53 protein-coding genes and 1 pseudogene (2 of these 54 cut by a window edge) are annotated in these 57,671 nt (G+C 51.4%); 23 read left to right on the forward strand and 31 right to left on the reverse strand.

The window, feature by feature from the left end; translation table 11 throughout:
- A protein-coding gene (locus F3J38_RS03340; protein ID WP_167135063.1) for an MBL fold metallo-hydrolase crosses the window boundary here: on the forward strand, positions 1-452 show its 3' portion. Its footprint begins 337 nt before the window's first position; only the last 452 of its 789 coding nucleotides appear in the window; the start codon falls outside the window, past its left edge; it ends in the stop codon at positions 450-452.
- A 3-nt stretch (positions 453-455) separates the two neighbouring features.
- Here F3J38_RS03340 and F3J38_RS03345 read toward each other — a convergent pair whose 3' ends face one another.
- Positions 456-1,352, reverse strand: coding sequence for an ABC transporter six-transmembrane domain-containing protein (locus F3J38_RS03345; RefSeq protein ID WP_167135065.1), 897 nt, complete (start codon positions 1,350-1,352; stop codon positions 456-458).
- 89 nt (positions 1,353-1,441) lie between these two features.
- On the opposite strand from F3J38_RS03345, the gene F3J38_RS03350 reads away from it, so the two are divergent.
- Complete coding sequence (locus F3J38_RS03350) at positions 1,442-2,014, forward strand: TetR/AcrR family transcriptional regulator (protein ID WP_167135067.1); 573 nt, start codon at positions 1,442-1,444, stop codon at positions 2,012-2,014.
- Between the two features lie 18 nt (positions 2,015-2,032).
- Here F3J38_RS03350 and F3J38_RS03355 read toward each other — a convergent pair whose 3' ends face one another.
- The gene (locus F3J38_RS03355) at positions 2,033-2,239 is read right to left on the reverse strand and encodes a hypothetical protein (protein WP_156149360.1); all 207 of its coding nucleotides are present in this window, start codon (positions 2,237-2,239) and stop codon (positions 2,033-2,035) included.
- Between the two features lie 403 nt (positions 2,240-2,642).
- Between F3J38_RS03355 and F3J38_RS03360 the strand changes: the two genes are divergently transcribed.
- On the forward strand, positions 2,643-3,443 hold the full coding sequence (locus F3J38_RS03360; RefSeq protein ID WP_045832522.1) for a MetQ/NlpA family ABC transporter substrate-binding protein: 801 nt from the start codon (positions 2,643-2,645) through the stop codon (positions 3,441-3,443).
- 115 nt (positions 3,444-3,558) lie between these two features.
- On the opposite strand, the gene F3J38_RS03365 is transcribed toward F3J38_RS03360, so the two are convergent.
- The gene (locus F3J38_RS03365) at positions 3,559-4,668 is read right to left on the reverse strand and encodes an SDR family oxidoreductase (protein ID WP_167135069.1); all 1,110 of its coding nucleotides are present in this window, start codon (positions 4,666-4,668) and stop codon (positions 3,559-3,561) included.
- 351 nt (positions 4,669-5,019) lie between these two features.
- Here F3J38_RS03365 and kup point away from each other — a divergent pair, with 351 nt between their 5' ends.
- Both kup and F3J38_RS03375 read left to right on the forward strand, forming a co-directional pair.
- Complete coding sequence (gene kup, locus F3J38_RS03370) at positions 5,020-6,888, forward strand: low affinity potassium transporter Kup (RefSeq protein ID WP_045815558.1); 1,869 nt, start codon at positions 5,020-5,022, stop codon at positions 6,886-6,888.
- A 279-nt stretch (positions 6,889-7,167) separates the two neighbouring features.
- A complete protein-coding gene (locus tag F3J38_RS03375; RefSeq protein ID WP_045815559.1) occupies positions 7,168-7,473 on the forward strand; it encodes a YdgH/BhsA/McbA family protein in 306 nt (101 codons plus the stop codon).
- A gap of 26 nt (positions 7,474-7,499) precedes the next feature.
- Here the strand turns inward: F3J38_RS03375 and F3J38_RS03380 are convergent, their stop codons facing one another.
- The 7 genes from F3J38_RS03380 to F3J38_RS03410 form a co-directional block, all read right to left on the reverse strand.
- Positions 7,500-8,459, reverse strand: coding sequence for a LysR family transcriptional regulator (locus tag F3J38_RS03380; protein ID WP_167135071.1), 960 nt, complete (start codon positions 8,457-8,459; stop codon positions 7,500-7,502).
- A gap of 30 nt (positions 8,460-8,489) precedes the next feature.
- A complete protein-coding gene (locus F3J38_RS03385; protein WP_167135073.1) occupies positions 8,490-9,404 on the reverse strand; it encodes an alpha/beta fold hydrolase in 915 nt (304 codons plus the stop codon).
- On the reverse strand, positions 9,397-10,026 hold the full coding sequence (gene leuD / locus F3J38_RS03390; RefSeq protein WP_167135075.1) for a 3-isopropylmalate dehydratase small subunit: 630 nt from the start codon (positions 10,024-10,026) through the stop codon (positions 9,397-9,399). Before leuD ends, F3J38_RS03385 begins: the two co-directional genes overlap by 8 nt.
- Position 10,027: 1 nt before the next feature.
- Positions 10,028-11,449: a 3-isopropylmalate dehydratase large subunit gene (leuC, locus tag F3J38_RS03395; RefSeq protein WP_167135077.1), complete on the reverse strand. Its 1,422-nt coding sequence runs from the start codon at positions 11,447-11,449 to the stop codon at positions 10,028-10,030.
- A gap of 137 nt (positions 11,450-11,586) precedes the next feature.
- Positions 11,587-12,891, reverse strand: coding sequence for an NAD(P)/FAD-dependent oxidoreductase (locus F3J38_RS03400; protein ID WP_167135079.1), 1,305 nt, complete (start codon positions 12,889-12,891; stop codon positions 11,587-11,589).
- Positions 12,892-12,905: 14 nt separating this feature from the next.
- Positions 12,906-13,328: a RidA family protein gene (locus F3J38_RS03405; RefSeq protein ID WP_084931406.1), complete on the reverse strand. Its 423-nt coding sequence runs from the start codon at positions 13,326-13,328 to the stop codon at positions 12,906-12,908.
- Between the two features lie 25 nt (positions 13,329-13,353).
- A complete protein-coding gene (locus F3J38_RS03410) occupies positions 13,354-14,493 on the reverse strand; it encodes an ornithine cyclodeaminase family protein (protein ID WP_167135081.1) in 1,140 nt (379 codons plus the stop codon).
- 230 nt (positions 14,494-14,723) lie between these two features.
- Between F3J38_RS03410 and F3J38_RS03415 the strand changes: the two genes are divergently transcribed.
- From F3J38_RS03415 to F3J38_RS28440, 4 genes and pseudogenes are all read left to right on the forward strand, one after another.
- Positions 14,724-15,554: a helix-turn-helix domain-containing protein gene (locus F3J38_RS03415; RefSeq protein WP_167135082.1), complete on the forward strand. Its 831-nt coding sequence runs from the start codon at positions 14,724-14,726 to the stop codon at positions 15,552-15,554.
- A 149-nt stretch (positions 15,555-15,703) separates the two neighbouring features.
- Positions 15,704-17,092, forward strand: coding sequence for an APC family permease (locus F3J38_RS03420; RefSeq protein WP_167135084.1), 1,389 nt, complete (start codon positions 15,704-15,706; stop codon positions 17,090-17,092).
- Positions 17,093-17,373: 281 nt separating this feature from the next.
- The gene (gene mqo / locus F3J38_RS03425) at positions 17,374-19,020 is read left to right on the forward strand and encodes a malate dehydrogenase (quinone) (RefSeq protein WP_167135086.1); all 1,647 of its coding nucleotides are present in this window, start codon (positions 17,374-17,376) and stop codon (positions 19,018-19,020) included.
- A 147-nt stretch (positions 19,021-19,167) separates the two neighbouring features.
- A pseudogene (locus tag F3J38_RS28440) lies at positions 19,168-19,269 on the forward strand (type 1 glutamine amidotransferase domain-containing protein); the annotation flags it as partial.
- Between the two features lie 7 nt (positions 19,270-19,276).
- On the opposite strand, the gene F3J38_RS03435 reads toward F3J38_RS28440, so the two are convergent.
- Positions 19,277-20,170: a LysR family transcriptional regulator gene (locus tag F3J38_RS03435; RefSeq protein WP_167135088.1), complete on the reverse strand. Its 894-nt coding sequence runs from the start codon at positions 20,168-20,170 to the stop codon at positions 19,277-19,279.
- Between the two features lie 223 nt (positions 20,171-20,393).
- Between F3J38_RS03435 and F3J38_RS03440 the strand changes: the two genes are divergently transcribed.
- On the forward strand, positions 20,394-21,608 hold the full coding sequence (locus F3J38_RS03440) for a multidrug effflux MFS transporter (RefSeq protein ID WP_167135089.1): 1,215 nt from the start codon (positions 20,394-20,396) through the stop codon (positions 21,606-21,608).
- A gap of 128 nt (positions 21,609-21,736) precedes the next feature.
- Positions 21,737-22,456, forward strand: coding sequence for a dienelactone hydrolase family protein (locus F3J38_RS03445; RefSeq protein ID WP_167135091.1), 720 nt, complete (start codon positions 21,737-21,739; stop codon positions 22,454-22,456).
- On the opposite strand, the gene F3J38_RS03450 is transcribed toward F3J38_RS03445, so the two are convergent.
- Positions 22,453-23,709, reverse strand: a complete 1,257-nt coding sequence (locus F3J38_RS03450) for a chloride channel protein (protein WP_167135093.1) — start codon at positions 23,707-23,709, stop codon at positions 22,453-22,455. The two genes, F3J38_RS03445 and F3J38_RS03450, sit on opposite strands and share 4 nt — an antisense overlap.
- Before the next feature lie 202 nt (positions 23,710-23,911).
- Here F3J38_RS03450 and F3J38_RS03455 point away from each other — a divergent pair, with 202 nt between their 5' ends.
- On the forward strand, positions 23,912-24,298 hold the full coding sequence (locus F3J38_RS03455; protein ID WP_167135095.1) for an acyl-CoA thioesterase: 387 nt from the start codon (positions 23,912-23,914) through the stop codon (positions 24,296-24,298).
- A 795-nt stretch (positions 24,299-25,093) separates the two neighbouring features.
- On the opposite strand, the gene F3J38_RS03460 is transcribed toward F3J38_RS03455, so the two are convergent.
- Positions 25,094-26,149: an NAD(P)H-dependent flavin oxidoreductase gene (locus F3J38_RS03460; protein WP_167135097.1), complete on the reverse strand. Its 1,056-nt coding sequence runs from the start codon at positions 26,147-26,149 to the stop codon at positions 25,094-25,096.
- Between the two features lie 92 nt (positions 26,150-26,241).
- Here F3J38_RS03460 and F3J38_RS03465 point away from each other — a divergent pair, with 92 nt between their 5' ends.
- Positions 26,242-27,129 (forward strand): LysR family transcriptional regulator, encoded by an 888-nt coding sequence (locus F3J38_RS03465; protein WP_167135099.1) that lies wholly within the window; start codon positions 26,242-26,244, stop codon positions 27,127-27,129.
- Here F3J38_RS03465 and F3J38_RS03470 read toward each other — a convergent pair.
- The 11 genes from F3J38_RS03470 to F3J38_RS03520 all read right to left on the reverse strand — a co-directional run bounded on the left by F3J38_RS03470 (position 27,119) and on the right by F3J38_RS03520 (position 40,043).
- Complete coding sequence (locus F3J38_RS03470; RefSeq protein WP_167135101.1) at positions 27,119-28,282, reverse strand: YbfB/YjiJ family MFS transporter; 1,164 nt, start codon at positions 28,280-28,282, stop codon at positions 27,119-27,121. The two genes, F3J38_RS03465 and F3J38_RS03470, sit on opposite strands and share 11 nt — an antisense overlap.
- Positions 28,283-28,512: 230 nt before the next feature.
- Complete coding sequence (locus F3J38_RS03475; protein WP_167135103.1) at positions 28,513-28,755, reverse strand: hypothetical protein; 243 nt, start codon at positions 28,753-28,755, stop codon at positions 28,513-28,515.
- A 355-nt stretch (positions 28,756-29,110) separates the two neighbouring features.
- Complete coding sequence (locus tag F3J38_RS03480; protein WP_167135105.1) at positions 29,111-30,139, reverse strand: GlxA family transcriptional regulator; 1,029 nt, start codon at positions 30,137-30,139, stop codon at positions 29,111-29,113.
- A 12-nt stretch (positions 30,140-30,151) separates the two neighbouring features.
- The gene (gene purU, locus F3J38_RS03485) at positions 30,152-31,018 is read right to left on the reverse strand and encodes a formyltetrahydrofolate deformylase (RefSeq protein WP_167135107.1); all 867 of its coding nucleotides are present in this window, start codon (positions 31,016-31,018) and stop codon (positions 30,152-30,154) included.
- 102 nt (positions 31,019-31,120) lie between these two features.
- On the reverse strand, positions 31,121-31,759 hold the full coding sequence (locus F3J38_RS03490) for a sarcosine oxidase subunit gamma (RefSeq protein WP_167135109.1): 639 nt from the start codon (positions 31,757-31,759) through the stop codon (positions 31,121-31,123).
- The gene (locus tag F3J38_RS03495) at positions 31,752-34,790 is read right to left on the reverse strand and encodes a sarcosine oxidase subunit alpha family protein (protein WP_167135111.1); all 3,039 of its coding nucleotides are present in this window, start codon (positions 34,788-34,790) and stop codon (positions 31,752-31,754) included. The genes F3J38_RS03490 and F3J38_RS03495 overlap by 8 nt, the downstream gene beginning before the upstream one ends.
- On the reverse strand, positions 34,787-35,146 hold the full coding sequence (locus tag F3J38_RS03500) for a sarcosine oxidase subunit delta (protein WP_167135113.1): 360 nt from the start codon (positions 35,144-35,146) through the stop codon (positions 34,787-34,789). Before F3J38_RS03500 ends, F3J38_RS03495 begins: the two co-directional genes overlap by 4 nt.
- A gap of 22 nt (positions 35,147-35,168) precedes the next feature.
- Positions 35,169-36,419 (reverse strand): sarcosine oxidase subunit beta family protein, encoded by a 1,251-nt coding sequence (locus F3J38_RS03505; RefSeq protein WP_167135115.1) that lies wholly within the window; start codon positions 36,417-36,419, stop codon positions 35,169-35,171.
- 41 nt (positions 36,420-36,460) lie between these two features.
- Positions 36,461-37,762: a serine hydroxymethyltransferase gene (glyA, locus tag F3J38_RS03510; RefSeq protein ID WP_167135117.1), complete on the reverse strand. Its 1,302-nt coding sequence runs from the start codon at positions 37,760-37,762 to the stop codon at positions 36,461-36,463.
- A gap of 377 nt (positions 37,763-38,139) precedes the next feature.
- A complete protein-coding gene (locus F3J38_RS03515) occupies positions 38,140-39,192 on the reverse strand; it encodes a GlxA family transcriptional regulator (RefSeq protein WP_167135119.1) in 1,053 nt (350 codons plus the stop codon).
- A 14-nt stretch (positions 39,193-39,206) separates the two neighbouring features.
- Positions 39,207-40,043: a helix-turn-helix transcriptional regulator gene (locus F3J38_RS03520; protein WP_167135121.1), complete on the reverse strand. Its 837-nt coding sequence runs from the start codon at positions 40,041-40,043 to the stop codon at positions 39,207-39,209.
- 104 nt (positions 40,044-40,147) lie between these two features.
- Here F3J38_RS03520 and F3J38_RS03525 point away from each other — a divergent pair, with 104 nt between their 5' ends.
- Together F3J38_RS03525 and F3J38_RS03530 are read left to right on the forward strand one after the other, a co-directional pair.
- A complete protein-coding gene (locus tag F3J38_RS03525; RefSeq protein WP_167135123.1) occupies positions 40,148-40,888 on the forward strand; it encodes an AzlC family ABC transporter permease in 741 nt (246 codons plus the stop codon).
- A 1-nt stretch (position 40,889) separates the two neighbouring features.
- Positions 40,890-41,213, forward strand: a complete 324-nt coding sequence (locus tag F3J38_RS03530) for an AzlD domain-containing protein (protein WP_084931347.1) — start codon at positions 40,890-40,892, stop codon at positions 41,211-41,213.
- Between the two features lie 38 nt (positions 41,214-41,251).
- On the opposite strand, the gene F3J38_RS03535 is transcribed toward F3J38_RS03530, so the two are convergent.
- The 4 genes from F3J38_RS03535 to F3J38_RS03550 form a co-directional block, all read right to left on the reverse strand.
- Positions 41,252-42,310 (reverse strand): acyltransferase family protein, encoded by a 1,059-nt coding sequence (locus F3J38_RS03535; RefSeq protein ID WP_167135125.1) that lies wholly within the window; start codon positions 42,308-42,310, stop codon positions 41,252-41,254.
- Positions 42,311-42,626: 316 nt separating this feature from the next.
- Positions 42,627-43,586, reverse strand: a complete 960-nt coding sequence (locus F3J38_RS03540; protein ID WP_240155878.1) for an ABC transporter substrate-binding protein — start codon at positions 43,584-43,586, stop codon at positions 42,627-42,629.
- A gap of 59 nt (positions 43,587-43,645) precedes the next feature.
- On the reverse strand, positions 43,646-45,760 hold the full coding sequence (locus tag F3J38_RS03545; protein WP_240155879.1) for a TonB-dependent receptor: 2,115 nt from the start codon (positions 45,758-45,760) through the stop codon (positions 43,646-43,648).
- Positions 45,761-45,886: 126 nt separating this feature from the next.
- Complete coding sequence (locus tag F3J38_RS03550) at positions 45,887-46,153, reverse strand: hypothetical protein (protein WP_167135129.1); 267 nt, start codon at positions 46,151-46,153, stop codon at positions 45,887-45,889.
- A gap of 132 nt (positions 46,154-46,285) precedes the next feature.
- Between F3J38_RS03550 and F3J38_RS03555 the strand changes: the two genes are divergently transcribed.
- Positions 46,286-47,182 (forward strand): LysR substrate-binding domain-containing protein, encoded by an 897-nt coding sequence (locus F3J38_RS03555; RefSeq protein WP_167135131.1) that lies wholly within the window; start codon positions 46,286-46,288, stop codon positions 47,180-47,182.
- Here F3J38_RS03555 and F3J38_RS03560 read toward each other — a convergent pair.
- Positions 47,170-48,186: a LacI family DNA-binding transcriptional regulator gene (locus tag F3J38_RS03560; protein WP_167135133.1), complete on the reverse strand. Its 1,017-nt coding sequence runs from the start codon at positions 48,184-48,186 to the stop codon at positions 47,170-47,172. The two genes, F3J38_RS03555 and F3J38_RS03560, sit on opposite strands and share 13 nt — an antisense overlap.
- Before the next feature lie 244 nt (positions 48,187-48,430).
- On the opposite strand from F3J38_RS03560, the gene ascF reads away from it, so the two are divergent.
- From ascF to F3J38_RS03590, 6 genes are all read left to right on the forward strand, one after another.
- Entirely contained in the window at positions 48,431-49,870 is a 1,440-nt protein-coding gene (gene ascF, locus F3J38_RS03565; protein WP_167135135.1) for a PTS cellobiose/arbutin/salicin transporter subunit IIBC, read from the forward strand.
- Between the two features lie 16 nt (positions 49,871-49,886).
- The gene (locus F3J38_RS03570; protein WP_167135137.1) at positions 49,887-51,320 is read left to right on the forward strand and encodes a 6-phospho-beta-glucosidase; all 1,434 of its coding nucleotides are present in this window, start codon (positions 49,887-49,889) and stop codon (positions 51,318-51,320) included.
- Positions 51,321-51,505: 185 nt separating this feature from the next.
- Complete coding sequence (gene yfiR, locus F3J38_RS03575; RefSeq protein ID WP_205298097.1) at positions 51,506-52,078, forward strand: regulatory sequestration protein YfiR; 573 nt, start codon at positions 51,506-51,508, stop codon at positions 52,076-52,078.
- A gap of 1 nt (position 52,079) precedes the next feature.
- Positions 52,080-53,294 carry a diguanylate cyclase DgcN/YfiN gene (gene dgcN / locus F3J38_RS03580; protein ID WP_167135139.1) on the forward strand — a complete coding sequence of 405 codons (1,215 nt, stop codon included), beginning with the start codon at positions 52,080-52,082 and terminating at the stop codon, positions 53,292-53,294.
- Positions 53,291-53,761 carry an outer membrane lipoprotein YfiB gene (gene yfiB, locus F3J38_RS03585; protein WP_167135141.1) on the forward strand — a complete coding sequence of 157 codons (471 nt, stop codon included), beginning with the start codon at positions 53,291-53,293 and terminating at the stop codon, positions 53,759-53,761. Before dgcN ends, yfiB begins: the two co-directional genes overlap by 4 nt.
- 186 nt (positions 53,762-53,947) lie before the next feature.
- Positions 53,948-54,445 (forward strand): hypothetical protein, encoded by a 498-nt coding sequence (locus F3J38_RS03590; RefSeq protein ID WP_167135143.1) that lies wholly within the window; start codon positions 53,948-53,950, stop codon positions 54,443-54,445.
- A 43-nt stretch (positions 54,446-54,488) separates the two neighbouring features.
- Here F3J38_RS03590 and uvsE read toward each other — a convergent pair whose 3' ends face one another.
- Positions 54,489-55,448: a UV DNA damage repair endonuclease UvsE gene (gene uvsE / locus F3J38_RS03595; protein WP_167135145.1), complete on the reverse strand. Its 960-nt coding sequence runs from the start codon at positions 55,446-55,448 to the stop codon at positions 54,489-54,491.
- 505 nt (positions 55,449-55,953) lie between these two features.
- Between uvsE and F3J38_RS03600 the strand changes: the two genes are divergently transcribed.
- Entirely contained in the window at positions 55,954-56,106 is a 153-nt protein-coding gene (locus F3J38_RS03600; RefSeq protein ID WP_167135147.1) for a hypothetical protein, read from the forward strand.
- A 133-nt stretch (positions 56,107-56,239) separates the two neighbouring features.
- Here the strand turns inward: F3J38_RS03600 and F3J38_RS03605 are convergent, their stop codons facing one another.
- Positions 56,240-57,671, reverse strand: partial view of a choline transporter gene (locus tag F3J38_RS03605; protein WP_167135149.1) — the 3' portion only. It continues 599 nt past the right edge of the window; the window shows 1,432 of its 2,031 coding nt (coding positions 600-2,031); its start codon lies beyond the right edge, outside the window; it ends in the stop codon at positions 56,240-56,242.

The raw sequence follows: 57,671 nt of genomic DNA on the forward strand, positions 1-57,671 counted from the left end.
ATCCTCACTATTACAGTACGATGCAGGATTGGGCAGCAACGTTTAATGCTCCGGTATATTTGCATGCGGATGATCGGCAATGGATTATGCGTCAAAGCCCGTATATTCAGTGCTGGCAAGGTGACGAACTGGATATCATACCGGAGGTTAAACTGTTGCGGCTGGGTGGGCATTTCGCAGGTGGATCGGTACTTCACTGGGCAGAGCGTGGTGGCATATTGCTGAGTGGCGATATTGTGCAGGTGGCACCAGGCGCCAATACGGTTTCCTTTATGTGGAGTTATCCCAATATGTTACCGCTCTCAGCCTCTGCCCTGCGCACACTGGTTCACCGCCTTGATAAGGTGATTTTCTCGCAAATCTTTGGTGCTTTTGCCGGACGAGAAATTACCCAAGATGCTCAGCAGATTGTCAGACAGGCAGCGGCGCGTTATCTCAACTGCCTGCGATGAAGTTTATTTCGCTAATCCGGTATTGACGCGTTTGCCAATCTCTTTGAGCTGTGAATACTTTTCAAGCAATGCTGGGCCATCATCAAGACTCATGGCAAACATCCATAAATAGGTCATCACGGAATAAATGTGCCCTGCGCTCATTCCGCCTTTTAGCGCCATCACCGTAATCGTAATGCCAAACAGCAGTGCTGAGGCAACACCAATCGATAAGTAACTCATCGCTTCACGATCGGACAGACGGATGCGCACCCTTGCCAGGAAATGATAATGCCGATGCAGTTTCTGTTCTCCAGCACTACTAACAAAGCCCACTTCCCGTTCAAGCCTGTCGTTCATACGCGCAATTAACGCTTCGTTAGTGCGTGTGTAATGCGGCAGAAAGCCAGCGAACAGCACCAAAATTGTCAGGCAAACTAAGCCCGCCCAAGGTTCGATGGTCAACAACATCACCACTGCACCACACATAGATGCGGTAGAGGTGATCAGCATAGGCAGATGTGTTTCGAAAAAATCAACGAATTGTCGTGACAGCGTCACCCTGGCAGCAATGGCAGAATGGCTATGCGCCTCTTCGCGCTGCGCAAGGATCACAGGCACTGCAAGACCTGCGTAGATCCGTGCAAAAGTTCGCGTATCCATGGTGCGACGTGCGGCACCAATCATCCACATCACCAATACCAAACCGGCATAGAAAAGACCATGTAGTGCGTGGCCGTGCATGATGGCGTTAATCGCAAACCCCGCCAGTAGTGGATAAAGCAGATAAACCACATTTTCAGCGATGACCAGCATGAGCGTCAGAAGTAGTTTTTTCTTGTTTCGTTTTGCCAGCACTTTCAGGGTATTGAGGGCGCTGTGTGACGCCACGTTTTCGAGGTTTTCAGGTATGATTTGCATAAGATTAGGTTCAAATTGAGCTTTTGAGCGATTGCTCAAAAGTGGTGAAATTGTATTTGAGCGGCTGCTCAAAGTCAACGGTGGTGGTGATGAAAGAGACAACAGCGGAGTTGCGTGAAAAGATCCTGGACACAGCGGTCGCACTGTTTATTGAAAAGGGATTGGAGAATGTGAAAACGCGCGAGTTAACGACACAACTCGGCCTGTCACGCAGCCACATCTATCACTATTTTCCCGACTGGGCGACCTTGTGCCTGGAAGCCTGTGGCCGATTTGCGCAGCGTGATTTGCAGGTATTTACCCGGGATATTGAACAACTGCCCTTCACTGAACGCCTGGAAGCGTTTATCAGTAGCTATTTACCGCAGGAACCGGATGCAGTGTGGCAGCTGTACAGTTCTCTTTGGCGTAAAGCGACAACTGAAGCGGCGTATGCGCAATTGGCCACGCAATTGACACAACATTGGCAAGCATTGATGGCGGGAATCATAGAGGATGGCATCAGTACAGGTGCATTTCGTGAAGCAAATGCCCAGCAGGTGGCACGTCAACTCAGCGCCATGTTAAATGGCTATGCGGATTTACTGATTGTGGTGCAACAGACTGAAGCGCGGGAACAGGCGATAAACGATTTACGTGCCTTTATTAAACTCGCGCTTTAAGTTGCCGAACTCTCTGTTTCAGGAAGTGGTTAATGAATTATCGGTGGTGGCGACAAAATAGGCATCGCGTTTTTCAATCGTGACACCGCGATCGCGCCAATAGGCTGCCATGTTGAAAAACGCATCGCTGGTGAGATTGAAGCCAATAATAACTGAAGAGTGCTTACCGCTACTGAGAAACTTGTTCAACTGCTCCATGTTCAACGCTTTAACAGACTCCATCATCTTCTCCCGATCTATAACAAGATAATCTGCATCAACAGATTATCTTGTAAGTATCAGGACGCACAATGCAGTTATATTAATATTACGTTCTGCGAAAATTACAATGACATTCGACGAACCTCACCCCAACAACCCGCAGAAATACTGATAAATGAGATCGATCTCAAGTTGAGATAAAGCCCAAGATCGCAACTCCGAGCCTGAAATCTTCGGTTTTTCTAAATTATTTCCTGTTGGATATATCAGCAAAACACAATGTCAGTCACGGGGATTAATTACTAAAAAGTATGATTGAGCGATTTTTTGAGCTGCATGAAATTCAAGCGAACGCGCTCCCAATGGATGTACAGACGTCCAGACGTATATTATAGTCCTTCCCCTACGTTTCTATGGGACCTGTGTCATGAAAAAAATTGTGCTTTCCACCCTGCTCGCTGCTGCCGTTTCCCTGCTCAGCGCATGCGATAACCAAAAAGATAATGCCATCAAAGTTGCGATTAATACCGGACCTGATGAGGCGATCTGGCAGACTGTGAAGCAGGTAGCGCATGATAAGTATCATCTGGATGTCGATGTCGTTGCATTTAACGATTACGTGCAGCCAAACGAGGCGCTGCGCAATAAGGATGTTGATGTCAACGCCTTCCAAAGCCTGCCTTACCTGGAAATGCAGTCAAAAGAGCGCGGCTATAAATTTGCTGTCGTCACCAACACCTTCGTGTTCCCGATTGCAGGATACTCGCGCAAGATTAAAACCCTGGCCGAGTTGCCTGAGGGTGCTACTGTCACCATTTCTAACGAAGCGACCACTCTGGGCCGCAGTTTGTTATTGCTACAAGCACAAGGTCTGATCAAAGTGAAGCCGGAAGCAGGTCTGCTGCCGACAACACTGGATATCACAGACAATCCTAAGAAGCTGAAAATCGTTGAAGTCGATACCCCACAGTTGGCACGCACGTTAGACGATCCGCAGGTTTATATCTCGATCATCAATAACAACTTTGCTGCGCTGGTGAATCTTTCTGCCTCGCGTGACGGCATGTTTATGGAAGGCAAAGCCTCACCATACGTGAATGCCATTGTGGCGCGTGAAGACAACAAAGACAGTGCCAACGTGCAGAAATTGAAAGAAGCTTTCCAGTCACAGCAAGTGCTGGATAAAGCTAACGAGATTTATAAAGGCGATATTATTAAAGGCTGGTAATAGCCTATTATAGGGGCGTCCTACAGGACCCCCCTATAAAGGCTTGACTGAAAAGGTTTGGTAACAGACCGCTCAACTGACAATCATCATGTCATATCAGTATTTCGCGTTGAGGTTATTTAAAATCCACTTCCATTAATTCCGCAATGGTTGCATCTTTCGTCGAGGTGACGCAGCGATGCAGATAATCAGTGAATTTTGACGATGGCGGCATGCCCAACTCCAGCAATTTATCATTGCTGAAAACCACATTGAGCTTTGAAAAGTGGCCATAGAGATTCATCGCTCTCAGCACAATACGCTCGTTGCAGGGGCCAAACAGAGACGAGAAGCTTTTCTTACTTTCAGCCAACTCCCGGTAGTTGACCTTTTGATACGTCTCTGCCACTGGAATCTGACCTGAAGCCTTTGCCATCGCTTTATCAATTTCGGCAAAGGTCACACTGCTGTGGAGTCCAGCAGAAATATGAATAATACTTTTATCGACGTTCTCGGCGGTCAGCAATAATTCCAATGCATCTGCGCAGTAATCTACTGGCACCACATCAATGCGGTCCTCCAGTTCACACATGAACTTACCCAGCGTAAGGGCCATGCGGAACACCCAGAAAATACTCGGCGAGGGGGTGCAGCCGTGATCGGAATGGCCAACCACGATAGAAGGCCGAGCAATGACCAGTGGCAAATTCGGCAGCGATTCGGTCATCATTTTTTCTACCGTGGCTTTACTCCAGGTGTATTCCACAATGTGCTGATCGCGCAGCGTATTCAATTCGCTTTCGGTCACCAAGGTATTGGCTTCGGGGGCGCAAGACATGGCGGTCCCTACGTGAATGAATCGCTTTAAACCACTCACCAGGCTCATACGGCGGGCAAACTGGAACGTCCCTTCTACGTTCACTTTCCAAATATAAGGGTTGGTACCAAATGAGGCGACGGCGGCGCAGTTCATCACATGTGTCACCGCATCCAGTCGCGCATCGTCCGTGAATCGTTCCGGCTCAGCCAAATCCCCGATTAAAATATTTTCTGCAGTTAACGTATTCAGCAAACTAGCATCCACACCGAACTTGGCCAAATTCCCTTGAAGCCGCGTCAATCCTTCGGACGGTGAATCACCGCGCACCAACAGGAGCAAACGGTTATTTTCTCTTTTCTTTAATAAATTCACGGTAACCGCGCCGCCCAGGAAGCCAGTCGCGCCAGTAACAAGAATCGTATTCATAGTGTCGATCTACAGGTCAGTTTTGATCAAAAGGATTGCGTCGAATGTAGAACAGGCAAGATAAATGGCGGATAAATGTGTTTGGGTGGTGGTGGGAAAAATACGTTCCGGTTAGTAACCGTTTAACTGTGATGAATTTATGATCGCCAGTCGTCAGTTTGCTTCTGATTTATCGACTATTCTGAGATCAAAAAGTAAACCGAGATATAAAAATGTCGTAAAAATTTCACTGCCTGGCGTAAAAATGCAGTGCATAAAATCGCCACCTGCTATTCACCTGGCAGGGAAAAAGGTATGTTCGCCATCATACACAGCCATCGCTGCTCCACGCTGAAAAGAAACAGGAAATCTATGAGTCAGACCGAGAAACAATCTCTGCCTGCTGGCATGCTGGCCGCCGCAGGGATCGTGTTTGGTGATATCGGTACCAGCCCGCTGTATACCTTGAAAGAGTGTCTTTCAATCTTGCCAGATGGCTCTCTATCCACCGTCGCCGTCATGGGCTTCTTATCGCTGATTTTTTGGGCGCTCACGCTCATCGTGACATTGAAATACGTCTGTTTTGTCATGCGGGCCGACCACGACGGCGAAGGCGGCATTTTGACGCTGATGTCATTGGCTCGCCGCAATGTCAGCCCTAAAATCGGCCATATTATTGTGTTAGCAGGTCTCACCGGTGGGGCATTCTTTTACGGTGACGGGATTATCACACCAGCGATATCCGTGTTATCCGCGATTGAAGGGATGGAAGTCGTTTCACCGCATCTGGACAAGTTTGTCGTTCCCTTGGCGGTTGTGATTCTGACTCTGCTGTTTATGATCCAAAAACATGGCACTGAGAAAGTCAGTAAAGTGTTTGGCCCCGTCATGTTTATCTGGTTTGTCTCGATTGGCTTATTAGGGATTCGCGGGATCGCGCTCAATCCCACAGTGCTCCACGCTCTCAGCCCTTCCTACGCCCTGACGTTTTTATTGACGCATAAGGCGCTGTCCTTTGCCGCGCTGGGTATGGTGGTGTTGGCAGTGACGGGTGCCGAAGCACTGTATGCTGACATGGGGCACCTTGGTAAAGCGCCAATTCGTATGGCCTGGCTGGTGATAGCGATGCCCGCGTTGGTGCTCAACTATTTTGGACAGGGCGCGCTGGTTATCGCCGACGCTAAAGCCATCAATAACCCTTTCTTTAACCTTGCACCTGGCTGGGGGCAGATCCCGCTCATCGTACTCTCAACGCTCGCCACCGTTATCGCGGCACAGTCTGTGATTTCTGGTGTTTACACCTTGACGCATCAGGCGATTCGCCAAGGCTTCCTCCCCCCGATGCGTATTGTGTTTACCTCACATACCGAATCCGGGCAGATCTATATTCCGGTTGTTAACTGGCTGCTTTTTGTTGCCGTCACCGTGATCGTGCTGGCGTTCCGACAATCTTCAGCCCTCTCCTCGGCGTACGGTATTGTGGTGACGGGCACCATGGTGATAACCGCTTGTCTGGCTGGCGTGGTGGCGCTGCGTAACTGGAAATGGCCGCTACCGCTGGCATTGGTATTTCTCATTTGTATGCTGACCATTGATATCCCCCTGTTCGCCGCCAACTTGATGAAGTTGTTATCCGGTGGATGGGTGCCGGTGGTCATGGCACTGACCATGATGGGGTTAATGCTGATCTGGAGCACCGAGCGTAATCGATTAATTAAGAAGTTGAATAACGACCCTGAAAGCCTTCAGGCATTAGTGAAGTCACTGGAAACTAATCCGCCGAGTCGCGTGCCGGGAACGGCGATTTTCCTCGCTCGTAAAGAGTTTGAGATCCCACAAGCCCTACTGCATAACCTCAAACATAACCGCGTGCTGCACAAACGCGTGGTGCTGCTAAATATTCGTACCACCGATACCCCGCGCGTGCACAACCAACAACGCATCACCATTACGCAGTTGTCACCGTCATTCTGGCAAGTCACGGCGGCATATGGATGGCGTGAAGTGCCTTCAATGGCTGAGGTACTGCATTTATGTGGTTTAGAAGGTTTTGGTTGTACCGTCAATGAAGCCTCGTTCTTTACCTCACACGACACACTGGTGATGAAAAAGCGCAAAGGTTTGGCGCGAGTTAAAGGTGGCATCTTCCACTTCTGCCAACGTAATGCGTTACGGGCACATGAACAATTCAACATTCCACCGAATCGAGTGATCGAGTTAGGTGGACAACGCGAGTTTTAACAAAATGGGGCGTCTGCTGCGCCCCAACTGTTTAAATAGCCTGCCCTAAATGTAAGCAGATGAAAAAATATTCCCTAAAGTTTATCAGAGTTGTGGCTGAACTTTTCTTAACAACTAATTAGCAATTAAAGCTAAAACGCATAACCTCAAAAGGTGTTTATTAAGCCTACCGGCGCCGATTACCTGCCGTGCGCAACTGCCGGGTTTAATAAATCAATCATCAACAATAAAACGTGTCGCTTCGAAATCGGCTCAGTTGTTATTTTGAGGAGTAAGACCATGAAAGAACTTATTAACGACGTGATTTCTATTTTCACACCGCAAAATGTTAAACCAGTATTAGTCCGTGCTGACCTCACTCATCGCGAACTCTCATCCATTCACCCAGTCGGCTTCACTTCAGTGAGCTGGGCCACGTCGATGGAAGAGTTGACTGACGCGATAGTCAAAAAGACGCTAGCCGCTGGCGCTGTTGGTTATCACATTACGGATGTTGAATCCCATGAACCTGGCCATGATGGTCAGCATGTGATGGCAGCGACTGCCACGCTGTACCACATTAACAGCAAAGTGGCGTACGGCTGATGTTAACCTACGCATCCAAGCCTAAATTAAGCCTGCCACTCCCGTGACAGGCTTTTTTCTGCGAAGTATTGCACCAAGAAATCAATAAAGACTTTTATGCGCGGCGATTCTGACGTCCGTTGCGTATACACCGCCCAGATATTCGCTTCCTGATACCACTGCGGTAATACATGCACTAATTCCCCCCGTGCCAGATAGGGTTCGACATCCCATGCAGAGCGCAGAGCAATACCGTGCGACTTCAAGGCCCAATTAAGAATAACCTTGCCACTGTTCGATGAATAATGACTATTCAGACGGCACAATATCTTTTGTTCCCCGTCAGTCAGCGGCCAATTGCCAAAGGTACTGTGCTTTTCATTAATGATAAGACAGCTGTGATGAATTAAATCATCCAACGAATTGAGTGGCGCTGATTGGGATAAATAGTCAGGAGATGCGCAGAGAATTCGCCGGTTGGCGGCCAGTTTGCGTGCAATATAGGCGTGATTGAGGTCGTCGCCAACTTGAATATCTACGTCGGTCCCCGACTGCATTAAATCAATTTCTCGGTCGCTGAGGATCAGCTTGATATTCAATGACGGGTGCTGAGAGATAAAGGCGGAGATGGCGTCAGAGAGATAATCCTGCCCAAAACCCATCGAGCAGCCTACTGTCATATCGCCGGTCAGTTCCCCACGCCACTGCCGGAAGTTACTGAGGAAAGCATCCATTTCCTGGAGCACCTGCTGTGCCCCCTCCAACGCCTTCTCACCTTCTGGTGTCAGGCGCATCACCCGGTTGGTTCTGAAAAACAGTCGGGTATCCAGCTGCTTCTCCAAAATAGCAATGCGTTTACTGATATAGGAAGGCGACTGGCCAAGTTCCACTGCGGCGCGCCCAAAACCGTCGTGGCGCGCCACACTGATGAAAACATAGAGGTCTTCGATAGCAGGCCAGCCCTGCAAGGGTTTCTGGACGTTTTTTCCGGCAAGCTCTTGCTTCATGGCATCACACTGTTAACGGGCATCGGAGGGTTATAGCACAGAATCGAGGAAGCCTTGTAGCTGCGCCAGAAACACCTCTGGAATCTCTTCCTGCGGGGAGTGCCCACAAGGCAGTGCTGCCCCCTGCACGTCAACGGCTTTATCCTGCCAGGTCGAAACGACATCGTATAATTGACCCACTGTGCCCTTCTCGCCCCAAAGCAACTGTAGTGGGCAAGCAATACGCTTCTCGCTGTCCTGCGCATCATGTTCTAAATCGATGGTCGCAGCAGCGCGATAGTCTTCACACACCGCATGAATCATCTCAGGTTGCTGATAACAGCGCAGATAATCGTTAAACACCGCTTCTGATGTGGCACCCGGTGTTTTCAACTGTCCGTCGATATGTTTTCTCAGGAAAAATGCCGGATCCTGGCCGATCATGGTCTCCGGCAGCGGATACGGTTGGATCAAAAAGAACCACCAGAAATAGCGTGTGGCAAAGGCTTTATCCGTTTTCGCATACATGGTCGCTGTGGGTGCAATATCAACAAAAGTACAACAGGTGACCTTTTCAGGATGGTCGAGCGCCAGACGGTGCCCAACCCGAGCGCCACGATCGTGCCCCACGAAAGCCACATGTTCCAGTCCCAATGCATCGATCAGCAGGCTGATGTCATCCGCCATGCTGCGTTTCGCGTAGGTAAGATGTTGCTCATCGCTGGCCGGCTTGTCACTGTCGCCGTAACCGCGCAAATCCGGCAGTATGACCTGGTATTTTTTCGCCAACTCTGGCGCAACTTTACGCCATGCCAGATGGTTTTGTGGATGGCCATGCAACATCAGTAAAGGCGAGCCTTCGCCGCCTGTGGCAACACGCAGTGTCACACCATTAGCGAGTTTTACATCCTTTAAAGCAAAACCTTCGATAAACGGTGATGCGCCTCGATCCGTCATTTCACTCATCTTGTTGTCCTTTTACCCGCTGCAACCACGGACGTTGGGCAAAATGCTGTTTTTCGAACTGCGTAATGTCAGGCTCGTACTGCAATGTCCAGTCAACTGCACTGCCTCCACCCAACAACATCTCGCGTTTTAACGCGCTGACCTCAAAGTGCAGTGTTTGATTATTGAAGCAGAGAGTCTGATGTTCCAGCGATATCGTGATTTCATTATGTGCGGCATCGAGAGTCGCTTCGCTCAGTTGTTGATACGCTTCTTCGCTGAGTGTCAGTGTCAGCACACCATTACGTTGGCAGTTGTCGTCGAAGATACCCGCAAAGCTCGTGCCAATAAGGGCACGAATCCCCAGTTGATTCAGTCCCCACACCGCGTGTTCACGACTGGAGCCACAACCAAAGTTGGCGCCTACCAGTAGAAATGCAGCCTGCTCCCAACCGGGTTGATTCAGGATGAAATCAGGATTTGGTGAGCCGTCAGCCAGGAAGCGCAGATCGAAGAATACCCCCCGATCAAGCCCTTGGCGGTCAATGCCCTTGAGGAATTGCTTGGGCATGATGACATCTGTGTCGATATTGGCGGCGGGTAAAGGTGCGATTTTGCCGGTGATACTGTGAAATGCTTCCATTTTAACCCTCTACTGTCATCAAACTGCGAACATCGACCAGATGGCCGGCTAATGCAGCAGCGGCCACCATCGCTGGGCTCATCAAATGCGTGCGAGCCCCCGCCCCTTGTCGGCCGGGAAAGTTGCGATTGGTGCCAGAGGCACAGCGGTCGCCGGGTGCCAAGACATCTTCATTCATTGCAAGGCACATTGAGCACCCTGACTGCCGCCATTCAAATCCGGCATCGATGAAGATGCGGGCTAACCCTTCAGCTTCTGCTTGCTGACGGACTTGAGTCGAACCCGGCACAATGATTCCGCGCACGTGGCGGGCAATTTTACGTTCACCAATCACCGCAGCGGCAGCACGGAGGTCTTCAATTCGGCCATTGGTACAGGAGCCAATAAACGCATGGGTAATGGCGATACTTTCCAGCGGCGTGCCGGGCTCCAGACCCATATATTTCAACGCAGTTTTCAGCGCCTGCTGTTTGATTAAATCTTTTTCCAGTGCGGGATCCGGTACTCGCCCACTGATTGCACTGGTTTGGTCCGGGCTAATGCCCCAAGTGACTTTCGGTTCGAGATTGCTGCAATCCAGGGTCAACGCGCGGTCAAATTTCGCCTCTTCATCGCTGCGCAGCGTAAGCCACTCACTTTTTGCTTGCTGCCACAGATAGCCAGTCGGCATTTGTGGTTTGCCCTCAATATAGGCAAACACCTTTTCATCCGGCGCGATAATCGCTCCGCGTGCGCCTGCTTCAACGGCCATATTACACAGGGTCATGCGCCCCTCCATGCTCAGTGCATCAATGGTTGCTCCGCAGAATTCGATGGCATACCCGGTCGCACCTGAGGCACCAATACGTTCAATCAGCGCCAGAATGATGTCCTTGGCGGAACAACCATAAGGCAGCTCGCCTTCGACCTTCACTTGCATGGTTTTTAATCGGCGATAAATCAGGGTTTGTGTCGCCAGCAAGTGTTCAATTTCGGACGTACCGATACCGAAACCCAGTGCGCCAAATGCACCGTAGGTGGTGGTGTGGCTGTCACCGGCAGCAATCACCATGCCGGGCATCACCAATCCTTGTTCATGTGCGACCACATGTTCAATTCCCTGGCGTGGGTCCATCACATCAAACAGTTCGATACCGAAATGGGCGGCGTTCTGACGGAAATAGTCGACTTGCAACTGGCCACCGGCATCGGTCATGGCTTCATCACGTTCCGGTCTGGTTGGATTCACATGATCCACGTTGAGCAAAATGGTGGCGGGATGGCGCACAGGGCGTTGATGTTCACGCAGGCCACTGAATGCCTGCGGGCTGGTGTATTCATTCAGGATAGACCGATCAATATAGAGCAACACATGCCCTTCATCGTCCAACTTACGTACGACATGCTGATCGATCAGTTTTTCATACAGTGTTTTGTTAGCCATGCGATTGCCCACATAAAGTATTAACAAGTCATTAGAGACATTAGGGTAATACAGAAGCAGGCGAGTTAATGAACACGATACGTGATGTAATGATCTATGAAATGTAACTTATGGGCGACTAACCAGCCGCCCCTGAGTTAATGGGAAGAAATCAGACGTTCAAAACGATAAGGCGTGGGATCGATGAGCGGTGGATGCCCAGTCACCAAATCGGCAGCTAACTGCCCTGCAGCCGGTGATGTGCCAAAACCGTGGCCTGAAAAACCAGTGGCCAGCGTTAATCCCGGCATTGACGCCACAGGGCCAATCACCGGGTTGGAATCTGGCGTCACATCAATGACGCCCGCCCATGACTCAGCCATGACGGCTTGCTTAAACACCGGCCAGGCGGCACTGAGATTACTCATCGCTTCCCCGTTCAATGCCGGATTAGCCAGTGGGTCGAGTGTACGGACTTTTTCAAAAGGTGTGCGTCGATCGTTGCGCCAGCGACGTGCCATCGCCAGATCCTTAAGGAAATATTTGCCCAGTGAAATTCGCAAGTTGTCGCGGGCATGGCGTAATTGGGGCATATAGCGCGTCCCAATTAACAAATGATCAAGCGTCAAGGGGGCGTCTAGCGCACCGCGTTGCGTGATGATGAAACCGCCATCCTGATGCTGACGGAATGAAAAATCTGGCGCACCCACCGCGATGTTGGCGGGTCCTTGCAGCGGTTTGGTACGCATGACCGAGCAAATCAGTGGCAAGGTTGGCAAATTAATGCCGAGATTGCCGAGGAAGCGACGTGACCAGGCACCGGCAGCGAGTAACACCTGATCGCAACGAATCTCACCGCGCTCTGTTACCACGCCACTGACCTTGCCGTTGCTGGTGGCTAAACCACGCACAGCACAGTGCTCAATGATAATCGCGCCCTTTGCCATGGCCGCTTTAGCAATGGCGCTGGCTGCGAGCGTGGGTTCTGCACGTCCATCAGAGGCGGTAAAAATACCGCCCGCCCATTTTTCCGCGCCACCGGGCACGCGCATCGCAATCTCGCTATTGCTGAGCAGTCGGGTGTCCAGTCCAGCGGCGTTCACGCCCTTTAGCCAGTTTTCATGCATTGCCATCTGCTTTTCATTGCGAGCAATAAACATGATGCCGGCCTGACGGTAGCCCACATCGCTTCCCACACGCATGGCCATCTGCGCCCATAAACGGTCAGCGGCCTGGGCCAGAGGGATATCCTCCAGCGCACGGCTGGTTTTACGGATCCAGCCCAAATTGCGTGATGACTGTTCACCCGCGATACGCCCTTTTTCCAGCACCACCACCGGAATGTTGCGCTCCGCGAGCGTTAGCGCGGCCGTTAACCCTACAATGCCACCGCCAATGATCACTACAGTGGTGGCATCTGGCATCATTGGCGAGGTGGTCACTGGCGTAATAACAGGTGCCATAGCATCTCCCGCCCTTACAGGGCTACGGTAATTTCCTGAACCTCGGCTTTACCCGCGCCGCGGTATGCTGTGACTTCCAGTTCGACTTTGTAGACGGTCGAGCCCAGTGGCGGGCACGTCACGGTCGAGGCTGGATTAATACCGCGGAACTTCTCGCCAATGATCGCCATCACGGTGGGAACATCATCCGGGTTCTGAATAAAGACGCGCGAACACACCACATCCTGCAGTGAAGCATCAATTGCCGCTAAGGCCGCTTCGATATTGGCAAATACCTGTAAGGTCTGTTCACGCAAATCAGCGGGAATTTCTTTGGTTAGCGGGTTGCGTCCTGCGGTGTTGGAGACATAAATCCAATTATCGACTGCCACAATACGTGAATAACTGGCTTGCTCTTCAAACTTGGAACCGGTTTTAACTTTGATGATATGCGTCATTATGTGCTCTCTTTTAATGGGTTGGTTAGCTTAAAACGGGTGTTTCCCAAAGGTTGAGCTTCACGCCGATGCCTTTCTCAATCGCATTGCGATACAGCACCGTGCCCCATGCCACGTCTTCAACCGGCATACCCCCGACTGACATGATGATGATCTCTTGATCGTTTTGACGTCCGGGCGCATCACCGGCGACGATCTTGCCGATGTCTTCCAACTGCTCAGCTTGCAGCTGTCCCTCGGCCACCATATCCATGAAGCGCACTCCGATAATCGGAATGGTGCGATGCGCAGGTTTCGGCACCTCTTCAAACCAGGCGTGATATAAGCCCGTGTTATCCAGCACCTTGCGGACGTCCGGCTGCTCCATGCCTTCGTCAATGTTGCACAATGCAGGCATCGCCAAAAACGCTCCCTCTTTGACCCATTCACGCTTCACCAATGGATAAGTATTAGGGTCACCGACTTCACCAGAGCTGCAATAAGTGACAATGTCACTCCCGCGAACGACCGCCTCTAACGTATTTACAATCTCGACGTGCTTGATTTGTGGATAGGTTTCTTGCACCCAGGTCAGGAAGTTATCGAGGCTCCGCTGCCCACGCCCTTTGACTTTAATGGTGTCGATATGCGGACATACGGCGATGAAAGCGGCTACGGCGGTCTTGCCCATCACACCCGGTCCCAACAGACCAATTACCCGCGAATCTTTACGTGCCAGATGGCGTGCTCCCACGCCAGGCACAGCACCGGTACGATACGCGGACAACAGGTTGGCGGACATGTGCGCCAGAGGGGCGCCAGTATCAGCATCATTCAAGGTGAACATCAGAATCGAGCGTGGCAGACCCTTTTCACGGTTAGCGATGTTGGAGCCGTACCACTTCACACCTGCGGTACAGAAATTGCCGCCCAAATACGCGGGCATCGCCATCATGCGGCGGTCAGCAGTGGGTTTTGGCATGGTTGGAAACGGTGAGTTTTCCGGGAAAGTTACCATTGCACCATGCGAGTCATTATTCGCGCCAGCCATACGATAGTCGCCGTGATACAGCAGCCCAAACATCTCTTCCATGGTGTCCACACAGGCGGACATATCGGTCACGCCTGCACGAATCATGTCTTGCTCCGACAGGTAAATAAAATCGATCCGGGTTGAATCACTCATAGGTCGCCTCTTCAATCAGTCTTTTGGTCGATATCCCGCTGTCGCGAAAATTGCCATATATAGCGATGTCACAGGCTTACATCGTCGTATTAACGGGGTTTTTCGCTGTGTGAAATAGAAATAACGCGTCAGATGTCCGGCTGTATTGAATATTTGCGACATGGCGAAACGCAGGCGTGGCACAACGATTGCATTACTCAGGATCTATCTCGCCCGTTGCGGAGCACGCCATGACACAACTCCCTTTGTATCGCCACAGTGGTTTCCAGCCCGAGCAACCTTGGTTTGTGCTCAATGCCGCACGACACTATTCAGTGATCGCATCGGATAACCCGGCGATTTCACATTTCTACAGCTTTGAAGTGGCGCAGAATGCCTGCATGACGTTGGCAATACCGGATGGTTGTGTGGATATCGTATTTGATTGCGATGCCCAATATCCCCGTGCGCGCGTATGTGGTACGACGCTGGAGGCGCGAGGCGCTGATATGCATCACAATCATCACTATTTTGGTGTGCGTTTTGCGCCGGGCATCATTCCCGATTTCCTGGACGTAATGGCGGAGGAGATACCCGATCGCGAGTTCAGTTTTCTCGATGTGGTTCCCGATGCGCGCTTAGCGTTCGAACAGATTGTGCAAGCGCGTGATTTTGCCCGCCAGATTGCGTTATTCAACGCTTACTTTACGCCGCGTCTGGTGCGCAAGGCCTCGTCGGTAACGTCAATGATTATTCAGACAATGCGTCAGTTGCATGGCAACATTCGCATCGATCAGTTGGAAGCGCTGACCGGATATACCTGCCGCACTATTCAGCGCCAGTTTCGCCAAGATACCGGCATGTCGCCCAAAGCATTTAGCCGTATTTTGCGGTGCCAATCTGCCATTAACAGCATCCATTTAAGGCAGGATCTGTCGTTTAGCGATTTGGCATTTGATCTTGGTTTCAGTGACCAATCCCACTTTCTGCGTGAATTTAAAAAATTCGTGAGCACCACGCCCTGTGACTATCAGCGCCGTATTACTGATGATGACTATTTCCATCGTCTGCAGTTTCACTAAGCACTAAAAGAGTGCAGTGTTGCACTGTGACCCTGTCCGATATTTTCTATCCGGCAGCCTCGGAGCTGAGAAATGATGCCGCTACGTTACCTGCCTCAGGCGGCATAGACTGCCTGGGAAATTTCTTTTAGCGGTTGAGGGCATTGGCGATGAATACGGATTCCGGCTTACGCAAAAATACGTTGGGTTTGTTTTCTCTGGTCTTTTTTGTCGTCGCGGCAGCTTCACCGCTGACCGGCGTGGTGGGTGGTTTACCGGTGGCCATTATCTCCGGCAACGGTGGTGGCGTTCCGGTGTTCTATATTCTGTCCTGCATCATTCTGATGTTGTTCGCGGTGGGTTTTATTGCCATGAGCCGTCACGTGAATAATGCCGGCGCATTTTACACTTACATCTCGAAAGGCATGGGGGAAAACTGGGGAGCTTCAGCCTCGGTGCTGGCCGTTATGGCCTATATTTCCATTCAGATTGCGATTGTGGCGATGCTAGGGTTCTTTACACAACTCTTCATTGAAGAGCATTTTTCCACCCATATTCCTTGGTGGGCGCTCAGCATGCTATTCGTATTAATCTGTTGGATGCTAAGTATTAAACGCGTTGAAGTTGGCGGAAAATTACTGGGCGTATTAATGTTGGCTGAGGTGGCTATCGTGTTGTTAACCGATGCCATGCTGTTAATCAAAAAAGTCGGGCCTTATACCTTTCAATCCTTTGAGTCTTCGGTATTTATGCAGGGCAATCTGGGCATTGCGTTTATTTTTACCATCGCGGCCTTTATTGGTTTCGAATCCACCGCCATTTATGCGGAAGAGTGTCGTGATCCGCATAAAACCGTACCCCGTGCGACAGTTTGCGCATTGCTACTGATTACCGCCTTCTTTTGTTTCACCAGTTGGTCACTGGTGCAGGCCTACGGATTCGACCAGATTGTGGCCATTGCCAGCAAAGATCCCGGCAACTTCGTTTTTAATATCACCAGGCAGTACGTCGGACAATGGGCAGTTGAAACCATGTCCGTATTATTGATTACCAGTTTGTTTGCAGCTGCGTTGGCCTTTCATAACAACATCTCACGCTATCTCTTCAGCATCAGCCGTGATGGATTGATTTGGAAAGAGCTGTGCAAAACACATCCCACCAACGGTACACCGCATAATGCCAGCCATGTTCACAGTGTCATTATGCTGATGCTGCTCGCTGGCATGGGCAGCGCTGGGTTGGATCCTATGATTCATATCTTCGCCATTGGCTCGGCAGTGGCAACGTTGTGCATCCTGATCTTGCAATTAGGCGTCTCGGCCGCAGTGATATTGTTCTTCCGTCGTATAGAGAGCAGCAATAGCCGTTTTACCGTGTTCTGGGCACCGCTGCTTTCCATGATATGTATGACTATCACCATTATTTTGGTGGTGAATAATCTACAATCTTTAAGCGGCAGCGATTCGAGTATCGTTAAGTGGATTCCCTGGTTTATTGCAGGTTGTGCGCTAGCAGGCTATGGCATGTCGATGAAACGCGGCGTTAAAGTCCGCGCCTAAAAAAACAAACGCTTGCTGGATAAAATCTTAACATCAGTAAGCGTTTTATTTGACCTAAGTTACGTTGCCAGATATAAAGAATAACCGCGTTGGATAAACGGCTATATATCCCTACTTTTCTCTTTCCAGCCTAAAATCTCTTCACATTGCTTTTATGTAAGTTAAGTAATTAACACCAATACTTTATTAACTAAAAACAAGTTAATCTTTTCGTAACAATCTTTTAATTTGCAAACCGAATTTTTAACGTTCACCTGCAAAGTATAAAGATCAGGATCAGAATGACTCACACTAAAAATATCGTACCTGCCCTTAGCCTGGCAGCACTGCTTGTCTCTTCAGTGGTTCACGCTGAAAACGCACCAGAAAAAACCGATGTACTGCTGATTGGCGGTGGCGTCATGAGTGCTTCACTGGGCACCTGGCTGCAAGAGTTACAACCGGGCTGGAAACAGCTGATGGTTGAGCGTCTGGATGGCGTGGCACTGGAATCCTCTAACGGCTGGAACAATGCCGGTACCGGTCACTCTGCTAACATGGAGCTGAACTACACGCCAGAGCGTGCAGACGGTTCAATCGACGTTAGCAAAGCGCTGGAAATCAACGAAGCCTTTATGATTTCCCGTCAGTTCTGGACTGCGCAGGTACAGCGCGGTGTGATGCACGATCCGCGTTCGTTCATCAACTCTACGCCACACATGAGCTTTGTCTGGGGCGACAAAAACGTCGAATACCTGACCAAACGTTATGATGCGTTGCAGAAAACCACTCTGTTCCAGGGCATGAAGTTCTCTACCGATCACAAGCAGATCGAGCAGTGGGCACCTCTGGTGATGGAAGGTCGTGACCCGAATCAGAAAGTGGCCGCTACCTGGACGCCTGTCGGCACCGACGTGAACTACGGCGAAATCACCCGTCAGCTGATCGGCAGCCTGAAGAAAGATCAGAACTTCAAGCTGGAAACCTCATCTGAAGTGACCGACTTCAAGCGTAACAGCGACAACTCCTGGCATGTCACCATCAAAGACGTGAAGAGCGGCGAGAATCGCGCCGTTGACGCGAAATACGTGTTCATTGGTGCGGGCGGCGCAGCCATCAAACTGCTGCAGAAAACCGGCATTCCAGAAGCAGATAACTACGGTGGCTTCCCGGTCGGGGGTTCTTTCCTGATGACGGAAAACCCAGAGATTGCTAACCGCCACCTGGAGAAAGTGTACGGTCAGGCTTCTGTCGGTGCGCCTCCGATGTCTGTTCCGCACATTGATGCGCGTAACCTCGACGGTAAACGCGTGGTGCTGTTTGGGCCGTTCGCGACCTTCTCAACCAAATACCTGAAAAACGGCTCGCTGTTTGACCTGCTGAGCGCGACTACCACCAGTAATATCATGCCAATGACCCACGTCGGTATTGATAACTTCGATCTGGTGAAATACCTGATTGGTCAGGTGATGCTGAACGACGACGATCGCTTCGCCGCGCTGAAAGAGTACTATCCAAATGCGCGTAAAGAAGACTGGAAACTGATCCAGGCAGGTCAACGTGTTCAGATCATCAAGAAAGATGCCGAGAAAGGTGGCGTACTGAAATTGGGTACCGAAATCGTGACCGATCAACAGAAAACCATTGCCGCGTTACTGGGTGCATCACCGGGTGCCTCTACCGCTGCGCCAATTACGCTGGATGTGATGAAGAAGCTGTTCCCAGAGCAGTTCGCTTCACCAGAGTGGCAAGAGAAGATCCGCGCGATCATCCCAAGCTTTGGCCAGAAACTGAACGGCAACACTGCACTGACCCAGCAGGTATGGGACAACACCGCAGAGACACTGCAGTTGACCAAACCGCCAGTGATCAACATGGGTGAGCAGTCAGTGGCACCGACGCAAGCGAAACCGCGTGCTGAGTCTGCGAAGCAGGACATGGCGCTGTAATCACTACGCACGAATGATTGAAGCAAAGCCGGACAATGTCCGGCTTTTTTATTTGCGCGTGACGAAATCATGACCTGTGTTACCCCATCCCCAAACCAACGCTTGCCGTGCATGCGCCACTCGCAGTTGCCGCAGAGCGCTAGGTATTTCGTCGTAGAAGACGGCAATCTGGTGACGGGCCAAAACCCAGCAAGCTCTGAAGATGTGGCGAAGGCCCTGCTGCTGCAATTAGCGGCGCAGCGCACATAAGCATCATCTAGCCGTGATAGCGCACCGCTTCCAGTAATTTCGTAAAGGCGGCAGTGTGCTGTTTTCGGCTGGGGTAATAGAGATAATAACCACTAAAGGGTTCACTCCAGTCCTGCAATACGCGCCGTAAACGCCCGGCTTCAATATGCTGACGGACTGCGTCCTCAGGCACGCAAGCGATACCCATACCAGAAAGTGCGGCATCAATGCGTGAAGCCAGATTATTGAATACCAGTTGCCCTTCCACTTTGACGCGAATTTCTTTGCCGTCTTTGGTGAATTCCCAGTTATATAACCCACCTAAGGTTGGCAATCGCATATTAATGCAGTTGTGGTTTTGCAATTCGTAAGGGGTTTTAGGCATTCCATGCTCGGCGAAATAGGCGTCGGTAGCGACAATCGCCATACTCCAGTCTGGCCCAATACGCACCGCTACCATATCCTTCTCAACTTGCTCTCCCAGGCGCACCCCGGCATCAAAACGACCACTTACGATGTCCCTCAGCGTGTTGTCGACCGAAAGCTCCACTTTCACATCGGGATATTGCAACAAGAACGGTTTAAGCAGTGGCCACAAGGTGGTAGACAGCGCATGCTCACCGGCCGTAATGCGGAGGGTTCCAGTGGGCTGACCTTGATTTGCTACCAGGTCTTGCAATGCTTTTTCAATATCAATAATCATCGGTTCGACGCTTGTGATCAGCTGCTCACCGGCTTCCGTCGCCGCAACGCTGCGCGTGGTACGCGTTAACAGGCGGGTATTGAGCCGCTCTTCTAAACCGCGTATCGCATGACTCAATGCCGATTGCGAAACACCTAGCTTTGCCGCCGCGCGCGTGAAACTTTGCTCACGTGCCACCACCACCAGATAGGTGAGATCGTTAAAGTTTTCCCTCAGCATCGCTGTCTCCTGTGAACATGACTTTCACCAGACTAATGAATTTTACTCATAGGTTCTAGCGCATTATCGCCCCTAATCTTCGCGGCTTGGCTTTGTTAGAGTGACGTCCACATTAACGGTGCCAATAAAATGATTTTGCTATCAACGAAATCTTTTTGCACCCAACACGCAGACACTGTCATCGACAGGCAGGCTTTTCACTTTTGCACACGCTAAAGGCTCTATGGATATCAAAACCGCCACGCATCCCCCTGATTTGAAAACCGGCATCGCTTTTATCGTTATTCTTAGCGCGTTGATGGCATTCACCTCGCTCTCGACGGATATTTATCTTCCGGCTATGCCAGTCATGTCTGCCGCGCTACACGGCGATTCTGAGTTGACGGTCACCGGATTCCTGATCGGATTTGCGATTGCGCAATTAATTTGGGGACCGATCAGTGACCAGCTAGGACGAAAAAAACCACTGTATATCGGTATGATCATCTTTGCTGTAGGTTCCGCAGGCTGTGCCCTTTCCACTGAGATGTCTCAGATTGTTTTCTGGCGAGTGGTGCAAGCTGCTGGTGCCTGTACGGGGCCGATGCTGGCACGCGCAATGATTCGCGATTTGTTTACCCGAACACGAGCCGCACAGATGCTTTCGACGCTGATCATTGTCATGGCCATCGCCCCGATTGCGGGACCTCTGCTGGGTGGACAAATCATACGTTATTCACAATGGCCGACGATTTTTTGGTTTTTGACCATTGTGGGGATATTCATGTTTTGCTCTCTGTTGTGGCTACCTGAAACGTTACCGGCGGAGAAACGTGTAGAGACATCACTGGGGCACGCCTTTTCTCATTATCGTGCTTTGCTACAAAATAAGAACTTCATGCGTTTTACATTGTGTGTGACATTTTATTATGTCGCCGCTTATGCCTTTATCGTCGGCTCACCAGCGGTCTATATCAGCTATTTTGGCATTGATCCGCAACATTATGGTTGGCTGTTTGCGATTAATATCGTTGGCGTGGTGGCTATCAGTACGGTGAATAAAAAGCTGGTGCAACGCGTCAGGCTGGAAACATTGCTAAAAACAGCCTCCTTTGTCGCCGCAATAATGACGCTGGTGATGTGTGTGATGTTGAAAACCCACCCAACGGCCATTGCTGCCCTGGTCATCTGCATTTTCATTTTCTTCTCGATGAATGGCATTATTGCAGCTTCTGCAACGGCGGCAGCACTGGATGCGGTGCCGAATGCAGCCGGTTCGGCCTCTGCTCTGATTGGTTCTCTGCAGTACGGCAGCGGGATAATTTCTTCACTGTTGCTGGCGTGGCTGAGTAATGGCACTCCTTGGATTATGGTCGGCATTATGACGGTGTTTACCCTGCTGAGTTTTCTTATCACCTTGGGTCGCAATAAACCGCACGCAGAAATGGCACAAATTTAAACAACAGATGAATCATTTATTACCGCACTAAACATTTGGTGCGGTAGCCACTTAGGCTCATTGCCAAATAAAATAAAGTCGGTAACGTCTTGTTTTCATCTGCTAATAACACCAAGTGAGCTTAATTAATGAGCAATATCCATTCAACTTCCCTTTCTTACACCGTGGGCAATGATACTTTCGACGGTATTTTAATTTACAACGCAGATATTAACGCGCCGCAACCCGGTATCGTGATTGCGCCAAACTGGATGGGTGCCACGGAAGATGCCGCAGAACAAGCTAAAGCTATCGCGGCAAAGGGTTATGTGGTGCTGGTTGCCGATCTCTATGGGCAGGGCAAGCGCCCAACCAGCGGTGATGAAGCCGGCGCAATGATGATGGAAGTGAAAGATAAACCGGCAGAAGTCACCCGTATGCAGGCCGCTTTAACTGCCCTACGTACGCAGCGCAGCGCGCCAGTGCAGACAGACAAGGTTGCCGCGATTGGTTTCTGCTTCGGTGGGCATTGCGCCTTGGAACTCGCTCGCAGCGGCGCAGACATTAAAGCGGCTGTGTCATTCCATGGCACACTGGACACTCAAGGTGCTTACAATGGCAACACCATTAACGCCTCCCTGCTGGTACTGGACGGCGCGGCCGATCCGTTGGTGCCGCGCGAACAGCTGGCCGCGTTCGCCAGTGAAATGAACAGTAAAAGCGTGGATTGGCAGTTGGTGAGTTTTGCCGGTGCCGTGCATTCGTTCACTGACCCGAAAGCGAATAACACGGGTGTGGCGCAATATCACCCGGAAGTGACGCAGCGTGCCTTTAAGCGCATGTATCAGCTGCTGGATGAAGTGTTCTAACCCTTCGCTTTCTCCAACCAGCGGCACATTAAAAATGAGCCGCTGGTGCAGAGAATGACAGGCACCAGATAGCTGTGATCCATCCCCGTAAACTCCAGCAGCAATGCCACAGCGGTCAACGGCATTTGCATTGACGCTGCCAAAAAAGCGGTTCCTCCAATCAGGGCGAAACTCCCGCTATTGCCCCCTGGAACCAGATGCTGCCAGACGGCACAAAGTATCAGGCTGAACAGTGCGCCAATCGTTAATCCCGGCGTTAGTAATCCGCCCTCTGCGCCGCTGCGCAGCACCGCCAAAATGACCAGCATCTTGAGAATGAGTAGGCTAATGAACAATGCCATGGGCATTGCGCCGTCCAACGCCAGTTGCATCGGGCCTTTGCCATTACCGGGGAGTTGCGGGAAGATCACACTCAGTCCGCCGAGTAGAGCAAATGACAACAGGCAAAACAGCGGCATCTGCAGTGAGGTTTTTACTTTGCTTCGCGCCCGCTGCGTGAGCTTGCGAAACAGCATGGCGGCGGCCCCAAGGATAGGCCCACAAAGGATCGCCCAGGCAATGATAGATGCCGGTGCCGCGCCAACTAAAAAGTGATATTGCACTTCATTGCCGAGTCCCAAAGTGGCAACCCCCGAAGCAATGGCTGAGGTGATTAACGCCGCGACGGCGCACTCCCAGCGAAAGGTTACCAGCAGCACCTCAAGCGTAAAAAGCGCCCCCGCCAGCGGCACGTTATAGACCGCCGCGAGTCCGGCCCCAGCACCGCAGGCAATCAACACTTTGCGTGCATCGGCATCGAGGCCTAATCCGTTGGCAATCAGCCCGGCACCTAACGCACCCGCTTCACGCGGTGCCACCTCGCGACCGAGTGGAGAGCCGAGCGCCACGGTAATAATTTGCAGTAGTGCATGAATGGCTGTCGTGAAAAGTGGCATTGGCTTGTTGGGATGGTTGACGGTTTGACTGATTGAGACGCGTTGACTGCCGTAGCGCCCCAGTAACCACCACCCCCAACCCGCGACAAGGCCACCGCACACAATGGCGGAGAATCGACGCCAATCTGTGGCCGCAGTGACGCCTGATAAAAATGACTCATTGCTGATCACCGCATCCAGGCTGTAACCAAAGGCTATGTGCTGGATAAAATGGAGCAGCAATGCCAACAACATGCCGCAAATTCCCGCTACGATACCGGTAAATATTAGGGCCAGTGCCCAGCGTAATGGCTGAGTGACTGATAAATCCTTGTTCATCCCGCTTGTTCCTTATGAGCTTCATCTGAAAAGCATAAGACATAACGGTAATACCTGGCGTATACACATCTGTTCAACACAAAACGAGTGATACTGAAACTTCAGATCCGGCATTAAATTGATAGATCTACGCATTTACCCCGCGGTCCTTCTGCGTTATATACACTTCTGACCCATGTAACCCTCAGTTTAGGATGCAGAAATGTTCGTTAAACACTATGACGTTGATGAAAACCATATTGATTTCCAGGGCGTGGTAGATGGCCTTTATTATCCGTTCTATATGGAATGGACCCGCCATGCATTTATGCGTGAAGCGCTCGGGATAGATATTGAAGAAGAATTCAAACAGGGCAAACTGTACATGGTTCTTGAATACTCTTTGCGCTTTCGTAAATCTTTGGTGAAAGGTGACAATGTCGAAGTGACATGCGCGCTTGAAAAAAATGAAAAACGTAACCGGGTGAATTTCGTCCAACAGATAAAGGTCAATGACGTGGTTTACGCCGATGCAACTTTTGTCGCCACCTGTTTCAGTAATGGACGCCCTTCTATGCCAGAAGCGGTGTTAAATGCCTTGGCACCCTAATGAATAAAGGGGAACTATCCCTAATGCTTGTCAGTTAAGGGGCTCTTCAGATGAGGCTGTCATTTTCTTAAAATGGCGGCCTTTTTTATTATGCGTGGGTGGGCATGTTGGTGCGGGCCACAGCACCGCTGCTGCTGCCGGGCCGTCCTCGCGCCGCTTCGCGGTGCCCTCGGCTACAACGTCGTGCCGGCCGGAACGTTCGGGTACGGCCGTCCTGGCCTACCCGAACTGCCTGTCGCATCCCTGCGACTGGCTCCTGGCACAACGTCTCCGCCTCAGCGCTGCGAATAGCCCTTGCAGCATCAGAGGTGCTGTGGCCTCAAACATTGTGCCCTTTGTAGCAGTAAAAACGCTATTGCCTGAGGCAGCGAGCCCTTTCAAACAGCGTACACGGATGTCAGCAAGCAGGCTGGTGCCGCTCTGGGGCTGGCATTTCGCAGCGCTGAACGGAATGAGGAAGCCAGGAGAGCCAGGAGAGCCAGCATGGATGCTGGCGAAAGGTGCAGCCGGGACAGGGAAAGTCCCGTCTGCGCCGGTCCGTCAGGCTGACGAGTGAAGTGAAGGTACCGCGTCAGCGGCGCGAGGACCGCCAGCCCCAGAGCGGCACCAGACTGCATTATCACCTGTACCGCCAGCCCCAGAGCAGCACCAGACTGCGTTATCACCTAATCCTTAACTGACAGGCATTACGAACTATCCCCCTTTAATACCACTTGTCACTCAAGCATAACGTTCAGCTTTGCCTGCTGAAGAGAACACATTTTATGGGCGAATACCGCGTTAACCGCTGCTTATTCACCCCTGCCACTCACGCACCAGGGTCTTGATCAGTGCCCCTGCTGGCATCTCGCGTGCCAGCGCCGCCCCTTGACCTGCCCACTGTGCACCAAAGCCGTGTTCATCTTTAGCAGCGGCCGCCGCCGCCAGCGCTTTGCCCAGCGAATAGGTTAACGGATAGTCGGGGATATCTTCTGCCAGAAATTCACCGCTAAAGGTGCAGAATGCATTGCGTAGGCAGCGCGCCTGACGACCAGAAATTGCCGCGGTGATCATGGTGACAGATTTGTGAGCCTGCCGAAGCGCGTCTTTGTAGGCTGGATTGGCTGCAGACTCTGGACATAACACAAATGCCGTACCCAATTGCACCCCAGCTGCGCCTAACTGCAGCATAGCAGCGATGCCTGCCCCATCCATGATGCCTCCCGCAGCGATCACCGGATGAGAGGTTTGCTGGCGGATCGCCTGCACCAGCGTAAAAGTCGACAACTGGTGATCAAACGCATTGGGGTCGAAGTGCCCGCGATGACCGCCCGCCTCAATACCTTGTGCGATGATGAAATCAATGTCGCTGCGCACAATCGCCAGCGCTTCATTAACATTGGTCGCCGTGGCCAGTGTGACAATACCGAGTCGCTTGATTCGTTGAATCGTCTGCGGATCAGGAATACCAAAATGAAAACTCACCGCTGCCGGTTTCGCCTGCTCAATGACGTCTAGCATCGGTTGATTAGCGTGGAAGGTATGATAAATCTCCTGCAAGCCAGCGGGCAGTTCCGCATCATAGCGCGCAAACAGCTCACGGAAACGCGCAATCCACGCCTGCTCCTTTTCGGCATTTCGTTGCACGGGCGCATGGCAAAACACGTTGACGTTAAATGGCCCTCGGGTGAGCGATTGCGTTTTGGCGATCACCGCCGCCGCCTGTTCCGGCGTTGACGCGCCAATGCTAATTGATCCCAGCGCCCCCGCTTCAGTGACGGCGGCTGCCATTTCAGGCGTCGATACGCCCGCCATCGGCGCCTGAATAAGGGGATATTGCAGATTAAGTGCCTGGCAGAGAACGTGAGTCATGAGGTTATTCCGTTGATGTGATCGCTGTCGTTGCCTTAAAATCTCTTTCTCTGAAAGATAAATCAATCACATTCCCTAAAAGAGAATGAATCATGAACCATACTTCACTGGAAATCTTCAGCGTGGTGGCAGAAGAACTGAGCGTGGTGAAAGCAGCACAACGTCTTGGGCGTGTACAATCGAATATCACCACGCGTATACAGCAACTGGAAGAAGAGCTGGATGCCGAGCTGTTTATCCGGGATAGCAAGCGTCTGAAGTTATCACCTCAGGGCAAACTGTTCCTCAGCTATACCAAAAAATTATTGAGTCTGGGTGAAGAGGCGCGGCAGAGCCTGCATCCACACACGCCGAATGGCGATCTGGCATTGGGATCCATGGAGTGCGCCGCCGCGAGCCGTTTGACAAAACCTTTGGCCGAATTCAGCCAAACCTGTCCTGAAGTACGCCTGCTTTTCTCGACCCAACCAACAGGCCAACTCATCGAACGCGTACAGCAATCAGAACTCGACTGTGCGCTGGTGGCGCTGCCAGTCGATGACGCGGGTGAACCCCTCTGCCCCGACGATCTTCGTTATCAGCCGCTTTATGATGAACAACTGCTGCTGGTATTACCGACCACAATGAGCCATATCCGCCAGTTGAGCGACATCGACGAGGGTAAGTTAGCGGCCTTTGCCGTTGGCTGCACTTACCGTCAGTTAGCAATGCAGATGCTTCAGAACATGGGTGCGAGTGGCAGACGTATTCAGGTGCAGGATGTCAGCTCTTATCACGCCATGTTGGCCTGCGTGGCAGCGGGAACTTATATGTGCATGCTGCCCGAAAGCGTGCTGCAACTGCTACAACTGCCTGCTGGTTTAACTTTGCTGCCTGCCGGACATGCGGTGACGCAGCTGATTTGGCGTAAGGATTACCGTTCACCCGCTCTGGATCATCTGCGTCGATTACTCGCTAGCGAGGCGAATGTCAGCGCTTAGCCACTAATCCGGCCGCGAGCATCAATGCGGTGCTTGCCGTCCAGAGTGAAGGGTTGAACGATCCGCTAAATGCGTAGAGTTCTCCCGCCACCAAGGGACCGGCAATTTGGCCGATCCCATACAGCGCAGTCATTGCAGCAATCATGTTAAAACTGACCGCGGCAGCGAGACGTCGAGCCTCAGGCAGCGCCACGGTGACGGTGCCCATAAACGTAAAACCGACTAACAGCGCACTGGCCAGACAGAAAGGTAAGGCGTGACTGAATGCTGGCAGAATTACGCCCACCGCCTGCAATATCAGGTTTAGCAACAACGTGAAGCGGTAGCCACGTGCAACGACTAATCGATGCCAGAAGAAACAGGACGGTGCGGCTGCAAGCCCAAATACCGCCCAGATTTGCACCGGGTCAATCCCGGTTAGCGATCCGGTTAAAAACAACGGTAAATAAGTTGCTGTGATGATGTAGCCAAAACCGGCCAATCCGTAAATCAGCAGCAATTTCCACGCCTCTGTCGCTGTTACTGTTTGTGAACAAGTGGATGTTTGGGCCTTAAACGGATAGTCCACCAACGTATCTGGGGGACTGTTAAGCAGGCGGAAAAACACTAAAAACATCACGGCGGCACTGCCCGCACACAGCAGCCAAATAGTTGCACTGGGCAGTGCAAGTGATTTGCCTACCGCGACCATCTCTGCTGAGAGAAAAACGCCTATACCTACACCCGAAAACAGCATTGGTGCTCCTTGCGTGTGTTGCATATGTTGCAACAGCCATAGTGAGGCCGCAATCAGTGTCACAGCACTGAAAAGCCCTGCCAGACCGCGCAGCACAATAATGGCCAGCGGAGATCGCAGCCATGCGAGAGCAACTATTGATAACAGTGTGGCAAGTACGGAAGTAAAACAGAGTCGTCGTGAGTCAACTGGGCGCGCCCGGGATAGCAACAGTGCGCCCAACAGGTAACCGGCATAGTTTGCAGAAGCCGCCCAGTTCCCCTGCTGTAACGTCAGCAGATTCTCTTTCAGCATCACGGGTAGCACGCCGGTGAAAGCAAAACGCCCGTATCCCATGCCAATAATCAGCACCACGCTTCCGGCTATGGAAAGAAGTAGTGCGCGAATATGCGGTGGATGTTTGATTGCTGTGATCATTTAAGCTCCGTTTTTGCCTGTAAATGACGATCACCTTGTCCATAAATCTCATTTCGAGAACATGAATTGATAATGCATCTTTATTCGAGATGTTACAGGCCAACCAACAGATTTGACAAGGGCTGTTATCTGCAGAGAGGGAGGAAATCGGCGTCAGACGACTTTAGGAAGGTACAAACTAAAGAGGATGGCAGATAAAACAGAGAGGGCGAGTTTAGCCCTCTGAAGAATTAATAATGAAATTTACGTTTTTCTAGATGGTGCGCATTAGGTGCGCAGATGAAGTGCCAACAATTTTTTAAAATTCGAACAATCGTTTTTCCAGGCTTGATATATGATGCATCAATAATACCGTTACTTACCGCACAGAATACCACATCAATTTTATCCCCTTTAGCGTTGGCACGATGTCTGCCATAAGCTTTATGAGGAAGCGCCGTGCGTGCTATCAGATTACAGGTTGACCCTTTCATTTAAGCCTCACAGTATATCCGTGAATTCGTAACCTAATAATTGCATTGCATCTAACATTTGGTCAACATCCAGCCAAAGGGCGAATAATACAAAAAGGCAATAATCTATAATGTTTATGCACGAGAGCAACGATATACCTTTCAATATCAATGAGATGGTAAGTTAACAATTCATTCATATCCTTTTCTTATTTTTGTGAAATGGCCCCAGTTATTGATTAATAAAAAGCATCCACCCGGCAAGCTGTATGGGTGGGTGATTATTTTAATGAAAAAACAAAAAGGTGAGATGAGTATTTTATAACTGCAATGAACTTCACCTTTTAATTAACGAAAGGTGAAGCTGTGAATTGATTTAATTAGGCGCAATCAGTCTTTCAACATCACGGCGACGTTTACGATAATCGCTAGGTGTTTCGCCATATTGTTTGCGAAACCACGTAATAAGATGTGAAGCATCAGAAAATCCACAAGATTTCGCCACATTATTGATGCTGACGTTGCTGGCGATCATTAATTTGCGCGCATGTTCCAGACGCATCTTACGCCAATGGACCGCAGCCGTATCTCCCGTGCTGTGCAGGAAAGCTTGATTGAGCTGGCGGAGATTAATCTGCATCGCGCTGGTCAGGGTTTGCAGCGGTTCTGGTGAGGCCAAATGCTGTTGCATGTAGGCGATGGTGCGTTGGACCAGTTCATCATCATAGGTTTTTAACGGATGGGAGACCCGCGACCGCGTTTGTCCTCGCTTACCTTCATCCATCAACAAATACTTTTGTACTTTTTTAGCGCGCAGCTCGCCGCAGTGCTGCAGGATAATATCCATCGCCAAATCACGTGCCGTCCCTACCGGGCTGGAGATCACCCCACCATCGCTAATGTAGGTCTGATCGATAACGGGTGACACATTCGGAAAGCGCTCACGAAATTCATCACGGGTGGTGAAATGAATCGCGCATTTCTTGCCCTCCAGCAAGCCCGCTTGTGCTGCCAAAAAGGTCGCACTGCATAAGGTGATGATAGGGACGCGCCTGGCGTGTAAATCACGCATAGCCTCCAGTAACCAAGCTGGCGCATCACGGGTTTGATCTAATAAACCGCCAGCAAACACCACATAATCCCAGTTACTATGCAGATTGAATTCAGCAGTTGGCACAATGTGCAATCCACAGCTGGAGGTAACGGGTTGGTTATCGCAGCTCATCCATTCCCACTGACAAAAAATCTGCCGACTGAGAAAGGAGATGTCGGCTGCGAAGCGGATGGGTTCAATCAACTCGGACACGCAGTTCAATGTAAAGTGATTGATCAACACCAGGCCGATGCGGATATCAGGACGCAGTGGCGCGTCCTGAACATTTATGTGGGTGGGATAATTATCCATTTGCGCCGCACCTTACCGCGAAAATACCACAGTGCGGTTTTCATACAGAAACACCCGGCGCTCAGCGTAACAAGACACCGCATGTGCCAGGGTTAAGCGTTCAATGTCACGTCCTTTGTCCACCAGATCATCAGCGTAATCCGAATGGCTCACCACTTCGACTTTCTGGCTGATAATCGGCCCTTCGTCGAGATCTTCATTAATGAAGTGCGCAGTGGCGCCAACCAGTTTTACCCCTTTGTCATACGCCTGGTGATAGGGTTTGGCACCTTTAAAGCCTGGCAGTAATGAGTGATGAATATTGATGGCTCGGCCTGCCAGCTTTTGGCACATCTCAGCCGACATGACCTGCATGTAACGTGCCAGCACCACTAGTTCAGCGCCAGTTTCCTGTACCACCTGCCAGATCTGCCGCTCCTGCTCTTCACGTGTCGCAGCGGTCACCGGGAAATAGTGATAGGGCAAACCGTGCCAGGCGACGATGGGCTCCAGCAACGGGTGGTTGGAAATCACCGCTTTAATGTCGATCGCCAGTTTTCCCGCGCGATGACGATAGAGCAAGTCATTCAGGCAATGGTCGGTTTTCGACACCATAATCACCACCGGCACTTTATAATCCGGTTCCGTCAGCTCATAGGACATGGCGAAATCGGCGGCACGCAGGCTAAATTCATCGCGAAAGGCGACCGGATCAAAGCTCTCCGTCTGCGGCTCAAACACCGTGCGGATAAAGAAACGTTTGGCACACTTGTCATCAAAGCTGTGCTGTTCATTGATATAGCAGCTCTGCTCTTTGAGAAAACGTGTGACCACATCAACACTGCCCAGCTTGCTGGGGCACTGTGCGGTCAAAATCCAGTTTGCGTGATGACGACTCATGGTAAAACCCTCGAGATATCTGAATAAGCGGTCGCCATGAATGAAGAGCAACCCTACGACGATTTTCATAGGGTGCGCATTGAAGCGCACCTGGAATAAACTTCAGCTCAGCATGTCAATGTCATACTCAGCCCCGGCATCCAGCAACCAGCGGTAGCTGTAATCGGCAAAGCTACGGCGTACCACTAACTCCCAACGATCTTCACTGGGACGACGTAAAATCACCGATGCTTTGGCGAAGCAGGTCATCACCCCTTTTCCCGCCGGGAAATTGTGTGGATGAACGTTATACACCACCGATTTTTTCAGCAGTTCAACGGCGTGTTTCCCACTCAGTTCGAGCAGCGTTTGTCCGCCGCTGACGTTAACAATGGCGTAATGTGCGTCACCCAGTGCAGCACGCAGACGCTGTTCCACGGCAAACTCTTCACCTGGTGGCACAATCAGTAGCCACTCATCGGGAGATAGCCACTGTGCGCTGTAATCGCCCTGTTGCGTCAACGTGAGCGGCTGGGCTGGCAGCGAAAGTTGCAGCTCCTCGCGCAGTGCTTTATCGAGTTCGATGGCGGCTCCACGTAGCGTAAGATGGCCAAGCAGAGGCCGCTCACGCAGGGTGATGTTCGGTTTACCTGTCGCCGCAGGCACGCCAGTTTGCTGATAGCTCCACATCAGTGGCGATTCGGCGGCCACCGTAGCGGAAGGATGTGCATCGAATTGATTACAGGTTGTGGTCTCAGACATTCTGGCGCTCTCCTTTAGGATCGACGAAGATCGAGCTGACAATTTCGGCTTCGGTGAACTTGCCATCTGAACTGGCAAGCCACACGCTTTCGCCCATGCGATGGTGCCCACGCGTCACCACCGCCAGCGCAAAACCACTGTCGAGCGTTGGGCTGTAATAGCTTGACGTGACATGGCCGTACATGGGGATGGGCACGGCATGATGCGGATCGAATACCACCTGCGCCCCCTCTTCCAGCACCACTGTTGGATCCTTCGGCAGCAGACCCACCAGCTGCTTTCGATCTTCGCGCAGCACATCAGATCGACTGTGGGATCGTTTACCGATCCACGAGAACGGTTTGTCGTTGCCCACGCACCACTCCATGCCAAGGTCATGCGGCGTCATCGAGCCATCGGTATCCTGGCCGCCAATAATGAAGCCCTTCTCGGCACGCAGCACATGCATGGTTTCGGTGCCATAAGGTGTGAGATTGTATTTTGCGCCGTGTTCAAACAGGACCCGCCAGACATGCAGCGCATAGTTGGCTTGCACGTTAATTTCGTAAGCTAACTCACCGGTAAAGGAGATACGGAAAACGCGCGCGGGAACATCCGCGACCTTGCCCTCACGCCAGTCCATAAACTTAAAGCTATCGCGAGCCAGGTCGATATCGCAAAACTCTGCCAGCAACTCGCGGGCTTTTGGACCCGTCAGCGTGATAGTGGCCCAGTGATCGGTCACGGAGGTGAAGTAGACTTGCAGTTCTGGCCATTCTGTTTGATGCCACAGTTCCAGCCACTCCAGCACGGTTGCCGCGTTGCCGGTGCTGGTGGTCATCAGGAAATGATTCTGGCCCAGACAGCTGGTGGTGCCATCGTCAAACACCATGCCATCATCACGGCACATCAAGCCGTAACGCACACGACCTACTGGCAGTTTTGCCCATTTGTTGGTGTAGACTCGTTCCAGAAACTCACGCGCATCCGGGCCTTGAATGTCGATTTTGCCCAGAGTTGAAGCATCCAGCACGCCAACACTTTCACGGACTGCTCGGCACTCACGGACCACAGCCTGATGCATCGTTTCCAGTTGCCCTTTAACGCGCTGCGGGAAATACCACGGGCGTTTCCATTGCCCAACATCTTCAAACATCGCGCCATGCTCAACGTGCCACTGGTGCAGCGCGGTATAGCGTTCTGGCTGGAACAGTTCGTTGCAGTGACGCCCCGTGATGGCACCAAAAGTGACCGGCGTGTAGTTAGGTCGGAATACCGTGGTACCCACGTCTGGAATGGTGCGTTTCAGCACGCGTGCGGCGATCGCCAGTCCGTTGATGTTGCCGAGTTTGCCTTGATCGGTGCCGAAGCCCATGACAGTGTAACGTTTGATATGTTCAATCGATTCAAAGCCTTCACGCGTTGCCAGTTCAATTGACGCCGACGTCACATCATTTTGTAAATCAACAAACTGCTTAGGCGCACGCATTGTGCTTTTGAGGTGCGGCACCTGATACAACGCTATTGCCGAACCATCGCGCCGCGCGCGCGATTGTGGCAGTGCAAAAGTCTGGGACGAAGCCCCCATTTCCACTGCAGCACGATTGCCAGCCTCGAAGCCACTGCGTAACACCTCAGGCAAACTGTAAATGCCCTGCGCGCCGCCAACCGCTATCATTCCTTTCACTTGTGCCGGTACAAAGCCAAGAATCTCGTCGTGCCATTGTGGACGACCGCCACAGTGTGATGAAAGATGGAGCACCGGGCTGAAGCCGCCGGAGCTGGCTACGGTATCGCAGGCAAAGCGACTGGCGCTGCCCACTACCCTAAAGTCTTCCACATTGATGCGCGCGATTTCGACGCTACGTACACGCGTACTGCCCTGTGCTTCCATCACAGCGCTGCCGGTAATAATGCGGATCCCTTTGAGTTTTGCCTGCTTAACCAACTCACCTTCTGGTGCAGAGCGCGCATCAGCAATCGCCACCACTTCACGCCCACTTTCCAGCCAGTCAAGCGCGGCACGATAGCCGTCATCGTTACTGGTAGACACCACCAGTTTGTTGCCCGGCACCACGCCGTAACGATGGATATAGGTTGAGACGGCACTGGCGAGATAATTACCCGGAATATCGTTGCCGCTGTAGACCAACGGACGCTCATGCGCGCCTGTTGCTAACACCACCCGGCCAGCACGCACGCGATGCATACGCTGACGCGCCTGCTTATGACCGTTTTTCTGCGGTGCAGTAATCGAAAGGTGATCGGTACGGCGTTCAATCAGCGTAATGAAGTTATGGTCGTGATAGCCATTGGCGGTGGTTTTGGCCAACAGCTGCACGTTCGGCAGGGTTTGCAGCTCATTGAGCACTTTACTCACCCACAGCGCCGCCGCTTTTTCATCGATGATTTCACGGCTATCCAGCAGGCTACCCCCCATCTCTTCTTGCTCATCCACCACTATCACGCTGACGCCGCTGCGACCTGCGGTTAACGCTGCGGCCAGGCCTGCTGCACCCGCGCCAATCACCAGCACATCGCAATGTTGATTGAAATGATCGTAAATATCCGGATCGGCCAGGGTTGGGCTGCGGCCTAAACCTGCCCCTTTACGAATGTATTTTTCGTAGGTTTTCCACATTGATGCCGGTTGCTTGAAGGTTTTGTAGTAAAAACCTGGTGGCATAAAACGGCCGCCGATTTTACCCACAACGCCCATTAAATCGCGGTCGACATTCGGCCAACCGTTGGTGCTGGCGGCGACCAGTCCCTGATAGAGCGCTTGTTGAGTCGCACGCACATTCGGGATCTGCTCTTGCTCAGCGCTGCCAAGTTGTACCACTGCATTCGGCTCTTCCGCGCCTGCAGCCACAATGCCGCGCGGACGGGAATACTTGAAGCTGCGGTTCACCACATCAATGCCGTTGGCAATCAATGCGGAAGCCAGCGTATCGCCTGCGAAACCTTCCAGTGTTTTGCCGTTAAACGTGAAGTTGATTTTGCGCGTGCGATCGATGCGTCCGCCGCTGGTGAGACGATTAACCTGGCTCATGACGCGCCCCCAAGTTTAATTTTCACACTCTCATTTGCGGCATCCTGGCGCAGAGGCAACGACACCACATCGGCTTGCGCCCGCTTCGCCGGTTGCTCGCCAATTTTGTAGGTTTCCAGAATTTCGTAGGTCACCGTGTTTCGCGTGATGTTGAAAAACTTGCGGCAGCCAACGGCATGTACCCACAACTCGTGATGCACACCACGCGGGTTATCGCGGAAGAACAGGTAGTCGCCCCACTCTTCATCACTGCAGTTTTCCGGGTTCTTAGGTCGCGCCAAATGCGCTGGACCTTTGGCATGGAACTCTTCTTCTTCACGATGCTCTTGGCACCACGGACAATAAATATGAAACATGTCGTATTCTCCCGAACGGAAATCAGTGCGCGACCGCCGCAGCGCCGTGTTCATCAACCAGCGCGCCAGTGTGGAATCGATCAATCGAGAAGGGTGCGGCCAGCGGATGCATCTCGCGCTTCGCCAAGCTGGCGGCAAACACGTGCGCTGAACCCGGTGTGGCTTTGAAGCCGCCCGTGCCCCAACCGCAATTGAAATAGAGACCCTTAACCTTGGTTTTCGAGATGATCGGGCTGGCGTCCGGCGTGGTATCAACGATGCCGCCCCACTGACGGTTCATCCGCACCCGTGAGAAGGCCGGGAACATTTCAACAATTGCCTGCAAGGTGTGCTCAATAATGGGATAGCTGCCGCGTTGACCGTAGCCGGTGTAACCATCGATGCCGGCACCGATCACCAGATCGCCTTTGTCGGACTGGCTGATGTAACCGTGTACATGGTTAGACATCACCACCGTGTTCACCACCGGTTTGAGGGGTTCGGAGACCAGCGCTTGTAAGGGATGGGATTCGAGCGGTAAGCGAATATCCGCCATCTTCGCCACCGTGCCAGAGTTCCCCGCCACCACGCAGCCCACGGTTTTCGCTTCGATGTCGCCACGATTCGTGTGCACCCCGTAGATTTGGCCATCGCGGATCATCAGCCCGGTCACTTCGGTCTGTTGCAGGATATCCACCCCATGCGCGTCGGCACCGCGTGCAAAGCCCCACGCCACGGCATCGTGACGGGCTACACCACCGCGTGGCTGCCATGAGGCCCCCATGATGGGGAAACGGGCGCGAGATGAGCAGTCAAGCAGCGGTTCCAGGTCCTGAACGCCGCGGGCATCCAGCACCTCGCCATCAATACCGTTCAGACGGTTGGCGTTAACACGGCGCTGAATGTCGCGCATGTCCTGTAAGGTATGGCCCAAATTCAGTACACCGCGTTGTGAGAACATTACGTTGTAATTGAGGTCCTGTGTGAGCCCTTCCCACAGCTTCATCGAGTGTTCAAACAAGGCTGCCGCTTCATCCCACAGGTAATTGGATCGAACAATGGTGGTGTTACGTGCGGTATTGCCGCCACCCAGCCAGCCTTTTTCAATCACGACCACATTGCGAATACCAAACTCTTTCGCCAGGTAATACGCCGTGCCTAAACCGTGTCCACCGCCGCCGATAATAATGACGTCATAAGACTTCTTCGGCGTGGGATTGCGCCACATGCGCTGCCAATTCTCGTGATAACTCAGTCCGTGGCTGATAAGCCCGAAGCCGGAAAAACGTTGCATACTCGTCTCCTTAAACTCCCGGCTCGCGCCGGGACAAAATGTCAGGCAATGGCTTTTTTGGCGATGACCTGCTGTGGATGCTCGCCGTACACCGGATGCTTGGCGCATAGCTCAGAAACGTTGAAGCGCACCCAGGCTTCGATGTTGTCGCTGTTCTGTTTCACCGCCAGCACATCGAGGATGTCGCAAATCCAGCCAGCCAGGGTTTCACACTCTTTCTCGCCAAAACCACGGGTGGTCACTGCGGGCGTGCCAATGCGCAACCCGGAAGTGACGAAGGGGCTTTGCGGATCGTTAGGGACGGAGTTTTTGTTAACGGTGATATGCGCACGGCCCAGTGCCGCATCGGCCTCTTTACCGGTAATGTCCTGATTAATCAGTGAGACCAGGAAAAGATGATTATCTGTGCCACCGGAAACCACGTCATAGCCGCGTTTGATAAACACTTTCGCCATGGTTTTCGCGTTATCGATCACTTTGGCTTGATAGTGGATAAAGTCCTGTTCCATCGCCTCACGAAATGCCATGGCTTTAGCCGCAATCACGTGCATCAACGGACCGCCCTGTTGGCCAGGGAATACGGCTGAATTGAGTTTTTTGTACAGCGCTTCGTCACCCAGTGCAGAGAGAATCAACCCACCACGCGGACCGCGCAGGGTTTTATGCGTCGTCGTAGTGACCACGTGAGCATGGGGTAATGGGCTCGGATAGCAGCGTGCGGCAACCAGACCCGCGACGTGTGCCATATCCACCATCAGCCAGGCGCCTACGCTATCGGCGATTTCGCGGAAGCGTTTCCAGTCGACGATGCGTGAATAGGCTGAGAAACCCGCAACAATCAGCTTCGGCTGATGCTCTTTGGCCAGCCGTTCCACTTCCTGATAATCGATTTCGCCGGTTTCGGGATCTAATCCATACTGCACTGCGTTATAGTGCTTGCCGGAGACATTCGGCGCGGCGCCGTGCGTTAAATGGCCGCCGTGTGCGAGACTCATGCCCAATATCGTGTCACCAGGTTTGATCAACGCCATAAACACGGCGGCGTTGGCTTGCGCACCAGAGTGTGGTTGAACGTTGGCATAATCGGCACCGAACAACATGCAGGCACGTTCAATGGCTAAACGTTCAATGGTATCCACATGTTCGCACCCGCCGTAATAACGTTTACCCGGATAGCCTTCTGCATATTTATTGGTAAGCTGGCTGCCCTGTAATGACATCACTTGATTACTGGCGTAATTCTCAGAGGCGATAAGTTCAATGTGAGTTTCCTGCCTGACCAACTCGCCTACGACTGCCGCAAACAGCTGTGGATCCGCACTGTTTAAGTTATTTGCATTCATTGCCCCACCCTCATCATCAGGTTTAGTTGCCGGATTCAGTACACATTCAAACTACTGAAAATAAGCGGGGATAATCTTGAACGTTTGCGACAATAGACACAGTAACTTCGCGACAATTCTTAATTATCAATGAATTAACTTTTTATTAACGATTGAATTGTTTGATAGCGGTCACGTATAAATAAGAAAAAATGATGAGTGTGATGCGCATCAATAAAAAGATCACAGGGTGTTTGAGAGGGAACTGAATAAGAGCGCTGAGGCGGAAAAGCCACGCCAGCTTGTTAAAGCGGGATTTATTAACGGCTGCTGGCAACCGCTATTTTCGTCCAGGGATTAACCCGCAGCGGATTGACCAGCAGAATGCGCAACAAATATCAACGCCCTTCTATCCGGCTATCGATATGAATAAAGAATGGATCCACATGCTGCTGATCGCGCGTATTGTTTTGCTTTCTTGCCAGGCTCGGCGGATATCCAAACGCGTCGCGGAAATGCCGTGAAAAATGGGCGGTGTCGGCAAAACCACAGCGCTCGCCAATTTCGGTTACCGTTTTGGCGCTATACATCAGCAGCCACAATCCGTAGCGCAAACGCAGGTCGCGCGCGAAACGCTGCGGGCTCACACCCAGTTCATCCTGAAATTTGCGCTCAAGATTACGCCTTGAGGTATTTAAGCGTTGGGCCAACTGTTCAACAGAAATCACTTCGCCCATATGCTGCGAAATAATATCGACGGCGCTGCGCACCAAACGATCTTTCACTTTCTCGAAGATCACTGGCTGTGGCTGAGGATGTTCTGTGGATCGTGCTTCATCGATCAGCATAATGTGCAGACTTTTAATCGCCCAGGCGCGGCCTAAATGTCGTTCAATCAGATATGCCGCCACGTCCGCCGCCGCGATTCCGCCCGCGCAGGTAATCAGTTTGCCTTCATCGACAAAAATACGATCGGCAACGGGGGTGATATCTGGAAAACGCCGCTGCAAATCGCCATGGTGATACCAACTGACGCAGCACTGTTTTCCTTTCATCACGCCCGCTTGAATCAGCGCAAATACGCCAGTACAGAGTCCAACCAGCGGCGTGCCAAACTGCGCGGCCAGCCGAATATAATCCAGCGCGCGGTGATCGATTTTGTCTTTTTCATCCTGAACACCACCGATCACCACGAGATAATCAAAGTTTTCTGGATTTTTGAGTTCCTCACAGGGTGAAATCACCGCACCACAGCTGGAGGTGGCCGCGCCACCATGACTCGACATAAACGTCCAGCTACAGCGCAGCTGACGGCTGCGATCGCCCTCATCAGCCGCAAGTCGCAGGCAGTCAACAAAGGCAGCAAACGGCAGCAGCGTAAACCTGTTCAATAGAATGAAACCCACGGAAAGTGGCGTGGCGTGTTCGGCAGGTTTACTGCGGGCAATCATGTGAGCTCCTTAATTTATTGCAGCGATGCCGCCGCAAAGGCACCAGGCGTAATACCAAAATGAGCACGGAATTTTTTAATGAAATGGCTCTGATCAAAGAAGCCGACATCGTTCGCCGTCTGCGCGGCATCCCGTCCCAATGACAACATATGCTTGGCCCGCGTCAGGCGGATTTGCGTCAGGTATTGATGTACTGACAGGCCGGTGTGCTTGTGGAACATGCGCATGAAATGGAATTCACTCAAGCCTGCGGCGGCGGCAATCTCACTCACCGCGAGCGGCTGATGATACTCGCTGTGCAGGAAATCGACGGCTTGGCGAATATCGGCGCGCATGGCGCTCTGCAGCTCGCCTTTTACTGTTCTTTCACCCTGTTGGCGAAGCAACGCATTGAGTACCTGGAACAGCGCGCACTCTTTTTCCACTGCGTCCGGGCTTTGCAGCATTACCGCTGAGGCCTGAAGCATCTGCTGCGCCAACAAGGGATTATGACGCATCCCTTCCTGGCCAAAATTGAGTTCGCCTTTACCGCCAATGACCGTATCAGCGATCTGATTCACCAAAGATGCCGAAGGATAAAAGGCACAATAATCCCATCCTTCATCACGCTCGACCGCTTCACCGGTATGCACTTCCCCCGGCATAATAACCATTACCGTCCCCGCCGCCGCAATACCCTGCTGACGACAAATACGCGTCCGTTGCGCGCCACGGGCAAAGGCCGCGATAACAAATTCATCATGGAAATGTGGCGGATAGCTGTGCTCGTAGCAACGCGCGCGCAGGATTTCCATGCCGCCGTGCATACCTTGATCGCGCCACAATTTAATGTCGTCACGTTTTTCCTGCATCACAGATCCTTCGCTTAATCTCTCCAAGAGCAGGATTTTACTATAGCCTGGCGCATCCTGGCTTAATATTGGTGCATCTGTTGAAAAGGTTTTGGAAAATTGTCATGTCGTTGAAGAGTCAACCCCTCGCGAAACACAGTGAATATCAGCATTTCCGCGCGGGATTTATCGCCTGTTTACCCACGGTGCCGGGCTATCTCAGTATTGGCTTTGCCGCCGGTGCCATCGGTACATTGGCGGGGTTTTCAGTTCTGCAAACCGCACTGCTGGCCACCTTGCTTTATACCGGTTCAGCACAGTTTTTATTCTACTCACTTTGGGCATCAGGGGCAGAAATGACCTCGGTGGTGCTGAGCGTCATATTGGTCAATCTTCGTTATTTGCTGATGAGTTCGGCGATTAGCGTTTTCTTCCGTGGACAAACGGGCTGGCAGAAAGTGGTCAGTGGCTTGTTACTCACCGATGAAACTTTCGGTGTCGCTGTTCAGCAGGGTAGCCAGCATGGAAAAATCGGCTTTGCCTGGATGTTTGGTCTGAACCTGCCCGCCTGGCTTAACTGGATTCTTGCTTGTGTTATTGGTGCCTATGCCGCATCAGCTGTTCCTGAATCGCTGATGGCCGGTTTAAGTTTCAGTCTGGTGTCGATGTTTATCGGGCTGATATTGATGACGTGGTTTGCCAGCCGACGCAAATGGCTGGAGACGCTGGCGATTGTCGTCGCGGTACTGGTGACATTCTTCTCCGCCGGACATCTTGACCTTAGCGTCGTGGTGATTGTGGCAGCCTCCATTGCCGCCAGCCTCGCCACACTGGTTTTGCGTATGCAGTCTAAGGAAGGGGTGTGAAATGGAACGTAATGTCCTGCTGACCATTGTGGTGGCGGCGCTGGTCACCGCTGTGATGCGCGTGGGCCCCATTCTGCTGTTGTCGCGTTTTCGTCTGGCTCCGCTGGCACAACAGTGGCTGAGCTTTATCCCCGCCGCCATCATGGCAGCGATTGTCACCGCTGAATTAGTAGAAAAGCCGGCGCTCACCGCTTCGGGCCTGAGTTTGTCACTGCTGGCAGCTTTAATTGCCGCCGTGGTTGGCATCATCACACGGGGTCTGTTTGCCACGGTATTGGCCGGAATGGTGGCCTATACCGCGCTGCGCTACTTCTTCGGGCTTTAGCATGACTGTCCTGGGCGCCCTCACCGTCGCCCAGGACGTCACCCCACTTCGGGAGCGGGCACGCGCTTGCCCTTCAATAGATTTCTCAATGCCGGCTCCGCGTATTTGCTAATAAACCACGCGACATAATACAGCACGCTGGCCACTACTATCGGCATCAGCATCATCACAAACTCATTTTTAATATGAACGTTGAGTTTAATCAGCGTAGCAATCATCAGGTTTTCATGAATCAGATAGAAGGCGTAACTGGCAAAGCCAATCGCGGTCAGGAAGCGAAGAGATAACATTCGCTCCAGCTGTTTTGAATAAAAACTGCCAATAAAGAACAGCATAACGATGAGTAATGGAATCAGGGTGATAATCCCAGCATTTTTAATGAAGTAACTGAAGTTAATCAACAACGCGAAGACCACAACCACATAATGTAATAGTTTGTCTCGGCCGCGCATTCTTTCATAAACCAGGCAACCTACCATAAACCACGCATAATGAATAAAGCCGAACTTGGAAATAATGTCAATAAAAACAGGATGACCTAAAGATTTCAACACTGAAGATGCTGATAACAGTAACATCGGCACCAACAATCCTGGCAGGCAATATTTTCGGCCCAGTGTAAAATAGATAGCGCCAATGATCAGATAAAATACCGCTTCAACGTACAATGACCAAAATGAACCGGCCATCGATTTAAACTCAATGCCCGTGATCTGCGTCAGCGTCTCTGGATTGGTAAAGATCAATCCTGGCAGCAGGTTCTTAACGTGCGGCGTCATTGCTGACCACTCAGGGAATAATCCCCCGGCAAAATAAAGCAGCAAACTGGCAATCAGCATTGCAGGGAATAAGCGTAACCAGCGTTTCTTAAGGAAGCTCACATAGCTCTCCGATTTATCGAGTGTCATAAATATGACAAAACCGGAAATCATGAAGAATAGCTCTACCCCAAGCCAGCCATAAGAGAAAACAGGAATATGTTGTGTACTATTCGCATAAGGCAACAGTGTTGGCCAACGTGCATAAGCGTGGTAACCAATCACTAAAAGGATGGCTAAACCACGCATTCCATCAAGATGTCGAATACGAGCGTGCATAATTCCCTCAGGAAAGATGACCGGATGTGTAAAGCCAAATTAGCACTGACACATCTTTACTCACAATAAGACTTAATCTGATTAAAATAATTAGCGAGGACATTTTAATTAATAATTAAATCCAACTCCACCCTGTAATCCCTGGCCTTATGCTTCTTCTAATAAAAAATAGATTAAACATCTAATTACCCATGCGTTGATATTTTATCTTATCGATTAAATAAAGCCAGTCATAAACAAAGTAATAACGGGCCTGGTGGCAATAATGGTCAGTCACGCTAATGAATGGAAAGCGCAAGACTGCGCTTTCCTTTTTTTATTCCGGTGGCAACGCCTGCAAAATGCGCTGTGCATCTTTTGCACTGAGCGAATAATCATAAAACTTCTGATAGAAGTCCTGCGTCGCTTTCACCATATCCAGTTGCGGGAACAGTGCCGGGTGCAATTGTTTCGCGGCCCACTGGATCTGTAACGCCACTTCGGTGCCGTAGCGGTCCCAAGGGAATACGCCGGAGGGGTTTTGCAAAACCTGGTGCTGCTGCACGGCTTTAACGCTGGCAAACAACGCCTTGTAGTCTGAGTCCGCTAGCGTTCCTGCTCCTGCACCGATAATGATCACATCCGGATTCCAGCGAATCACCTCTTCTGGTGATATCGGCTGCATATTGCCATTGATGCTATCGGCAACGTTTCGCCCACCGGCAAGCTTGATCCAGGTATCAATCAGCGTATTACGTCCATCCACCTTCAACGGATGCAGTGATTGGATGTGCAACACCCGCGGGCGCTGCGCCTGTTTGAGTCCAGCGGTTTTTGCCTGAATGGCGGCTATCTGACTATCCAGATAGCGATTGTAGGTTTGCGCGCGGGATGCGGCCTGCGGTGTACCCACTACCTGTGCGGTGGTGATCAGCGAACGTTTCATTGATTCGAAGTTATCAAAGTTCATCGCCAGCACTGGAATTCCTGCAAGTCGATAAGATTCGGCATCAGGATCGTTGGCGGGGACGAAAACGGCATCGACATGGCGCGCCACTAAGGCTTCGCTGGCAAAGGTCTTGCCATGCGCTTGCAGTGCCTGATGCAACGACGGCTGCACTTTGAACATCCAGGGTCGATCAGCGGGATGATTCACTGTTGCAACGATGCGATCACCCGCCCCTAGCGTCATCAATAATGAGTGATGGGCAAACCAGGCATCCGCAATATGCTGTGCCGGTGGATGAATCTCCACCTGATTACCGCTATCGTCAGTCACCGTTTGTGCCGTTGCCATTGTACTTACCAAAATAGCAACGGCAGTGCCCATCTCCAACTGTTAATCATCAATCGCTCCTAGAAATTAAGTTGCATGGAAACCTGCACCATGCGCGGTTCGCCCAGTGAAGCACTGGCATAACCGGCGCCGCTGTAACCATTCAAACCGCCCGGCACAATGTTGGTCCAGTAGTGACGGTTCGTCAGATTGGTGACGTCAAGACGGAAAGTGGTGGCGGTATCAAACAACTGCGTTTTGTAAGCGGCACCCGCGTCCAGCGTGGTATAGCTGCTAACCCAACCATCATTCTGGTTATCAGTTGTGCGGCGTCCTACGTAGTGAATACCACCGTGAATATCGGTGCCGCTGAACATCGGCAAATCATAGGCGGCAAACAAACTGGCGGTATAGCGTGGCAGACCGACGATCTGCTTATCATCAGTCTCTGTGCTGGCGGTATCCAGTAAACGCGGATCAAGCCAGGTCATCCCGCCAAAGACATGCAAGCGATCGGTAACATCACCGTCTGCCATCAGCTCCAGGCCACGATTGCGCTGCTCACCGTCCACGGCATAATCACCGCTGGCATTGGTATAAGCAAATGGACGCTTAATTTGGAATAGCGCAGCGGTCAGCAGCAGCTTGTCGATGGCGAGTTTGCTACCCACTTCCACCTGACGACTACGATACGGTGCCAATATCGCCCCGGCATTGTTTGCCGTGGCTGGCGCTGTATCCCCTTGTTGCAGGCTATCAGCATAAGTGACATACAGTGTCAGCGGATCGACAGGTTTGTACATCAGACTGGCAGAACCACTAAATCCGCTATTCGAAGAATCACTGCTACGGCTGCCGGTTTTGCTGTAATTCGATGAGCTGAGCAAACTTTCACTGCCCGCAAGCAGCACACTCCATTGCGGTGAAAATTGCAGGTTATCGCTCAGTAAAAATGCATGCTGGGTGGCTGTAGCGGAGTGATAGCGATCGGTGAAATCGGGATAGTCTGGTTCAGCAAACGTCTGAGGGTCATCCAACGACGCGCTGCCGAGCGTAGATGTTCCGCCGCTGCGAGGGTTGTAGTTCTTCCAGACAAAGCCGCGCACGCCTGTCGCAATCTGATGATGAATCCATCCGGTATCGACTTCACCATTCAAATTTGCCATATAGCTATTAATGGTGAAGCGGCTGGCGGTAGCCGATGAGGTCGTCGTGGTGTAAGCACCTTGGTTATTGGTGAAGGTATTGGTCACAGCGGTCGATTCACGATCCGCAATCTGACGCAGCACGCCCACTTCACCCTGCCAGTTGCCATCAAAATCATGCTTTAGATGCACGCCAGCGGTGAGCGTGTGGTTGTTATCACCGGCATAAGATTGACCAAGGTGCGCGGTTTTGGGATCCGGCGCGGCAGGGAATGATAAGCCCTTGCCCAGGGCAAATTTACCCGGCAGACCTTTGTCATAGAAGTGGTAGTAGCTGAAGTTCGTCTCCAGCACGGTTTGGTCGGTGAGGTTAGCATCGAGCGCCAGGCTGAACAGTTGGCGGCGTTTTTTACTGTCTTTGACATACCCATCGCCTTCGTCGTCCAACAGATTGAGGCGATAGCGTAGCCGGTCGTTACTGTCCAACGGGCCGCTGAAATCTCCCGCTACCTGATGGCTTAATCCTGTGCCCGCGCCGACAGTGAGGCTGTGTTGCGGGGTGTCGCTGGCCCGCTTGCTGACGAAGTTGAATAATCCTGCGGGATTGCCTGGCCCATATAATGATCCCGCCAGGCCGTTGAGGACTTCAATATGGTCGAACTGCTCAGCTGCATAATCGGTGGTTGATACCACATTCAACCCATCAATCATGCTGTTTTGTACCACACTGCCCTGCACGCCGCGCGTTTGCGGACGGGCGCCATCACCTTGTACAGAGGGCATGTAACGGTAGAGGTCGCTAACGCTTTTCAGCTGCTGACGCTTCATCAATTGCGGTGAAACAGTCTGCACCGACCACGGCGTATTTCGTACTTCCTGCTTGCCAAGATTACCGAGGGTGGCCTTTTTTTCGGTTTCGGCAGGTGCTGAATGAGGAGAGGCATTAACGGTGAGGGTTGGCTGCTCAGTCGCGGCATACAGCGGAACGCTGGACAATAACATCGCGCTGGTGAAACCCGTTTTCACCAGGGTAATACGCTTGATAAACATGACTTTTCCAGGATGGCTAACGAAGGACGTTGCGCGTAAAGCTAGCGCTATGTTTTCGATTATATATCGATAAAATTCGTCAACCTATTGTTTAGCAGCGTTATATTCCATCGTGGCAACCGCTTTTCACGCCATGTTTAACAGTGTTCCGACGATCATCATCATCGCCGCGAGCCAATAAAAGACAGTCCCCCAGTGGCGAATAACCGGCTGTTTACTGTAGCGCTCATGCAGTATAAAGAGCACGAATAACACGGCCGCCGTTCGGTTCATCATGAAATTCATTTCACCCACTACGCAATAGATCATTGTGGCCCAAGCCACGCATCCGATGCTCAATATGGCAAAAAGGCGTTTAGCCCACGGGATCGATTTTGATGATGTCTTGAGCATAATGCGCACTTCCTCTCAGCGATTACATGATGAATACTGTTCATCCTGTTTTTAAATTGCTGACAGGCTACGCCTTTGAAACGCTATTTCGCAAAGTCATAGTTTTCAGCCATGCATGAGATAAATTCATTCATGACATCCCTTCGTTTACCTCCGCTGGGTGCTGTGCGCGCGTTTGATGCTGTCGCGCGGCACGCCAGTTTTAAATTGGCTGCAGATGAGATTGGCGTCACGCCCACTGCCATCAGTCACCAGATTCGCGTGCTGGAAGAAGCCCTAAACCAGCGTCTGTTTATCCGATCCGCTCGTGCCGTCACACTAACCGCTGCCGGGGAGATACTGCTGCACGCCTCAACCCAAATCTTCGCAACGCTTCGCGAGGCCGTGGACAAGATATATGCCGATCAGCAACCGCAGACCCTAACACTCAGCACCACCTCCAATTTCCTGACCAACTGGCTCGTGCCAAGACTTCCCTCTTTGCAACAAACCTATCCGCAGATGACATTACGCCTGCACAGCGGTACGGCGTTAGTCGATGTGGAAGGTTCCATGGCCGACTGCGCCATTCGGTATGGCACCCAGGTTGATGACAGGCTAGATACCACACGACTCTACCGCGACAAATTTGTGCTGGTCGTCAGCCCACAACTGCAATTGCAGTCCGTAGATGATTTGCACAAAGTTACGCTGTTTCACGTGGAGAATCGGCGAATTCCTTCTCCTGAACCCACTTGGCAGCAATGGAAGGAGACATTCGGCCCTGCGGATTTACACATTGAAGCCGGCATTCATTTCGATGATGAGACGCACGCGATTCAGGCGGCAATTGCAGGCCAAGGTGTATTGCTGGCAAGTGAATTGCTGATCCAACGGGCGCTGGATCAGGGCTTATTGCAAATTGCACTACCGGGCTCGCTTCCAGGTGCTGATTACACCTTCGTTACCAGCATGGAGAAAGCACAACGTGAGGATGTACAGCAGTTTAAACATTGGCTACTTCAGGCCTTTCACGCTCAGGACGCATAGGGTCCGGGGCCAATCGACTCGCGGATGACTAACTCACCTGAGAAAGTTTTACGGTTACGCATTTCACCGCCATCAAGCATTGATATCAGCCTTTCGAGGGTTTCCTCGATCATCGCGGTAACCGGCATTTTGACACTCGACAGTGCGGGGATGGTAAAGGGTGCGAGCGGTATATCATCGAATCCCAGCACCGCGACCTGAGCAGGCACGGCGATCCCCCTTGTTGCCAGTGCCTTCAGCGCGCCCACCGCCATCTCATCGTTACTCGCTACCAGCGCACTGAAAGTGCTGCCCTGCGCCAGCAGTGTTTCTACTGCCGTCACGCCATTTTGCGCCTGCCATTTTCCTTCCACGATCAAGGCTTCCTGCAGCGGAATATGATGTTGTGCCAACGCGGCTTTATAACCCGCCAGGCGCTCACGGCCGGTGGGTGAATCCAGCGAACCGGTAATAAAAGCGATGTCTCTGTGGCCTAAAGCAATCAGCTGTTCCACCGCTTTCGAGCAGGTCAGTTGTTGGTCGGCGTAAATGCAGTAACTGTCATGCTGACGCAAACGACGATTGATCACCAAGATCGGATGCTTGTGCTGAGCGACAATGTCATCCATCTCGTCAATAGTGAGAAAACGTGGATAGATGATCACACCATCGCAGCGGAGATCGAGTAAAAACTGAATCGCAGCCCGCTCCTCCTCTGCACTGTGTTTTCCGTCCACCAATAAGAGTTGCCGACCCTGTTGCTCCATCATTCGCGCTGAATGCTGCATCAACTCAGTGAAATAGCTACCGGTATACAGTGTGTTGGTGATCACCAATCCAATGGTCTGTGTCGACTTGGTTGCCAGATTACGCGCCAAAAGATTGGGACGAAAACCGGTTTCAGCGATGGCCTGGAACACCTTTTCGCGCTTCTCTTCGCTAACGTAACCTTTGCCCGACAGTACCCGCGAAACTGTGGCTTTGGATACGCCCGCTACTTTCGCCACCTCAATTATGGTCGCCATTTTTCACTCAACTTTGCCTTCTGATAATTGCAGTGTACCTAAGCTGCGAATTGCACGGGAGTTTTTCTCTGTGCAGCAATGAACGCCCTTATCGGCTAAAACGATCGATATCACATTTATGAACATATAATTTTAAATATCTTGCCTGATTTAACTTCCATATTCATGATTTTGTGAAACCGGTTTCTCATAAGTCACATTTTGACAGTTGTACCCTACTCAAATAATCAGAGACCCAATATCCATGGCTAAAAACTATGCTGACGTTTCACGCGCCATCGTGGCTTCGCTCGGCGGCTGGTCCAACATTGAAGCTGTCACCCACTGCATGACGCGACTGCGCTTTGTGGTTAAAGACAGTGCGGTTATCGACAATGCCACGCTTAAAACAATTCCTGGCGTGATGGGGGTGGTGCATACCGATACGCAATGCCAGGTGATCATCGGCAACAATGTAAACCTTGCCTATCAGGAAGTGCTCAAGCTGGGATCGCCGGAAGGTGACAAGGCTGTACCCGTGAAACGTAAAATCACGCTGCGCAGCATTGGCGCGGGGATCCTCGACGCACTGGTCGGCACCATGTCGCCGCTTATCCCCGCCATTATTGGTGGTTCGATGGTTAAGCTGCTGGCAATGGTGCTGGAAATGAGTGGGGTTCTGCCGAAAGGCTCCTCCACGCTGATCATCCTCAATGTCATTGGCGATGGCGCATTTTTCTTCTTGCCCATTATGGTGGCCGCATCAGCTGCCTTGAAATTCAAAACCAATATGTCGCTGGCGATTGCCATCGCAGGCGTATTGGTTCATCCCAACTTTGTCGACCTAATGGCAAAAGCAGCCCAAGGCCAGGTGGTAGAGTTTGCTGCTATTCCGGTGACGGCGGTGAAATACACCTACACGGTTATCCCCGCATTGGTGATGACGTGGATTTTGTCGCACATCGAATATTGGGTTGATCGCTTTACCCCTGCCGTCACCAAAAACTTCCTGAAGCCGATGCTAATTGTGCTTATAGCCGCGCCAATTGCCATCGTACTCATCGGTCCGATCGGTATCTGGATTGGTAGCGGGATTTCTGCGTTGGTGTACACCATCCACGGATATTTAGGTTGGTTGTCAGTGGCGATTATGGGCGCGTTATGGCCGCTGCTGGTGATGACGGGCATGCACCGGGTGTTCACGCCAACCATCATTCAGACCATTGCCGAAACCGGCAAAGAAGGCATGGTGATGCCGTCAGAAATTGGGGCAAATCTGTCGTTAGGCGGCTCTTCCCTGGCGGTTGCCTTTAAAACCAAAAATCCAGAGCTGCGCCAAACCGCCTTTGCGGCGGCAGCATCAGCCATTGTGGCGGGAATTTCTGAACCGGCACTTTATGGCGTGGCCGTTCGCCTCAAGCGTCCCCTGATCGCCTGTTTAATCAGCGGCTTTATTTGCGGCGCGGTCGCGGGAATTGGCGGACTGGCCAGCCACTCGATGGCCTCGCCTGGCTTGTTTACCAGCGTACAGTTCTTTGACCCTGCCAATCCGATGAGCATCATTTGGGTCGGTGGCGTGATGGTGCTGTCGGTCGCGCTCTCTTTTGTACTTACCCTGATTTTAGGTTTTGAAGATATCCCGGTCAGTGAAACGGCCCCAGCCAAACCGGTCACTGAACCCGCCAAAGCCGTTAATGCTAATTGATGAATTGAGGTTTTTTATGTCTGAAGTGACATTTCCAGAGGGATTTTTGTGGGGCGGCGCATTGGCCGCCAACCAATCCGAGGGGAGCTATCGCGCTGGCGGTAAAGGCTTAACCACCGTGGATATGATTCCACACGGTGCACATCGCATGCCCGTTAAATTAGGTCTGGAGCCACGCTTCACACTTCATGAGGATGAGTACTACCCAAGCCACGATGCCATCGATTTCTATAGCCGTTACAAAGAAGATATCGCACTGATGGCGGAGATGGGGTTTACCGTATTCCGCACATCCATCGCCTGGAGCCGCATTTATCCGCTGGGTGACGAGATGACGCCCAACGCGGAAGGCATTGCCTTCTATCGCAGCCTGTTTGAAGAGTGTCAGAAATATGGCATCACCCCACTGGTGACCTTATGCCATTTCGATGTACCGATGCATCTGGTGACTGAATACGGTTCGTGGCGCAATCGCAAAATGATTGAGTTCTTTGCGCGTTACGCAAAGACCTGTTTCGAGGCTTTCAATGGGTTAGTGAAGTATTGGCTGACTTTTAATGAGATTAATATCCTGCTGCACAGTCCTTTCTCTGGAGCTGGATTGGTGTTCGAGCCCGCAGAGAATCCCGAGCAGGTCAAATATCAGGCCGCGCACCATGAACTTGTGGCCAGCGCGCTGGTCACTAAAATTGCTCATGAGGTTAATTCGGATAATCAAGTGGGCTGCATGCTGGCGGGGGGGAATTTTTATCCATGGTCCTGCAAACCGGAAGATGTCTGGGCAGCACTGGAGAAAGATCGCGAAAACTTGTTCTTTATTGATGTACAAGCGCGTGGCGCTTACCCCTCTTATGCTGCGCGCGTATTCCGCGAAAAAGGCATCGAGATCATCTGGCAGGAAGAGGATGAAGCCATTCTTCGCAACACCGTCGATTTTGTTTCCTTTAGCTATTACGCCTCTCGTTGTGCTTCGGCTGATATGAATGAGAACAACAGCAGCGCCGCCAATGTGGTGAAATCACTCACCAATCCCCATGTTGAGAAAAGTGCATGGGGCTGGGGCATCGACCCGCTGGGGCTGCGCATTACCATGAACATGATGTATGACCGCTATCAGAAGCCGTTGTTCTTAGTCGAAAACGGGCTGGGCGCACGCGATGACGTCGATGCGAATGGCGAGATTCATGACGATTACCGCATTAGCTACTTGCGGCAACATATTCAGGCGATGGGCGAAGCGATAGGCGACGGGATTCCCGTGATCGGTTACACCACATGGGGATGCATCGACCTGGTGGCCGCTTCCACGGGTGAAATGAGCAAACGTTACGGCTTTGTCTATGTTGATCGTGATGACCAAGGTAATGGCACGTTAGCGCGCTCACGCAAAAAATCCTTTTGGTGGTACAAAAAAGTGATAGCCAGTAATGGGAAGGACTTAAGCGAATAACAGGATTTAGCGGGGCGCAAGGTATTGTGCCCTGTTTCTTTGAGCGTACGTTTTAATCTCTATGAATAAATGGATCTGATTATCCAGCGCTATTAAAAAATAAGAATTTTGGTGTCGTGATCACCTGTACTCTTTTATAAATGCCAATGGTACTATTTCCGCGATTAATCCAGCGGAATTGCGGCATGTTACGTTTCGAACCTCCTCTTCACCTGCGTGAAGTATTTTTTCTGCTTTTTGCTCAGCTTAAAGCAGCCCTTATTTGCATGACTGCCTGCGCGCTGCTGCTATCATCACTTTCATCTCCTGCCCTGGCCGCGGGAAAAGATGATAAAGCGAATCGTATTGTCAGCGGTATCATCAGCTTTACGCGCTGGCCCGCTTTAAAGGATGCTCCGCAACTCTGCGTGTTCACTTCTGCACAGCATATTGCTTTCCCTGCCAGCCCCATTGCGACATCGCTGCCTTTTAGCGTGGTTTATCTCAACACGGAGAACGATCTGGCGAGCACCCGCTGTGATGCCATCTATTTCGGTGACCAGTCGCCACAGAAACAGACTGAGCTGCTGGCGTTAGAGAAAGACAGAGCCGTGCTGTCGCTGGCAGAAAATAATCCAGACTGCGCGATAGGCGCCGCGTTTTGCCTGATATTGAATACCGATCACCCTATGTTTGCCGTTAATCTCGACTCGCTGGCCCGTAGTGGTGTTCGCGTTAGCCCAGATGTGTTGTTGCTGTCGCGCAAAGGAAGCCAATAAGATGAAATTAGATAAAAACAAAAATGAAAAATCATCTATCCGCATCAAACTACGCAAAATCAGCATCATAAATTCAGCGGTTATTTTATTGCTGTGCTGGCTACTGCTGACTTCCACATCGTTGCTATTTATTAAACGCTACGAGAAAAGAAATCTTGAGCTGATTGCCGCCACGCTGAGCAACAGTCTGACGGCCGCCACGGTTTTTGAAGACAGCTATGACGCACACAAGAAAATTGCCACCCTGGGGAATGAAGGTATGTTCGCCTCGGCAAAACTGGTCACCGATGATCAAACCGTCTTGGTTGACTGGCAAGATCAGCAGCAGCGAAGCGGTTGGTACCAAAATTTCCTGCGTGAATGGATTTATGCCCGTCCGTTCAGTGTGAATATCGTTCATGCCGAGAACACCGTGGGTACGCTGACGCTGGTGGGCACCGTGACAGGTGCCGCTGATTTTATTCGTTATTCTGTGATGATTTTAACCAGTGGCATGTTGTGCGTGCTGATCGTCGCTTCCCTGCTGAGTGCATTGTTACATCGTGGTATTTTGGTTTCATTACGTAATATCACCAGCTCGATTCACTATGTGATCCGCTCCGGTGATTTCTCATTGCGTATTCCTGAAAGCCCTACTAAGGAATTTCAGCTGTTTTCAGAAGACCTTAATTCGCTACTAGCGGAGATGCAGTCACTGCAAACGTCTTTGCTGCGTGATAACCGGTCATTAGCGGCCAAAGCGCTGGAAGACCCGCTGACTGGATTAGCCAACCGCGCCGCATTTGTCGCCCGCTTGACCACATTGTTAGATGCGCAGCTCGCACAAGAGCGATTTGTTTTACTGTTCCTCGATGGCGATCGCTTTAAGAGTATCAACGACAACTGGGGACATGCAGCAGGTGATGAAGTGTTACGTGCTATCGGCTCACGTTTGCTGGCGTTGGCGTACAAACAGGATTTGGTTGCCCGGCTTGGCGGTGATGAGTTCGCCATGCTGATCACCAGTCGTGCGACGGAATCACAACTGCAACAGCTCACCGAAGAGATTCGTGAAACCATCGCACAGAAAATCATGATCGCTGAAGGCACGCCAATCACCACCTCCGTTACCATTGGTTTTGCCTGGTCACAACATGGCGATAGCGTAGAGTCGATTCTTGAGCGTGCAGATATGAACATGTACAAAAACAAAGGGATAAATAAGGTAAGGATATGAAAAAGATTTTTTTATTGATGTGTGTTTTGGTCTGCGCTGGCTGTCAGTCTCAGGGACGTTTTAGTGCGGCACAGATTGCAGCCATGCAAAATGCTGGCTTTACCGAGAACAGCGAAGGCTGGGGCCTGGGTTTGTCAGAAAAAATTCTGTTTGGTGTGAACGAGTCAGAGCTGACGCCCACGAGCAAAGCCACGATTGCCAATATGGCTAAGAGCCTCGCGGCGACCGGTCTTCAGCATGTCCGCATAGATGGGCATACTGATAACTACGGCAAAGCAGATTACAACCAACAGCTCTCTTTGAAACGCGCGGATGCGGTCGCTGCGCAATGGGCACAAGGAGCCGCCGTGCCACGCGCCAATATTATTACGCGCGGTTTGGGCATGACCGCCCCCATTGCCAGCAACAATACCGCACAAGGTCGCGCACAGAATCGCCGTGTGGCCGTTGTCATCACCTCGCCTTAAGCTTCCCCTGCGTTATTAATAGGGCAGTCTATTCTGCCCTAAATAAATTGATTCTTATTTTTAACTCTAATACTATCCGACCCATTCACGGTTTCGGTTTAAATAAACCCACGTCCAGCCGGTGAAAACTTTCATCATTCAGCATCCATTACAATTAATATTTTCATCACTACGACAGGAGTCATTATGAAATTAACCATTGTCCTTGCTGCGCTATTCCTTTCAACCGCGGCTCATGCTGAAGTCGTACTATCAGGGAAACCTGACAATCAATTTACTCGAGACTCACATAACAACCTGCAATCTCACCAGAAGATTCTAGATGAAGCCAAAATTGATCGTGCGTCATTCAGTAAAAAAGTTCAGCACACCTGTGATGTGATTGCACCAGAGGATGCCGTCAATAAATTCCATAAAATGACACAAGAAATTCTGGGTAATCCAATGTCCCTTGAAGACACGGGCTACAGCGAAAAAGAGTACCGTAAAGTCATAAGCTTCACCTGTTATAAAGGGGCCAACTGGACCATCAATGGCATGGATAAGCAGATGGAGCCGCAATTGGTTAAGGCAGTAAAAGACCATGAAGCCGCGGCACAAACCACCAACGACAAGGCCACCGCGGCTGGCTATAAAATAGCGATCGAGGCCACTCAGCAAGGAATGGCTGCCGCAAGAAAATAGTGATTAAGGGTGAACAATGAGTATATTCACCCGTTTCATTTATTTAGCTTCGTGACAGTGAATAAAAGTATAATCTATCACGTGCCAGATTTTTCATTTTCACCTCACACATGATATCGAAATCGCTGAATGACAAAGCCCAGTCATTCAGCGTTTGATTGAAGTAATAATCTGCATGGGCGCGCAATTTCACTTTGTTCACATCTAAATCCTGCTGATGAGGGAAACCGTGATCGGGAATAATCCCCTCCTGCGCAATAGAATAGTGCAGCACCGGACGGACACCGCGCCAGGATTCAATAATCAGTGGAACACGCGGATCATTCGCTTGAATGTACAGATTCTCCTTCACCCAATGATGATGAATATCTAATACCACGGGGCAGAGATCGCGTGCCTGTAAAACATCATCCAGTGAACAGGATATTTCATCATTTTCTACCGTCAGCATGTTTCGCGCTTCAGGAGAGAGTCGCATAAAGGCCGAACGAAAACCCTCAATCCCCTTCTTCCCGTTCATATGAATATTGATTTTGAAATCCTGGAACTGACGACCATAGCCCATCGCCACCGCGCACATTGCATGATACTCCACATCCTCGATCGCACGTTCCACCACCCCTTCATTGTCTGAGGCCAGCACCGAATATTGTCCAGGGTGGAATGAGAGGCGAATGTTATTGGCTCGTGCAACATCGCCGCAGCGGATTAACAGTGGCTGTAGATCGGGCATTAACTCCGAATAAATGGCGGTGGCCTCTGGCACGGTATAGAGCGGTAGCAGATCGCTGCCAATGCGCATCATACGCAACGCATCGGGCAACTGCGCCAGCTGATTCAACATCTGGAGTTGGTTTTCGAGATTGTGAGTGGCCAATTGCGCTAACAAACTGGTCTGCGCTTCGCGATCAAGACTGAGAAAGCGTGTGCGTGTGGTGGTTTTAAATGGAAAAGGCTGCTTAGCCTGTGCATCCAAATACTTGCATGCGAAACCCAATTTCATCTTCTATCCCCTATAGAGCAGCCTGAAAGTGTAGCTGGCAATCGGCAAGTAAAGTGAAAATGATTGAATAGCATTGAGGGCGGCCTCATGGCTTAATGCCAGCCAATTAAGGTGCTGTTCGGTTAAGGCCGCTATTTTTTGAAATGGCGGCTTTTTCTTGTGCGCGATTGAGTATTTTGGTGCGGGCCGCAGCCCCTCTGCTGCTGCCGGGCCGTCCTCGCGCCGCTTCGCGGTGCCTTCGGCTGCAACATTGTGCCGGCCGGAACGTTCGGGTACGGCCGTCCTGGCCTACCCGAACTGCCTGTCGCATCCCTGCGACTGGCTCCTGGCACAACGTCTCCGCCTCAGCGCTGCGAATAGCCCGTTGCAGCAGTAGAGGCGCTGTGGCCACAAACACTGTGCCCTTTGCAGAAGCAAGGGCGATGTGGCCTCAGACACAGTGCTCTTTGTGGCAGTCAAAGCGCTAAAGTGCTCATCATCGTGCCCTCTCCAACAGCGTAAACAGATGTTAGCAAGCAGGCTGGTGCCGCTCTGGGGATGGCATTTCGCAGCGCTGAACGGAATGTGGAAGCCAGGAGAGCCAGCATGGATGCTGGCGAAAGGTGCAGCCGGGACAGGGAAAGTCCCGTCTGCACCGGTCCGTCAGGCTGACGAGTGAAGTGAAGGTACCGCGTCAGCGGCGCGAGGACAGCCAGCCCCAGAGCGGCAACAGACTGCGTTATCACCTTACGCTCAACTGACGCAGACTGCGTTATCACTGCATGCTTAACGCCTTTTAGCCGCTCATTTGATTACACGCTCGGGAAAGTAATATTGCTTCCCGGCGCCTCGCGGTGTAGATGGATGAAGTTCAGATGACGCTCGTACTGATCGAGAATGTCGATAATCACCTGCTCTTTGTTGTAGTCCATCAAGTCATTGCCTTGGCTACCTTCTAGCAGGAACGTCTCGAGTCGGTAATAGGTCGATTTACCGCTGCGTGCACGATAGGTAAAGCCTGGCACCGAGTACTGCTGCGGCCAGATCTGGTAAACAAAGTCTTGCTCTTCACCGAGCAGCACGCGTAGGTCGAGGTAGCCTAACGGGTGCCCTTCTTCCGGCTCAACACGCTCCAACGTGACACGACCACCACGCAATTCCAGCTCTTTTGCCACATCCTGCATCGCCGGGTACAGAACGCTCTCCATCATCTGCTGGGTATAGCGCGTACCGGGATAATTCATCAAACGAGACAGGCGTTTCTTCCAGCTTAAACGATCGTTGCTAGCCGGAATGTAGGGCGCGGTTTCTCGACTGGCACTGGCGCGACGATGATCTTCCACCTTCAGCGATTTATATAATCCGGCCATCACAAAGAAGATCACAAAGCTAAATGGCAGGCCCATGATTACCGTGGCGTTTTGCAGTGCTGAGATGCCGTTGGTCATCAACATACCCATAGTCAACACACCAATCGCTACTGACCAGAAGATACGCAGCCAATTCGGCGCATCACTGTTGATGTCCTTCAGTTTTGACGTGAAATTACCCAACACCAACGAACCTGAGTCCGCTGAGGTGACGTAGAACAGCATGCCGGTAATGGTGGCAACAGAAGCGCTGAACTTAAAGGCAGGATACTGTGCCAGCAGGCTGTAAAAACCACGCTCAGCATGCGCCATCACTTCCTGTGCAAAGCCCGCATCACCATGAATGATTTCATACAGCGCCGCATTGCCGAATACCGACAGCCACAGTAGCGTAAAGGTGAACGGAATGATCAGCGTCCCGAGTACAAACTCACGAATGGTACGGCCACGCGAAATACGTGCAAGGAACAAGCCAACAAAGGGTGACCAGGCAACCCACCATGCCCAGAAGAACAGGGTCCAACTGTTCATCCACTCTCTCGGCTGATCAAACGCAAAGGTGTTCAGCGTCATGCCCATAAAGCGGTTGATGTAATCACCGACATTCAGCACCAGCGCGTTCAACAGGAAATCGGTTTTGCCCATAAACAACACGAACAAGATCAATCCCAGCGCCAGCGCCACGTTCAGTTCCGACAGAATACGAATGCCTTTATCCACGCCGGATGTGACTGAAATAGTCGCAATAATCACTGACAGCACAATCAAAGCAGCCTGCGCAGTGAAGCCTTCCGGAACATCAAACAGGACATTCAAGCCGTAGTTGAGCTGCACGACGCCAATACCTAAGGTGGTGGCGATACCGAAGATGGTG

The sequence above is a fragment of the Candidatus Pantoea formicae genome (assembly GCF_011752625.1).
Lineage (GTDB): Bacteria > Pseudomonadota > Gammaproteobacteria > Enterobacterales > Enterobacteriaceae > Pantoea > Pantoea formicae.

Excerpts from the sequence above, each read along its gene's own strand:
- F3J38_RS03460 (WP_167135097.1), bottom strand. The coding sequence starts at position 26,149 with ATGACTCACGTTCTCTGCCAGGCACTTAATCTGCAATATCCCCTTATT.
- glyA (WP_167135117.1), bottom strand. The coding sequence starts at position 37,762 with ATGAATGCAAATAACTTAAACAGTGCGGATCCACAGCTGTTTGCGGCA.
- F3J38_RS03345 (WP_167135065.1), bottom strand. The coding sequence starts at position 1,352 with ATGCAAATCATACCTGAAAACCTCGAAAACGTGGCGTCACACAGCGCC.
- F3J38_RS03520 (WP_167135121.1), bottom strand. The coding sequence starts at position 40,043 with ATGCAGGAAAAACGTGACGACATTAAATTGTGGCGCGATCAAGGTATG.
- F3J38_RS03590 (WP_167135143.1), top strand. The coding sequence starts at position 53,948 with ATGAAATTAACCATTGTCCTTGCTGCGCTATTCCTTTCAACCGCGGCT.
- F3J38_RS03505 (WP_167135115.1), bottom strand. The coding sequence starts at position 36,419 with ATGCAACGTTTTTCCGGCTTCGGGCTTATCAGCCACGGACTGAGTTAT.
- F3J38_RS03500 (WP_167135113.1), bottom strand. The coding sequence starts at position 35,146 with ATGTTTCATATTTATTGTCCGTGGTGCCAAGAGCATCGTGAAGAAGAA.
- F3J38_RS03455 (WP_167135095.1), top strand. The coding sequence starts at position 23,912 with ATGTTCGTTAAACACTATGACGTTGATGAAAACCATATTGATTTCCAG.
- F3J38_RS03385 (WP_167135073.1), bottom strand. The coding sequence starts at position 9,404 with ATGAGTGAAATGACGGATCGAGGCGCATCACCGTTTATCGAAGGTTTT.
- F3J38_RS03545 (WP_240155879.1), bottom strand. The coding sequence starts at position 45,760 with ATGTTTATCAAGCGTATTACCCTGGTGAAAACGGGTTTCACCAGCGCG.
- leuC (WP_167135077.1), bottom strand. The coding sequence starts at position 11,449 with ATGGCTAACAAAACACTGTATGAAAAACTGATCGATCAGCATGTCGTA.
- F3J38_RS03490 (WP_167135109.1), bottom strand. The coding sequence starts at position 31,759 with ATGTCTGAGACCACAACCTGTAATCAATTCGATGCACATCCTTCCGCT.
- mqo (WP_167135086.1), top strand. The coding sequence starts at position 17,374 with ATGACTCACACTAAAAATATCGTACCTGCCCTTAGCCTGGCAGCACTG.
- yfiB (WP_167135141.1), top strand. The coding sequence starts at position 53,291 with ATGAAAAAGATTTTTTTATTGATGTGTGTTTTGGTCTGCGCTGGCTGT.
- F3J38_RS03475 (WP_167135103.1), bottom strand. The coding sequence starts at position 28,755 with ATGAAAGGGTCAACCTGTAATCTGATAGCACGCACGGCGCTTCCTCAT.
- F3J38_RS03360 (WP_045832522.1), top strand. The coding sequence starts at position 2,643 with ATGAAAAAAATTGTGCTTTCCACCCTGCTCGCTGCTGCCGTTTCCCTG.
- F3J38_RS03440 (WP_167135089.1), top strand. The coding sequence starts at position 20,394 with ATGGATATCAAAACCGCCACGCATCCCCCTGATTTGAAAACCGGCATC.
- F3J38_RS03515 (WP_167135119.1), bottom strand. The coding sequence starts at position 39,192 with ATGATTGCCCGCAGTAAACCTGCCGAACACGCCACGCCACTTTCCGTG.
- F3J38_RS03350 (WP_167135067.1), top strand. The coding sequence starts at position 1,442 with ATGAAAGAGACAACAGCGGAGTTGCGTGAAAAGATCCTGGACACAGCG.
- yfiR (WP_205298097.1), top strand. The coding sequence starts at position 51,506 with ATGTTACGTTTCGAACCTCCTCTTCACCTGCGTGAAGTATTTTTTCTG.
- F3J38_RS03470 (WP_167135101.1), bottom strand. The coding sequence starts at position 28,282 with ATGATCACAGCAATCAAACATCCACCGCATATTCGCGCACTACTTCTT.
- F3J38_RS03380 (WP_167135071.1), bottom strand. The coding sequence starts at position 8,459 with ATGAAGCAAGAGCTTGCCGGAAAAAACGTCCAGAAACCCTTGCAGGGC.
- F3J38_RS03495 (WP_167135111.1), bottom strand. The coding sequence starts at position 34,790 with ATGAGCCAGGTTAATCGTCTCACCAGCGGCGGACGCATCGATCGCACG.
- ascF (WP_167135135.1), top strand. The coding sequence starts at position 48,431 with ATGGCTAAAAACTATGCTGACGTTTCACGCGCCATCGTGGCTTCGCTC.
- F3J38_RS03535 (WP_167135125.1), bottom strand. The coding sequence starts at position 42,310 with ATGCACGCTCGTATTCGACATCTTGATGGAATGCGTGGTTTAGCCATC.
- F3J38_RS03365 (WP_167135069.1), bottom strand. The coding sequence starts at position 4,668 with ATGAATACGATTCTTGTTACTGGCGCGACTGGCTTCCTGGGCGGCGCG.
- F3J38_RS03550 (WP_167135129.1), bottom strand. The coding sequence starts at position 46,153 with ATGCTCAAGACATCATCAAAATCGATCCCGTGGGCTAAACGCCTTTTT.
- F3J38_RS03410 (WP_167135081.1), bottom strand. The coding sequence starts at position 14,493 with ATGAGTGATTCAACCCGGATCGATTTTATTTACCTGTCGGAGCAAGAC.
- dgcN (WP_167135139.1), top strand. The coding sequence starts at position 52,080 with ATGAAATTAGATAAAAACAAAAATGAAAAATCATCTATCCGCATCAAA.
- F3J38_RS03570 (WP_167135137.1), top strand. The coding sequence starts at position 49,887 with ATGTCTGAAGTGACATTTCCAGAGGGATTTTTGTGGGGCGGCGCATTG.
- kup (WP_045815558.1), top strand. The coding sequence starts at position 5,020 with ATGAGTCAGACCGAGAAACAATCTCTGCCTGCTGGCATGCTGGCCGCC.
- F3J38_RS03560 (WP_167135133.1), bottom strand. The coding sequence starts at position 48,186 with ATGGCGACCATAATTGAGGTGGCGAAAGTAGCGGGCGTATCCAAAGCC.
- F3J38_RS03480 (WP_167135105.1), bottom strand. The coding sequence starts at position 30,139 with ATGGATAATTATCCCACCCACATAAATGTTCAGGACGCGCCACTGCGT.
- purU (WP_167135107.1), bottom strand. The coding sequence starts at position 31,018 with ATGAGTCGTCATCACGCAAACTGGATTTTGACCGCACAGTGCCCCAGC.
- F3J38_RS03400 (WP_167135079.1), bottom strand. The coding sequence starts at position 12,891 with ATGGCACCTGTTATTACGCCAGTGACCACCTCGCCAATGATGCCAGAT.
- F3J38_RS03600 (WP_167135147.1), top strand. The coding sequence starts at position 55,954 with ATGTTAGCAAGCAGGCTGGTGCCGCTCTGGGGATGGCATTTCGCAGCG.
- F3J38_RS03375 (WP_045815559.1), top strand. The coding sequence starts at position 7,168 with ATGAAAGAACTTATTAACGACGTGATTTCTATTTTCACACCGCAAAAT.
- F3J38_RS03415 (WP_167135082.1), top strand. The coding sequence starts at position 14,724 with ATGACACAACTCCCTTTGTATCGCCACAGTGGTTTCCAGCCCGAGCAA.
- F3J38_RS03530 (WP_084931347.1), top strand. The coding sequence starts at position 40,890 with ATGGAACGTAATGTCCTGCTGACCATTGTGGTGGCGGCGCTGGTCACC.
- leuD (WP_167135075.1), bottom strand. The coding sequence starts at position 10,026 with ATGGAAGCATTTCACAGTATCACCGGCAAAATCGCACCTTTACCCGCC.
- F3J38_RS03555 (WP_167135131.1), top strand. The coding sequence starts at position 46,286 with ATGACATCCCTTCGTTTACCTCCGCTGGGTGCTGTGCGCGCGTTTGAT.
- F3J38_RS03540 (WP_240155878.1), bottom strand. The coding sequence starts at position 43,586 with ATGGCAACGGCACAAACGGTGACTGACGATAGCGGTAATCAGGTGGAG.
- F3J38_RS03465 (WP_167135099.1), top strand. The coding sequence starts at position 26,242 with ATGAACCATACTTCACTGGAAATCTTCAGCGTGGTGGCAGAAGAACTG.
- F3J38_RS03405 (WP_084931406.1), bottom strand. The coding sequence starts at position 13,328 with ATGACGCATATCATCAAAGTTAAAACCGGTTCCAAGTTTGAAGAGCAA.
- F3J38_RS03445 (WP_167135091.1), top strand. The coding sequence starts at position 21,737 with ATGAGCAATATCCATTCAACTTCCCTTTCTTACACCGTGGGCAATGAT.
- F3J38_RS03525 (WP_167135123.1), top strand. The coding sequence starts at position 40,148 with ATGTCGTTGAAGAGTCAACCCCTCGCGAAACACAGTGAATATCAGCAT.
- F3J38_RS03435 (WP_167135088.1), bottom strand. The coding sequence starts at position 20,170 with ATGCTGAGGGAAAACTTTAACGATCTCACCTATCTGGTGGTGGTGGCA.
- uvsE (WP_167135145.1), bottom strand. The coding sequence starts at position 55,448 with ATGAAATTGGGTTTCGCATGCAAGTATTTGGATGCACAGGCTAAGCAG.
- F3J38_RS03420 (WP_167135084.1), top strand. The coding sequence starts at position 15,704 with ATGAATACGGATTCCGGCTTACGCAAAAATACGTTGGGTTTGTTTTCT.
- F3J38_RS03450 (WP_167135093.1), bottom strand. The coding sequence starts at position 23,709 with ATGAACAAGGATTTATCAGTCACTCAGCCATTACGCTGGGCACTGGCC.
- F3J38_RS03355 (WP_156149360.1), bottom strand. The coding sequence starts at position 2,239 with ATGATGGAGTCTGTTAAAGCGTTGAACATGGAGCAGTTGAACAAGTTT.